Raw genomic sequence first — 56292 nt, 5'->3', positions numbered from 1 at the left:
CATGTCCATGTAGGCGGCGAACACCGGATGGGCGTTGGCGCGCTCCTCTTGCGAGCGGATCACCGGCTGCACGTCCAACGACCCGTACATGCTGGCGTAGGGCTCCGGCGCGATATAGGGCCAGTGCGGCTTGATGTAGGACAAATGCAGGCACCACGGCCTTCCGTCGTCCTCGGCCTCGGTAATAAAATCCATCGCGCGCCGCGTCATGTAGGGCGTTTCGGAGTGTTCATCCGGCACGCGCGCGGCCTTGTCGGCGTGCACCAGCAGCCAGCCGTTCTGCAAGGTCCCGTCATCAGCCGCGCCGGAATTGGCCCAGTGCTCCCACGGGTTCGGCGCATCGTAGCCGTGCTGGCGCAGATAATTGTCGTAGGCCGGTCGCGGCCGACCGGTCGGATGCAGGCCGTCGTCGCGCTCATAGGGCTCGAACCCGCATTCCGACACATGCACGCCGATGATCGAGTCGGGCGGGATGCCGAGATTCTTCAGGCCCTCAAGATCCGGCGCCATATGGGTCTTGCCGACCAGAACGTTGCGGACGCCGATCTTCTTCAGGTGATCGCCGAGCGTCGGTTCGCCGACGCGCAGCGGCCAGCCATTCCAGTGCGAGCCGTGCGAGCGCATGTAGCGGCCGGTATAGAACGACATCCGCGACGGGCCGCAGATCGGCGACTGCACATAGGCGTTGGAAAACAGCACGCCGCGTTTGGCCATCGCGTCGATATTCGGCGTCTTCAGGACCGGGTGTCCGGTGCAGCCGAGATAGTCGTAGCGAAGCTGGTCGCACATGATCCAGAGCACGTTCTTCGCAGGCGTTTTGGTCGTCATTTCAGGCATTTCGGCTGGAGTTCGGATGAAGCGGGAGAGCGCCGGGATGGTGCGATATCGCCGCGCAAATGACAATCGAGCGGGCGCCCGGTCCACGGGGTCGGCCTTCCGATCCCCCCCGGGGTCGGCCTTCCGATCCCCCCGGGGTCGGCCTTCCGATCCCCGGCGTTAACGTTTGGATAGCGACTTTTCTCGCAATTGAGCGGCGATTCAGGCTGGCGCGTTAGCCTTACCGGCAGTTTGGCCGGCCGCCTTAACCCCTGAAACGACGTGTTGGATTAAATTGGGACTCCAGGAAAACGGGATCCCAAGCGATGCGCGTTGCCTCGACACTGGCAATTTTGGCGGCGATGACGTCGACGGCCTTTGCCGGCGGTGGCTTCGAGATCGTGATTCCGGGCCGTCCCGGGGTACCCATCATCATTAACGGCGTCGACGCATCCTATGCGGTGGTCGAGGGCGATTGGGGGCTGGGCAAAGGCACCCATGTCGAGCCGACCGTCTACGGTGGCCGCTATGTCGATCCGGTCCCGCGCGTCGGCCATTATTATCCGAGCGCCGGCCGCATGCCCGGTTACGGGCGGCTGGAAATTGAACCGCCGGCGAATCGCAGATTGCCGCAACCGGCCGAGAGCTATCATCAATCCTGGTCGGCGCAGTCGGCGCCGCTGCCGGCGCAATCGAACGTACCCGTCGATCCGCCGGAGATCATCTACGCGCCGCGAGATTACAGGCGAGGGCCGCAGCACCTTCCACGCTAAGAAGACCAAGGAAAATACGAACAGGAGAGAGTAATGCGTCAGATATTTAAAGGATTGATCGCGGCAGTCGCCATTATCGCCGCAGCGCCCGCGATGGCCTGCGGTTACACCCCTTGCGGACAGCCGGTCTATGTCGCGCCGGTCGCGGCCTATGCGGGCTGCAATCCCTGCGGCGGCTGGGTCCGCGAACGTCTGCCCGATCCGGAGCAGCAGTACTATTACGTCAACCAGGGCCCCACCTATACCGGTCCCGGTAACTTTGCGCCGTACCGGGTCGATCGCGAAGGCTCGATCTCCGGTTACGGTTATGGCTACAACCGTCCGCACTACGGTTATCGCGCACACCGCTACGGCCACGCCGGGCGTTATTACGGCCAGCGCGTGCTGCGCCGCTACTACTGATCCAGCATAGCGTTTTCGAGCGAAAGCCTGCCCCGGACTTGATCCGGGGTGGATGTCGGTTCGCGTGAAGAAAACGCGTCAAAACTATAATCTAGAGCTTCAGCGCCCGTTCGCTTCCCGCGAGCGGGCGCTCTTCATTTCATCAGCCCCAACCGGCTCGCGCCGATATAAAGCGCCAGCACCGCGGCGTTCGACACGTTCAGGCTCTTGATCTCGCCGGGCATGTCGAGCCGCGCCACCACGCTGCAGGTCTCGCGCGTCAGTTGCCGCAGGCCCTTGCCTTCGGCGCCCAGCACCAGCGCGAGCGGCTGCTGCAGCGTCACCGCGCCGAGGTTCTCGCTGCCCTCGCTGTCCAGCCCGACCGTCATGAAGCCGCGGTCGTTCAACTCGTTGAGCGCACGGGCGAGGTTCTGCACGGTCACCAGCGGTACCAGCTCCAGCGCGCCGGACGCGGATTTCGCCAGTACGCCGGTGGCCTCCGGGCTGTGCCGGGCGGTGGTGACGATCGCTTTCACCGCAAATGCCGCCGCCGAGCGCATGATCGCGCCGACATTGTGCGGATCGGTGATCTGGTCGAGCACCAGCACGATGCCTTCCTGAGCCAGCGTGTCGATATCCGGCGAGGGCAGGGGATCGGCCTCCGCCAGCAGCCCCTGGTGCACGGCATCGGGGCCGAGCCGCTGGTCGATCGCGTTCGGGCGGACGATTTCAGGGGGAACGCGGGTGTCGATATTCTCGTCCGCCAGCCGCCTTGCGGCGTTTTCGGTCAGGAACAGCTTTCGGATCTGCCGTTCCGGGTTGGCCAGGGCCGCCGAAACCGTGTGCCAGCCATAAAGAATCACCGGCCCGTCAGGGTCCGCGTCCCGGTCCCGGCGGCCCGGCGGACGGGCGAATTTCCGCCCTTTTTCGAAGGGTTTACCGCCACCACGGCGGAACGGCGGTCTTCGGTCGCGATCGCTCATGGGGAGCTTGTGTCACGGAGGCCCGAATATGGCAATTTGGGTGCCTACGTCACTATTTAGGGTGCGGCCGTTGGTTGACTTTGCTGGTCCGTTTCGCCCATAAACGCGCCGACCGGGAGCCCCGCCATAGGCTCGCGGTATTAACGTCATCTGTGGCCTGTCTGCCGCCATTTCGGCGGGTGGGTTTCCGATGGGGTTCAAGTGGGGGAGTGTCCCGAGTGGCAAAGGGAGCTGACTGTAAATCAGCCGCCGTCAGGCTTCGAAGGTTCGAGTCCTTCTTCCCCCACCAGCCTTCGCTCGCGAAGCGAGAGAAGGCTGCCACGCCGAAGCCCAAAGGGCGAAGGCGGGCTGTTGCCGCGAGCTACGGCTAGGCAAGCCATCCCCCTTCAACTCTCCCACCGCCGCCCGCTCAAATACGAACCACCTACTTCTGCGCGTTGGAGAAAGCCGTCTCGAGCACGTCGCCGATCGGCTGCCAGGTGCGGCCGTCGAATTGAATCAGCCGCAGGTGTTTGATCGGCCGGAAGTTCCAGGGGCCGGTGCTGATTTTGATCCCGGGCAGCAACATGGAGCCTTGGTAGTCCTTCAGGGCCGCTGCCTGCTTCATGACGTTCTCGCGAGACAGGTCATTGCCGCATTGTTTGAGCACCTGGACCAATGTCTCGGCGGCGGCGTAGCCGAACACGGCGTTACTGTCGTCGCTGCCGCCGGCCCGATTATATTTCTCAACAAATGTCTGCCAGTCCCTGGCGGCTTGCTCGTTCTTCCAGGCCGGATCATTCGCATCCTTCAAGAAAGTGGCTGTAATGACGCCCAAGGAGCGTTCCTGGCCGGCGGGCTTTGGCGCCGTCGCGATCGATGACGCCATATGGTTCAGGATGAACACCGGGTGCCAATTGAGATCCGCCGCTATTCGGGCGACTTTCGCTGCGTTTTCCGGCACCCCTGCGAATACGAAAATTTCGGCGCCTGATCGCTTCAGGATCGATACGTGCGTGTCCAGATGCTCATCTGCGATATCGTAGGCGATGTCGACCCTGATCATCCGGGCGATGTCACCGAGCCCGTCTTCCAGCCCCTTGAACAGTTCCCGACCGAAATGATCGTTCTGCCAAAGAGCGACGATCTTTTTTCCGGGGTAGAACGCGTGGATGTAGTTGGCGTAGATGCGGCCCTCTTCCCGAATGGAGGGCTGCCAGCCCATTGTCCATGGGAACATCGACGGATCGCTCAGATGATCGTCTCCGGAGGCGACAAAGAGTTGAGGAATTTGCCTTTCATTCAGGTATGCGCGAACGGCAAAGTTTCCCGGCGTTCCGAACGAACCGAACATCAGGAGGACGTCGTCTTTCTCGATAAGGCCGCGCGTAAGGTCCAGCGCGGTCGACGGATCGGATTTGTCATCATATGAGATGAAGCGCACCTTGCGGCCGTTGATCCCGCCACGCTCGTTGATCATCTCAAAATACGCCGCTTCGGCTTTTCCAATCGCTCCGAAGACCTCCAAACTCCCGCTATAGGGCATAACGTTGCCGATGCGAATTTCAGTGTCGGTCACGCCTGGTTCGCGCACTCCCCCGGTGATCGCGCTCAATGACGTAAGCGCCAGGACAAGTGCAATCAGCGTTCGGACCCAGGTTTGCATCGGATGAACTCCGTTACAAAGAGTGCAGCCTGATTTCGAGACCTATGGGAGGCGCTCAGCGTGATCTAGATCAAACGCCAACAGATTGACGGCAGCGTGATCGTCATTTTCTTTGACAAGAACGGATGAGCCTGTGTCCGACCGGCTCATACCGAAAACAGTGCGATAGCTCGCGACAGGCTAGAGCAAGTTCCCGCAAAACGTGATGCGACAAGCGTACGCCGTCAATCGGTTGTGTCAACGAACTCGCTTTTGTTCCCGTGGAGGCAAGCCGCCCCCATGAACGCTCTCGCGCCCCGCCGCGACCAAGCGGGCGAGGAGAGCACATCATGTTCGAATGGCTGATACCGCTGCTGATCCTGGTCTTGCTGCTGATCTGGATTCTCGATCTGCCTCAAATCGTAGGCGACGCGTTGGGCGGCCTGGTGCTTGCCGTGATCGTGGGCACGGTGAAGCTGACCGCCTTCCTGATCCGCAAGCTCGTTACGGCCGGCAAACCTCAGCCCTGACCCTCGCTCGCCGTTTCCGGCAAAGCCGCGCCGGGAAGATAAAGCCTGATCGGGCGGATCTCATAGACGGCGGACGGATTGACGCGCCGCAGGTCGCGGGCAATCCCGATCGCTTCCTCCTCGTCGGCGCAATTCAACACGTACAGGCCCAGCAATTGCTCCTTGGTCTCGGCAAACGGCCCGTCGATGACCATTCCCGCGCCCGGTCCGCGCAAGGTGCGGGCGTCCGCCGTCGCGCCCAGCCGTGCGGTCGGCCCGAGCAGCTTTTTCGCGTTCAACCGGTCATGCACCGCCAGCAGTTCGGTCATCAGGGCCGCGTCCTCGTCCGCCGTCCAGGACGTGACCTCGGCTTCGACGTGATAGGCCAGCATGGCGTAGAGCATCGCTTTCTCCTTTATGCGCGGGCCGGATGGCGGCCTCCCGAGAACGTCTTGCCGCGGCCAGTCCCGACGTTTCGGCGGCCCGCGAAACATTCCTGAAACACGATATATCGGATTGCCCTTGAACGTGCCGCGACAAGTTCTCGACTGATGAGCAGAACGCCAGCCAAGGCGCACCCTTCAAGGAGACGGTCATGCGACGCCAGCCAGCCACCATCATCTGCGATGCCGCCAGATTGCGTGCAACACAGCCGGCGTCGTCGCAAGCAGGCGATTGGCACGACGTCACCGGCCATCACCGCTACTACGGCAGTTCGGCCATCAATGGCGGCGAGCGCATCGTCGAAGACCGCGGCCCGCGCCCGCGCTTGGTCAATCTCTGCGGCTTCTGACCGCTCCCCGTCGCGCAAATCCGCCAAACAACGAGCGCCATCGTCGGGTCGATCGCGAGCCTTTCCTTGTGAAGCGAATTCGCAGGCCAGGCCATCCGCGCAAACGAGCTTCGGGCAAGCAAAAAGGCGCGGCGGGATGGCTCCCGTCGCGCCCCACTTGTTGTGCTCGCTGGTCCAGGGCTGAGAGCGCCCCGATGCCAGGCCCGTAAATTCAAGGCCTAGCGGGCGATCCCAGCGAGGTGACAGCGCTTGGTAAGAGACACTGGATCACCTCCTTTCGTTGGGTTGATGGAAACATCAATATAGGAGCCGAATCAGGCCCTGTTAAGGGCCCGGACCGGACGATGGGGCCGCCCCGCAGGATGTTCTGACAGGGCCGGCGGGGCGGGTTGAGGCTGCCCGCATGGCGTGTTAGTTCAACGCCAGCGCGGGTGTAGCTCAATGGTAGAGCAGCAGCCTTCCAAGCTGAATACGAGGGTTCGATTCCCTTCACCCGCTCCAGCTGTTTTTCCAGATGTTACGTGTGCCGCTAGCGGTGTCGGACAGCTTACTTTCGTTACCAAACATTCCCGACGGTTTTCTGAAATTCCGCGTTCGGATTTTGCCGGCGCGGTTGTGCTCGACGTTGAACAAGCGGCGGACCGCCTCCAAAGCTTGCACATCCGAATGTCGCGCTTTCGAGTTCCAATGTGGTTTTTGGGTGACATGATTGTGGGTCAGAACAGTCTAGCTTGACCTATCGAATTCGCATCCCCGCGGAAATTGGATTTGAGAAAGTTGATTCTGACATGAGAAAGTTGATTTTGGCGGCAGCAATGATCATCGGCGGCACCGCAGCCGCCTCCGCGGCCGATATGCGGATGCCGACAAAGGCGCCAATCATGGCGGCGCCGGTTTATAGCTGGTCCGGCTTCTACATCGGCGGGCATGCCGGTTACGGCTGGGGCGACACTGATGCGCGCTGGGATCCGCTCCCGTCGCCGGCCGCCTTCAACGCAGACCCCGTTGCTCGTAATCTCAAAGGCGACGGTTTCGTCGGCGGTGTTCACGTGGGCTACAACTGGCAGTTCGCGCCACAGTGGCTCCTCGGCATTGAGGCCGATTGGACGTCGACGAGTATTGGCGAGTCGCAAACGCAGGGGGTTAACTTCTTCGGCGGCGCCCCGGCTCCTCCGGCAAGCACCACCTTGGGTCGTGACGTCAATTGGCTCGCCAGCTTCAGGGCTCGGGTCGGGCTGCTGGCGACGCCGTCCTTCATGGTCTATGCCACCGGTGGCTTGGCGATCGCCGACATCGACTATAATGGCCGGTTCAACAACAACAGCCTCACGTATCTTGCGAACGTCTCGTTGAATGAGACCAATACCGGCTGGGTGGCAGGCGCTGGCGCTGAATGGGCGCTGTCGCAGAACTGGTTGCTGCGTGGTGAGTATCTTTATTACAGATTCGACGGCACGTCCGCGCTCTTCAATAGTGCGGTGTTCCCCGCATTTCCGGTTCGCTTCAGCTGGGGCGATACCCAGATTCACACGTTGCGCGCGGGTTTGAGCTACAAGTTCTGATCGAGGCGCTATTGGCTGCGAAACGCCCGGCCTTGTGCCGGGCTTTTTGCTTCACGGATCCTCTTCCGCTGCTTGCCGCAATGCGCTTTTTCGCATTCGGATCGAACACTTGCTTGCGGACAGAGACACATTGGAGGGCGTGAACAGCTACAACGAAGCGAAACGAAGGGCGCGACCACTCGGCTTACTTTCCCGATTGGCTTGCGCGCCGCGGCGGCCAAGTGTTTCCGATGGATGCTCCTCGAATAGCGAATGATAGTAATGCGAGAAGCGTCCAAGCTCGATGAAGCCGTGTTGAATCGCAACTTCCGAAACTGTGACCGACCCGGGGTTGCTCTCCCTCAGAACAGAATGGATGGCGCAAAGCCGTTTGTGACGCAGGAACGTTATCGGCCCCAACCCGAGAACGTCGAAGAATGCGCGATGCAGCGTCCGTCGCGTGACGTTGAGGTGCGCGCAGATCTCGGAAATGTGCACTGGTCTGAGGCCGGTCGTTTCGAGGTAGTCATCGACTTTTCCCACCAACTGCGTCGCGGAGGGCAAAGGCCCCCTGGAGTCCGGAGGTAGCGCATGCATGATCGTTCCGGTCACGGCGTCCACGATGGACCGTTTCCAGAAATCGGCGGCCGCGTCGGATAAAGCACCCTGGTGCTGTGCCAGGCGGGAAATGATCAGAGGCAGCCGGCGTGTCGCGGCGACGCTGATCGACGTGTCCGCCCGATAATGGTTTTTGGTGAGCCATGCGGCCGGATCGCTCAACCTGGGTTCGCCTTTGAACAGAGACGTGACCTCGGCGAGGTCGAGGCGGATCGCGGCATAGGCCGAGGCACCACGGAAAATTCCGTCATGCTCGGTACTGGGCGGCATTATCAGCACGTCCGCTGGACGCATATCAAAAGACCAGTGGGTGACGCGGTCTTCTGCGTTGAGCAGCATTCCGACAACGAGCTTGTCATCGGTTGGTACGCGCTGGGTGCGAACGCCGACGGAAAACGAGCCGATGCTGAGCGAAAAATCTCCGATGCCGACATGGCTCAATGAGCCCCGGAACTTTCCGCGGCCGAGTTGCATCACCTCGACATGGGATCCCTGAATTGCATGGTGAAGGCCTTCGAAGCTGTCCAGGCTGCAGCTATTCACCAAGATCGGCCGGCGCATGGCGCGGCCTCCGTGTTGTTAGAATTTTGTTTTGATCGGCTTCACTGCAGCAATCTGGCTGCTGGTATTGCCGCCGCCGATCTTGCCGCTGTAGAAGTAGGTGTTATCCTGGAAGTAGACGCTCGCCGGCGGCGCAATGCCGGCTCCGACGGTTCGCGAACCCAGAAGATAAACGCCGGTCGCAGCCTCGGCTGCTTCCGCTCGCGTGCCCAGCGAGTAGAGAATTGCGACTGCGAGCAGCGCCACGCACAAACCGACGCGCATCGGCCACCCCCTAAGGAAGCGATGCCCCGTCCCCGAATCGATCTAGACACAACTCTAGCGCGACCACAATGAGTTTTACGGTTCCACTGCAACCGATGCTCTTCTGTTGCAGAGAATCCTGGCGCGGCTTGCGGAGCCGATGAGAATCAATTGGTTCAAATTTTCGGACAGACGCTATGGTCGTTCGGTCAGTGGATATCGATTGATCGATTAGCGAAGTGCCGCATTAAGCCTGGAATTGCGCGGGTGCTGATTGGCACAAACTGCACATCACAACAACGTCGAGTTGTCCTAACATCGCTGAATCGTCAACAGGTCGCGCGTGAATGTCCGATCGAGTCGGACACACGCGATGGGGAGGTCTGCGCACTCCGATGCGATGATTCGGTCATACCGGGAGTGGGCGCAATGACAAAGAACAACAAGTTGTGCTGGCCGCCGCGACGGCTACGGCGCTCGCGACCATGCCGGCAGAGATAGCGGCGGCCTGGCTGCTGGCGTTACACCGATCCGAATCGAACGCAGGGTCTTTAGGACAGCCGTCCTTGGCCGTGCGCGTCTGGAGTCTGTGCCATGACGTTGCTGCAAGCCGAAAGGCCGAGCGAAGAGCAATCGGAGGATAACGGGACCGTCGACATGATCCGGATTCCCGGCGGCACATTCCGCATGGGCTCCGACAAGCATTATCCCGAAGAAGCGCCGGCCCACCTCGCGACGGTGGATGGCTTCTGGATCGACCGCACGCCGGTGACCAACCGCCAGTTCGCGCGCTTCGTGATCGCGACAGGTCACAAGACCAATGCCGAAATCCCGCCCGATCCCAGGGATTACCCCGGCGCGTTGCGGCACATGCTCTACGCGGGCTCGCTGGTGTTCGAACGACCGCACTCGACCTACGATTTGCGCGACTGGAGCCAGTGGTGGACCTTCATGAAGGGCGCCAACTGGCGGCATCCCTATGGGCCCAAGAGCAACATCAACGTCCTGAACGATCACCCCGTGGTGCACGTGTGTCACGCGGACGCGCTTGCCTATGCGCGATGGGCAGGCAAGGACCTGCCGACCGAGGCGGAATGGGAGTTCGCCGCGCGCGGCGCGCTTGATGGCGCTGAATTCGCCTGGGGCGACGAACTGACGCCCGGTGGTGCGCATATGGCCAACATCTGGCAGGGCGAATTCCCGCTGCACAATCTGCACCAGGACGGCTACGAGCGGACCTCGCCGGTAGCGGCATTCCCGCCCAACGGATATGGCCTTCACGACATGATCGGCAATGTCTGGGAATGGACGGCCGACTGGTATGCTCCGAAGCATGAGGCCGACGCGCCGAAGGCGTGCTGCATTCCGGAGAACCCGCGTGGTGGGCGCGAGGAGGGCAGCTACGACCCGCGCCAGCCCAACATCAGGATCCCGCGCAAGGTGATCAAGGGCGGCTCGCATCTGTGCGCGCCGAATTACTGCCGCCGCTATCGCCCCGCGGCGCGTCATGCAGAGGCAATCGATACCTCGACCAGTCACCTCGGGTTCCGCTGCGTGATGCGTGGGGAGGCGGCGCCGTGAGCGAGCTTGCGCCATCGACGATGGCGCGTGCCATGACATGGCTTGTCGTTGTGCTGACCATTATCCTGCTAACACTCGGTGTCTACTGGTACGGCTGGTCGACGGAAGTTCATCGCCGCTTCTGGGCAGATATCTACGACCGCATTCACGGGCCGATGACGTTCCGTTTCTATCTGCAGCCAGCGATGGCTGCACTCGCCGCGCTTGCTGACGGGATCAGGGATGCGCGACAGGGCCACAAAGCGTTCTTTTGGTCCGCGTTGTGGAGTCCGGATGCCCCGAAAGGCAGGCTGCGCGAGGGACTGATTTCCACCGCGCGCGTCGTACTGCTCGGTCTCAGCATGGATGTGATCTACCAGTTCAAGGTGCTTGATCGCTTCTATCCCGGCGAAGCGCTGATGATGGCGCTCCTGCTCGCTGTCATTCCCTATTTCATCTTTCGATGGTTCGTCGAACAGGCCGTAACCTAGTGGTTCGCTGTGGAAAGACAATGGCGCGTTGATGCAGTTCAGAGGCGTTCAGTTCATGGAAAGCGCCACCTCCAAGTCAAATCCTGACCAGGTCTCGGTCGAGCTATCCTCGCGCCGCACCGGCATGTCGTTCCAGCGTACGCGCATGAGCGCTGACCGCACGCTGATGTCGGTGATCCGGACGTCGCTGTCGCTGATCTCGTTCGGCTTCACGATCTTCCAGGTATTCGAGAAGCTGCGCGACCAAGCCGTCATTTCGCATGCGGCTTCGGCCCGCAATTTCGGCATGGCGCTCGTCGTGCTGGGCATTCTGATGCTGATCGGCGGCATCGCCTACCACCTGCAGTTCATGGGTCACCTTCGCGAGGAGCGAAAGGCCATGACCGAGGCCGGGCTGATCCATGCCCAGAGCAGCTTTCCGGTTTCGCTGACGCTGATCACCGCTGCAATTCTGCTGTTCATCGGCATCGCTGCCATCGTCAGCATGGTGTTTCAGGTTGGCCCGTTCGGGTGAGGAGACAACGACAAAGGCAGAAGAACAACTATTGGATGAAGGGAGGTGAGAAATGGCGAAGCCGGGAAAGCCAAACATACTTTTCATCATGGCCGACGATATCGGCTGGTTCAATCTCAGTTGCTACAATCACGGCATCATGGGCTATCGGACGCCCAACCTCGATCGCATCGCGAAAGAGGGCGCGATGTTTACCGACTTCTACGGACAGCAGAGCTGCACCGCGGGGCGCGCCGCCTTCATCACCGGGCAGACGCCGATCCGGACCGGCCTGACCAAGGTCGGCATGCCTGGCGCCACGCTCGGCCTCAAGGCTGAGGACCCATCCATCGCGCAGTTCCTCAAAAATCTCGGCTACACCACCGGCCAGTTCGGCAAGAACCACCTCGGCGACCGTAACGAACACCTTCCCACCGTACATGGCTTCGACGAGTTCTTCGGCAACCTCTACCACCTCAACGCCGAGGAGGAGCCGGAGTACACGGATTACCCGAAGGACCCGAATTTCAAGAAGAAGTTCGGACCGCGCGGCGTGCTGAAGTGCAAGGCTATCGCCAGGGAAGACGCTACAGCCGATCCGGTGTTCGGCAAGATCGGAAAGCAGATCATCGAGAACACCGGCCCACTGACCCGCAAACGGATGGAAACGGTAGATGAGGAGTTCCTGGCCGCCGCGCTCGACTTCATGGAGCGCAAGACCAGGGAGGGAGGGCCCTGGTTCTGCTATTTCAACCCGACGCGGATGCATGTGTTCACGCACCTGAAACCGTCTTCCGTCGGCAAAACCGGCCACGGCCTCTACCCCGACGGCATGGTGGAGCTTGACGGCCTGGTTGGCGAGCTTCTCAGGAAGCTCGACGATCTCGGCGTCGCCGACAACACTATCGTGGTCTTCACCACCGACAACGGCGCTGAGGAATGCCTCTGGCCGGATGGCGGCGCGACGCCGTTCCGCGGCGAGAAGGACACCAACTGGGAAGGCGGCTGGCGCGTGCCTTGCGTCATGCGCTGGCCCGGCGTCATCGAGCCAGGCCGGGTCATCAACGACATCTGCTCGCTGCAGGATTTCATCCCGACATTCGCGGCGGCGGCGGGTGAGCCGGACCTCGTTGCGAAGGTGAAGAAGGGATACAGAGCCGGCGACACGACCTTCAAGGTCCACCTCGACGGCTACAACCTTCTGCCGTTCCTCTCGGGGAAGGAAAAGGAATCGCCGCGCAGGGGCTTCCTCTACTGGAGCGACGACGGCGACCTGATGGCGCTGCGTGTCGACCAGTACAAGATCGTGTTCGCGGAGCAGCTTGCCACCGGACTGAACGTCTGGCGCGAGCCGTTGAAGCAGATGCGGATTCCCAAGATGTTCGACCTTCGCTCGGATCCGTTCGAGGCCGGAGAGGATAGCTCCAAATACGACGACTGGTTCATCGAGCACGTGCCGTATCAGTATGCGGCGCAGGCGATCGTCCACGAGTGGCTCGAAAGCTTCAAGGAGTTCCCGCCGCGTCAGAAGGCGGCAAGCTTCACCGTCGACCAGATCGTCGAAAAGCTGATGCCGAGAAGCTGAGCGCGCTCAGGTCCGCGAAGGAAGTGCACAAGAAAACCAAAAGTGGGAGTAAAAAGTGGGAGTAATCGGTATGGCAAAGACCAGCAAGCCAAACATTCTCGTCATCTGGGGCGATGATATCGGTCAATCGAACCTCAGTTGCTACACGCACGGATTGATGGGTTACCGGACGCCGAACATCGATCGTATCGCGAAAGAAATTGCGCAGAATGACGCGCGCTATCATTCAGTCGCTTCCGTTCGTCGTGCGGATCAAGCTGGATGACGCCGGGTTCGCGCGCGCATTGCCGGCCGGCGCCACCGGCGAAGCCGCGATTTTCACCGAGCACGTCAAGGCGACGCATGTGATCCGCAAGGTGCTGCTGCGACAAGTGGCGATCATCTATTACGTCAATCCGTTTTGAGTGGGGCAATAGATCGTGAGCCGAAGATGAAAAGCGGAGGCGTACAGCTAGGGTTCAAGACCTCCATCATCGCGCTGTTTGTCGCGATTGTGCTCGTTATCGGCCTGACGCTGGTCTATCTCAGTTTTCAGCGCATCGCCGCGGTGACGGAGACGGCCGCCAGCCAGTTCATCGGCAAGGTCGCCGAACTATCGGCGGACCGGATCGGCTCGCAATTGAAGCTGGTGCGGGACAATCTCGAGATATTGAATGCGCTGCCGCCGATCCAGTCCGCGGATATCGACGATAATCCGCGGCTGGTCGCGCTGCTCGCTGCCATGCTGAAGAACAACAACCAGCTCTTCAACCTGTACGTAGCCTACGACGACGGCTCGTTCATCGAGATGGACGCTATCGATGGCGCGGGACGGGAAACGCGCGCGAGGCTGGAGGCGCCCGAACAGGCTGCGTTCCGGATGGTCGTGATTTCAAGGTCTGACCCGGCCCAGGCCAAATCGAGGAGGCTGTTTCTATCCGACCGGCTCGAAACGATCAGGGAGCTACCGGGGCCTCTCGACTACGATCCACGCGAGCGCCCCTGGTACAAGGACGGCGCTCGCCGCGATGGCAGTTGGCTGACCGGGCCCTATGTTTTCTTCGCAACCGGAAAGCAGGGCTACACCGTCCAGTCCGCGCTGAAACAGGGCAGGAGCGGCGTGAGCGCGGGCGACCTTCTGCTTGATGTGACCCAGGAGGTGTTGAAGAAGGAGAACCTGACCGCCTCCGGCGTCGCCTTCCTGTTTGATGATGACGATCGCATTCTGGCCCATCCCCGGATGTCTGAAATGCTCGGAAGGGAGGTTTCGGGCACGATTCCACGCCTGCGTGAGACCGATATGTCGGGTGTTCTCAAGGCGATCCGCGGGTGGCGCGAGAATGGAATCGCCGAGCAGTTCTTTTACGATCCGCGCGGCCGGCTGTATGCCGCGGCGTTCCAGACCATCCCCAAATCAGGTCCGGCCAATCTGCGTGTGGCGGTGGTGGCGCCGGTCGATGAGTTCTTCGCCAGTATCCTCTCCGAGCGTCGGCGGCTGTTTGCCGTTACGCTGGGTTTCGTCGCGTTGATGGTGCCGATCGTGTTTCTGATCGGCTCGCTGCTGTCCCGTTCGCTGCGCGCTCTCGCCGGGGAGACCGATCGAATTCAGAGGTTCGAACCGTCCGCGGCTCCGCCGGTGCGTTCGCTCATCCGCGAGATCGATGAACTCGGCCGGTCGGTGTCGACCATGCGCACCGTCACCGAGACATTTTCGCACTTCGTGCCGCGCCGGCTGGTAGAGAAGTTGATTGAAACCGGGACTCCGCTGCAACTCGGTGGCACGCGTCGGGAAGTCACACTGCTGTTTTCCGACGTGGTGAATTTCACGGAGATCACCGAGAAGGCCGACCCGACGCAGGTCATGAAATACACCTCGCGATACTTTGCCGCGATGTCGCACGAGATCATGATCCATGCCGGCACCGTCGATAAATTCATCGGCGACGCCATCATGGCGATCTGGAACGCGCCGGCAGACGATCCGGATCACGCGGCCAATGCTTGTGTTGCCGCGCTCGCGCTTCAACGCGCCAATGATCGCCTCAATGCCGAGTTCGAGCAGGAGGGATGGCCGGCGTATCGTACGCGGATGGGCCTGCACACCGGCGAGGCCGTCGTCGGCAATATCGGGTCAGAAGACCGCATGAATTACACCGCGCTCGGCGCGACGGTTAATCTCGCGGCGCGCCTCGAAGGGCTCAACAAGCATTACGGAACCTCGATCCTCATCAGCTCTGCGTTGAGGGAGCGCGTGGGCCCGCAATTTTGCCTTCGCAGTGTCGACCGGATCACCCCCAAGGGATTCGCCGAGGCGTTCGATATCTATGAACTGCGAGATGAGACCGCCTCGGCCGGCGTCGACGAGCTGAGATTCTGCAGTGAATGGGAAACGGTGTATGTGGCGCTTCGCAATGGTCCTCCGGCTGTCGCAGAAACCGAATTGGCCCTGTTCCTCGCCAGGTATCCCCTGGACGGCGTCGCCCGCTATCACCGATCGATCTGCGATGAAGCGGCAGCGTTGAGCAGATATCGAGCCCAGGATTTGGAGGCAACTCGCCTTGGTTCCGGGAGCGGATGAGATGCCGGGATCGCCGATACGCCGGACCAGGAGCGAACCGCACCTGGTCCAAAATCAATCGGGCAGGGTGCCCGAGTCGACGAATCACCCGCTCCATCATTCAAAAGTTATTCGAGATATCGCTGATATCGTGTCGCAATATGATGCGCGGCAGGCACCGGTGGTGCACACACGAACACGCTTCGATTGCGCGGTGATGTCAATTTCAGGGCGTTTCCAAGTGGCGAAATGCTCGCCGGTTAACCATGCCTTGCGGAACGCATGGACTCGCCACAAAATCAATCCGATTCAGACACATTGTCGGCGAGTAGGGTTGAAACGCTGCCCGCACGCATCACGCCTTAAAAATATCAAAAAAATATGGGCTCACAGGGGGGACTACAATGGGAGCTATCGGAATCGCTCGTCCGCGAATGGAGCAACTGTCCCGGTTTCGGACAGGAGAGGCCATGCGCCGGCTTTTCACCGCGCCTCGGCGCAACGCCGCAACGGCGCTGATGCTGGCCGCGATGGCGGCGCCGGCTTTCGGGCAGGGCCAGGCGGCGGCCCCGGGGGCAAACGAGATCCGGATCGGCATGCCCTATACCGGTCCGGCTTCCGCCTATGGCGTGATCGGCAAGGTCATGGCGGCCTATTTCGACAAGGTCAACGCCGAGGGCGGCATCAAGGGCCGCAGGATCAATTTCATTTCCTATGACGACGCCTACAATCCGACCAAGACGATGGAGGCGACCCGCAAGCTCGTCGAGGAAGACAACGTTCTCTTTATCCTGGCGAGCCTCGGCACCAACACCAGCCAGGCGGTCCACCCCTATTTGAACGCGAAGAAGATCCCGCAGCTCTTCGTCGCCTCGGGCGCCTCGATGTGGGACCAGCCGCGCGAGTTTCCCTGGACCATGGGCTTCCTGCCCAGCTACCAGACCGAAGCTCACATCTATTCGCATTATATCCTGGAGAACCATCCGCGCGGCAAGATCGCGGTGCTCTATCAGGACGACGGTTTCGGCAAGGACTACGTCAAGGGCCTGAAGGACGGCCTCGGCGGCAAGGTTCCGATCGTGGCCGAGGCGCCGTACAAGGTGACGGACACCTCCATCGACGCCCAGATCGCCAAGCTCAAGGCCTCGGGCGCCGACATCTTCATGCAATTCACCACGCCGAAATTCGCCACCATGGCGATCAAGCGAAATGCCGAACTCGGCTGGAAGCCGGTGCATTTCCTCGCCTCGGTGTCTGAATCGGTGTCGGCCGTAATGGTGCCGGCGGGCGTGGAAAACGCCGAAGGCATTATGTCGGCCATGTACCGGCTGGAGGGCGAGGATTCGGCCAGCGCCGGCCCCGCGGCGTTCCGCGAATGGAGCGCCTTCATGGAGCGCTATGTCCCGAGCGTCAGCAAGTCGAACGGCCAGGCCGTCTACGGCTATCTGAACTCCAGGCTCATTATCGAGGTCCTGAAGAACTGCGGCGACGACTTCTCGCGCGAAAACATCATGAAGCAGGCCCGCTCGATCAAGGGCCTGCAGATTCCCATGATGGTGCCGGGCATCCAGATCAATACCAGCGCGAGCGACCACGCGACGATCGAGCAGATGCGGATGATGCGCTTCACGGGCGGCCACTGGCAGTTCTTTGGGCCGGTGCGAAGCGGCATCGATCCCGGCACCGTCAGCGATTCCTTCAAGACACTCTTCAAGTACGGCACCGCCACCAAGCGCGATCTGGCGAACCAACTCAACGCCAACACCGTGAGCCTGATGACCGGCTCGTTCGGCTCTACCTACGCCCAGGTCGGCGCCGATCTCGCCTCCGTGCTCGACAACGGCACGGCGCTGCGGATCCTGCCGGTAATGGGCCGAGGATCGGTGCAGGCGGTGTCGGATATCCTGTTGCTGCGGGGCGTCGACGCCGGAATCGTGCGCAAGGACACGCTGTCCTATCTCGACCGCAAGGACTTCGCCAAGGACATCCGCAATCAGTTTGTCTACGTCGCCAAGATGTTCAACGAGGAAATGCACGTCCTGGCGCCGAGGTCGATCACCAGCATGCGGGATCTCGACGGCAAGACCGTGGTGGTCGATTTGCCTGACAGCTCTACCTTCGTGACGGCGATCAATGTATTCGACCGGCTCGGGATCAGGCCGCATCTGATCTATCAGGAGCCGCGGCTGGCGGTGGACATGCTGCGCAAGGGCGAGGTCGACGCGATCGTGGCGATCGAAGGCAAGCCGTTGCAATGGCTGAACCAGATCCAGGACCGCAACCTGCATCTGGTGCCGGTCGACTATGCCAAGCCGCTGCAGGAGGAATATCTGCCGTCCAAGCTTTCGTCGGCGGACTACCCGAACCTGGTGGCGGATGGCGGCTCGGTGGAGACGATTGCGGCCGAGGCCGTGCTGGCCTCGTATAACTGGGCGCCGAACAGCGATCGCTACCGCCGCCTGTCGCTTTTGGTGGACACCATGTTCGACAAGGTCGCGCAGCTGCAGCGTCCGCCGTTCCATCCGAAGTGGAAGGAAATGGCGCCACGCGCGACGGTGTCGGGCTGGACCCGCTTCAAGTCCGCGCAGGAATGGCTCGACCGCAACATGCCGTTGCCGGCGGGCGCGGCCATGTCGTCGGCATCGGGCACCGCGCCGGCGCCGGTTGTTGCTGCACCGGCCGCCGCACTTGCCCCGCAGGATCCCCTGTATCGCGAGTTCCTGGAATGGCGCGCCAGCCGCGCCAAGGCCAGCACCAACAGGTAATCAGGCCAGCCGATAACACGATTTGACCACAAGACGGCCCGCTTTTCGGCGGGCCGTCGTGCTTTTGGGATTGAGGGACGGCGCAATGCGTATCGTTTTTGCAACCATAAGACGAATCAGTATTCACGAACGCAACCGAGTCCAGATTTGGTAACGATAATGTCCAGCATTGTTGCGGCAGAACGCACGATCGACTAACCGTTGTCCGCGAAACGACTGGCCATGACACAAAATCAATCCGATTGAGACACAATGTTAGCGAGTAGGGCTGAAACGCTATCTTCTCGCTGCTCGAAAAATCGCACAGGAATATTGCTCAGGGGGCTGGCAGATGCGGGCTTTGATTGACACTCGTTGGGCGGCGCAATTGTCCGGGTCTGTGGCCCGTGACGCACTGCGCCGGCTTTTCACCGCGCCTCGGCGCAGCGCTGCCGCGGCACTGGTGCTTGCTGCGATGGCGGGGCCGGCTTTCGGGCAGGGCCTGGCGGCCCCGGGGGACAGGGAGATCCGGATTGGCAACACCGCGCCCTATACCGGTCCGGCCTCCGCCTATGGCGTTATCGCCAAGACCATCACGGCCTATCTGGACAAGGTCAACGCCGAAGGCGGGATCAACGGCCGCAAGGTCAATATGATATCCTATGACGACGCCTACGAACCCACCAAAACCATGGCGATGACCCGCAAGCTGGTCGAGGAAGACAACGTTCTCCTGGCCTTGGGGACCATCGGCACGAACACGAACGCCGCGATCCAGCCCTATTTGAACTCAAAAAAGGTCCCGCAACTTTTTGCCTTGTCGGGTGCGGCGGCCTGGGACCAGCCGCACGAGTTTCCCTGGACCATAGGCTTCTTGCCGACCTACACCGCTGAAGCGCAAATTTTTGCGCAGTATCTGCTGGAGAACCATCCGCGCAGCAAGATCGCCGTCCTCTATCAGGAGGATGGGATGGGCAAGGAATACCTGAAGGGCCTGAAGGACGGCCTGGGTGGCAAGATGGCGATCGTGGCCGAGGCTCCATACAAGGTCACGGACACCAATATCGATGCGCAGATGGCCAAGCTCAAGGCCTCCGGCGCCGACGTCCTCATCGAGTTCACCACGCCAAAATTCGCGATCATGGCGATCAAGCGAACCGCCGAACTCGGTTGGAGGCCGCTACAGTTCGCCGCCTCGATCTCTAATTCGTACTCGGCCGTGATTCAGCCGGCGGGCCCGCAAAATGCGGAAGGCCTGTTGTCGGCCGCTTACAGGCTCGAGGGCGAAGACGCGGCGGCGGCCGGCGACGCGGTGTTCCGCGAATGGAGCGCCTTCATGCAGCGCTATCTCCCGAGCGTGAGCAAGACCAACGGCCAGGCCGTCCTCGGCTATCTGGTCGGCAGGTTGACGGTCGAGGTCCTGAAGAACTGCGGCGACGACCTCTCGCGCGAAAACATCATGAAGCAGGCCCGCCTGCTCAAGGGTATCCAGCTTCCCATGATGGTGCAGGGCATCAAGATCGACACCAGCCCGTCCGACCATGCGCCAATCGAACAGATGCGGATGATGCGCTTCACCAACGGCCAATGGCAGCACTTCGGCCCGGTGCGAAGCGGCGTCGATGCGGGCGCCGTCAGCGATTCCTTCAAGACCATCTTCAAGTACGGCACCTCCACCAAGCGCGATCTGGCGAACCAGCTCAACGCCAACACCGTGAGCCTGATGACCGGCTCGTTCGGCTCTACCTACGCCCAGGTCGGCGCCGATCTCGCCTCCGTGCTCGACAACGGCACCAATTTGCGGATCCTACCTGTGATGGGCCGTGGATCGGTGCAGGCGGTGGCGGATATCCTGCTGCTGCGGGGCGTCGATGCCGGTATCGTGCGCAAGGACACGCTGTCCTATCTCGACCGCAAGGACTTCGCCAAGGACATCCGCAACCAGTTCGTCTACGTCGCCAAGATGTTCAACGAAGAGATGCACGTCCTGGCGCCGAGGTCGATCACCAGCATGCGGGATCTCGACGGCAAGACCGTGGTGGTCGATTTGCCCGACAGCTCGACCTTCGTGACGGCGATCAACGTGTTCGACCGGCTCGGGATCAGGCCGCATCTGATCTATCAGGAGCCGCGGCTGGCGGTGGACATGCTGCGCAAGGGTGAGGTCGACGCGATCGTGGCGATCGAAGGCAAGCCGTTGCAATGGCTGAACCAGATCCAGGACCGCAATCTGCATCTGGTGCCGGTCGAATACGCCAAGCCGCTGCAAGAGGAGTATCTGCCTTCCAAGCTTGGCTCGGCGGACTACCCGGGCCTCGTTGCGGAGGGTGGCTACGTGGAGACGATCGCCGCCGAAGCCGTGCTGGCGTCGTATAACTGGGCGCCGAACAGCGATCGCTACCGCCGCCTGGCGCTCTTGGTGGACACCATGTTCGACAAGGTCGCGCAGCTGCAGCGTCCGCCGTTCCATCCGAAGTGGAAGGAAATGGCGCCACGCGCGACGGTGTCGGGCTGGACCCGCTTCAAGGCGGCGCAGGAATGGCTCGACCGCAACATGCCGCTGCCCCCGGGCGCTGCCGCGGCATCAGGCGCCGCGCCGGCGGCGCCGGCGCCGGTTGCTGCACCGGCCGCAGCGCTGGCCCCGCAGGAACGCGATCCCCTTTATCGCGAATTCCTGGAATGGCGCGCCAGCCGCGCCAAGGCCAGCACCAACAGGTAATCAGGCCAGCCGATCACACGGTTTGACGATAGACGGCCCGCTCGGCGGGCCGTCGTGCTTTTGGGGCGATGTCCCGGCAGCCCCTTTGCCCGGAATGCCGCATCTGCTGCCCGGCGAGATCGCTGAAACCTTCGCTTCGTCCGACCACTGGCGTGCAAAGCGGGCGGCGAACGGATGGCGTCATGCCGTTAATGCAGGGCTCAGCCACATAAAATAGTGTATCGGCTTGGCTTCGCAGCGCCCGGACACGTTCCCGCGCCACCACGCCAAAAAATTCGGAGGAAGTTCATGTCGGCTCTGCCACTTTCGGGCATCAAAATTCTCGACCTGACGCGGGTGCTCGCAGGCCCCTTGTCGGCGCAGATGCTGGCGGATCTCGGCGCCGAGGTGATCAAGATCGAACGCCCCGGCGGCGGCGACGACGCCCGCGCCTTCGGCCCGCCTTACCTGAAAGACCCGGACGGCAAGGCGAACAACAACAACTCGTTCTACATCTGCGCCAACCGCAACAAGAAATCGGTCACCGTCAATATCGCGACGCCGGAAGGGCAGGACATCGTCCGTGATCTGGCAAAGTCCTGCGACGTGATGATGGAGAATTACAAGGTCGGCGACCTCAAGCGCTACCGGCTGGATTACGAATCGATCAAGGCCATCAACCCCGGCATCATCTATTGCTCCGTAACCGGCTTCGGCCAGACCGGGCCCTACGCGCCGCGCGCCGGGTACGACGCGATCCTGCAGGCGATGGGCGGCTTGATGAGCGTCACTGGCCATCTCGACGGCGAGCCTGGCGCGGGACCGATGAAGGTCGGCCCCTCCATCGTCGACTACATGACCGGCATGAACTCCTCGATCGGCATTCTGGCGGCGCTCTATCACCGCAAGGCCAATGGCGGGGAGGGGCAGCATGTCGACGTCTGCCTGTTCGACACCGTGATCGCCTCGCTGTCGCATTACGCGCAGATCTTTCTCGTCAACGGCCAGACCCCGCCGCGGCGCGGCACCTGGGGCAATGGCGGCATGCCGGCCGGCGTGTTCCGCTGCACCGATGGCGAGCTGATGCTGGTGGTCGGCAATGACGGCCAGTTCCAGCGCACCTGCGCCGTGCTCGGCGCGCCCGAGCTCGCGACCGATCCGCGCTTCGTCAAGAACAACGACCGTGTCGTCCACGGCAAGGAAATCATGGCGATCTTCGCAGGTCTCTTCCTGAAGAAGCCCGTGGCCTACTGGCTGGACGAGCTGGAGAAGGCCGGCGTGCCTTCAGGTCCGATCAACGATTTCGCGCAGGTGTTCAACGATCCCCACGTGCAGTCGCGCGGCATGCAGGTCAAGGTCGATCATCCCCTGGAGCCCGACCTGTCGCTGATCCGCAATGCCATCACCTTCTCCGGCACCCCGGTAAAGGACTATCGCGCCCCGCCGCTGCTCGGCGCGGATACCAAGGACGTGCTGGCGACGATCGGTTATGACGAGGCGAAGGTCGAAGCGCTGAAGGCGCAGAAGATCGTATAGCGGGCGGGCTCTACGCGGCTGGCGACCTTACTCAGCCAGCTCGCGCATGACCTTAATCAGGTCGGATTTGCCCTCGAAGCCGATGCCCGGCAGATCCGGCATGACGATGTGACCGTCTTCGACGCGAACGGAGTCGGGGAAGCCGCCATAAGGCTGAAAGAGGTCCGGGTAGCTCTCATTGCCGCCCAAGCCGAGGCCAGCCGCAATGTTCAGCGACATCTGGTGCCCGCCATGGGGGATGCAGCGGGACGGCGACCAGCCATGCTGAGCCAGAACATCGAGCGTCCGAAGATATTCGACAAGCCCATACGACAAGGCGCAATCGAACTGCAGCCAGTCGCGATCAGGCCGCATGCCGCCGTAGCGGAGCAGGTTGCGCGCATCCTGATGCGAGAAGAGATTCTCGCCTGTCGCCATCGGGCCCGGATAGAATTCCGAAATGGCGGCTTGAAGGGCGTAGTCGAGGGGATCGCCGATCTCCTCATACCAGAACAGCGGGTAGTTGCGCAGCATCTTCGCGTAGGCGATGCCGGTCTCAAGATCGAAACGTCCATTCGCATCGACGGCAAGCCGCGCTTGCGAGCCGATCTCCTCCAGCACGGCCTCGATCCGTCCACGGTCTTCGTCGATCGGCGCTCCGCCGATCTTCATCTTCACCACGTTGTAGCCGCGGTTGAGATAGCCGCGCATTTCCGCTTGTAGTGCGGAATTATCCTTGTCCGGGTAGTAGTAGCCGCCCGCCGCATAAACGAAGACACGGGGATTGGCCTCGCGACCCTTCTTTTCGGCGAGAAGGCGGAACAGCGGCTCGCCGGCGATCTTCGCGACCGCGTCCCAGACAGCCATGTCGAGCGTGCCGACAGCGACGGAACGCTCGCCGTGCCCTCCGGGCTTTTCATTGGACATCATCGCGGCCCAGATGCGATGCGGATCGAGGTTGGTGCCTTCGGCGTCGAGAAGGCTGTTCGGATCGGCCTCGATGATACGATTGCGGAAGCGTTCCCGGATCAGGCCGCCTTGACCATAGCGGCCGTTCGAATTGAAGCCGTATCCGACGACGCGGCGCCCATCGCGCATGACATCTGTCACCACCGCGACGAGGCTCGCCGTCATCTTCGAAAAGTCGATGTAGGCGTTCCGGATCGGAGAGGCGATCGGCTTGGTGATTTCAACGACATCGACAATACGCATGGTCTTTTCCTTCCGTGTGGCTCTCTGACCGCCTCGTTCATTCGGGCTATGCCGAAAACGAGCATCTGTGTGGATCAGTAGGGCTAGATTTAGCGAGATACCAATGCTATTGCCGAAATTGGTTATGTTGGTTTGGCATTACCAATGGAACTGATCTGGTTTGAAGATTATCTGGCGCTCGCGGAAACCTTGAACTTTTCCAGGGCGGCCGAGCTACGCCACGTCACCCAACCAGCCTTCAGCCGACGGATTCGCGCGCTTGAGAGCTGGATCGGCGCAGCCTTGTTCACTCGTACGACGCACGATGTGGCGCTAACTCCGGCAGGAGAGCATTTTCACAGCCAGGCGGAGGTCCTGACACGAGCCCTGCACCAACTGCGCCGCGACACGTCAGAAGTTTCCGGCCGGGGCGTCAGGCCCTTGTCGATCGCGGCGACCCACGCGCTTTCCTTCACGTTTTTCCCGAAATGGGTTCGCGGCAATGAAAGAGTTCTCGCGCTCGGTAATCTCAGCTTGATCTCCGACAGCATGCAGGCGTGCGAGCAGATGATGCTGCGGGGAGACGCGCAGTTTCTGCTTTGTCACCACCACAAGGACGCGAGGAGCCGGATCGAGTCCGGCCAGTTCAAGAGCATCGTGGTCGGCGTCGACACTCTGGTTCCGCTCAGCGCGCCTGCCGGAAACGGAGTTGCGCGGTGGTGGCTTCATGGCGGCGAGCCGGTAAAATACCTTGCCTATAGTGCGCAATCAGGGTTGGGCCGGATCGTCGCAGCCCAATGGGGCGCGAAAGATCGCGCCTTTGCGCTTGAGACGGTCTTTACCTCGCACCTCGCCGCGACGCTGCTCTCGATGGCCCGCGCAGGAGATGGCGTGGCTTGGCTGCCTCGAACGTTGGCTGAAGAGGACATCTCGGCCGGGTCGCTGGTTGAAGCAGGCAGCCCCGAACTTGAGATACCAATCGAAATCCGCCTGTTTCGCCCGGTCGCACGTCAAAGCAAGGCGATCGAAGCGATCTGGTCGGCCTTTGAACGGAGTTGATGTTCTTCAATTCACCGCGCTTCCCGCGTCACCAACCTCCCGGACGCTTTCTTCATCCGTTCCTCGCCACCGGTCAGCGCGATCACAATCGGGGACTACGACGCCAAGGTTGGAAGCGCTGAGCGCGCAGAAGATCGTGTGATCTCGACATCGACACTTCCACCTTAATCGAAGTATATTGGCGTCGCATTTGCGCTAGCCTGCACCCTCGATCAGTCCGCTCGAGAGGTGCAACGATGAAACGGGAAGTCATTCGCGTCGAGCCGATGTCGTCTTGGCTTGCCAAACGGAACGCGCCGGTCTCGCCGGTCACGCGCGGCGGCGGCATGGCGTTCGTTTCGGGCCTGCCGCCGTTCGATCCCGATACCGGCGAACTCTTCGCCGGCCCGATCGAGCGTCAGACCGAACTCGTGCTCGAGCAACTGAAACTGTGCCTGGAGACCGCGGGCACATCGCTGCGCAACGTGATGAAGTGCAACATCTACTGCACCTCGGCTGCGCACTTTGCCGCCGTCAACGCGATCTACGCACGCTATTTCCCGGAAGAACCTCCGGCGCGCATCTTCGTCTGCGTTCCCGAATGGTTTGGGCCGTTCGACATAGAGATCGATTGCGTCGCGGTGATATAGACCGCGTTCCAATTCAGCGCAGGCCCTGACGGTCGATCACGATGCGGTGGATCTGGATGAACTCCGGGAGTTCGATCAGGAACTCGGGGTCGCGGTCGAGGTGGTGAACCTTGGTCGGCTCGCCCTTGGTGAAGGCCGTCATCGAGTCGAGATCGCTCCAATAGGAAATGGTCGTGAACCAGCTCTCGTGTTCGCGATCCTCGCGGAATAGCTGGACGCCAAGCGCCGTTTTCTCCAGCGGCGGGATTCCTTCCGCCTTCAGATAGGTCTCGTAACTGTCCGCGATCTCAGGCCGCGTGCGGCCGCGCCAGATGCGGGCAATCGTCGGTTCGGTTGGCATCGGAACTCCCTCTGTGATCCAATGTGAGGCGTCGACTTGCCGACGACAAAGATGTCCAACCACAACGGCATTGCCAGCCTCGGTGTTCCAACTACTTCTGCGCAGCACGCGATATCCGCTTCGGCTGGATGTCCTGCAGGACCGGCGCGACCGACTGCGCGAACAGTTTCGCCACCGGACTGAGCGCGCGATCCTTCAGCGCGATCAGTCCGATCGCCCCGCGCGTGGTCGGCAGCCGCACGTCCACGGAGGTCAACTGCGGATGTTCATTCGGCGTCGTCAGCATGGCGCGGGGATGGATGCCAAGGAAATTGCCGTTGCCGACCAGGACGCTCAGCGAATAGGTGCAGGATGTCGTAACGGTCGCTCGCGGAAATTCCAGGCCTTGCGCTTCGAATTCGCCGCGCATGACGCCGGTGAGGAAGCCGGTTGCGGGCGGAAATACCCAAGGTTCGCCGAGGAGGTCTGCCAGCGCCACGTTGCGCCGCGAGGCCCATTTGCTCTGCTTGCTGCAGATCACCACGAGTTCGTCGTGAAACAGCGTCTCGACACTCAGATCGTCATTGCCCGCCATCGAGGCGAGCCGGCTGATGACGACCTCGACGTCGCGTTGGCGCAATTGACGCAGCAGCACGTCGGTCGGGCCGACGGTCAGTTCGAACCGCATCCGCGGATAGCGCGGTACCAGGCGATTGAACACGGCGGAAGCAACCGCCGACATCGGCGGCGTCGTGCCGATCCGCAACTCGCCGACCTCGGGGTCGGCGAGCGAGGCGATCTCGCTGATGCCGTGCCGCAACTCATTGAACACGATGGCGCTGCGCGCCAGCAGGGCCCGGCCGTACACCGTCGGCGTCACCCCCTGCGACGAGCGGTCGAGCAGCGGCACGCCGACGGCGTGCTCGAGCTCTGAAATCGCGTAGGAAACGGCCGGCTGGGTGATCGACATCCGCGCCGCCGCCTTGGCCATGCTCCCCGTTTCGGCCGCGGCCTGAAACACCTTGAGATCGCGAAGCTTGATGCGCCGGTCGGGGTCGCCGTCCATGCCTGCCTCCATCAATGTATTTTATCGGACCATAAGGAAAACGACACTTCCTTTATGGATCATCGGGGCCGAGGGTCGACGGGTCAAGGTCATAATAACCGTCTGCCATCGCGAGGGCGTCCATGCGCACGATCCGAATTGCATTGGCACTGACACTGGCGCTCGGCCTGATGGCCGATCATGCCGCGGCCCAGGTCGGCGAATCCCCGATCCGGCTCGTTCTGCCGTTTCCGGCTGGCGGGGTCGGCGACACGGCGTTGCGGATGATCGCAGAATCCATGCGCGTGCGGCTCAATCGGACGGTCATCGTCGAGAACAAGCCCGGCGCGGCCGGACGCCTCGGCATCCAGTCGGTAAAGGACGCGCCGGCGGACGGCACGGTCTTGCTGTTCACGCCGATCGCGCCGATGGCGCTGTTCCCGCACGTCTATGACAATTTGGCTTACGATCCGGTCCGGGATTTTCAGCCGATCTCGCAAGTCGGGACCTTCGATCTCGGCGTCGCGGTAGGCGCGAACGTGCCGGCCAAAAACCTCAAGGAGCTGGTTGACTGGTTGAAGAACCATCCCGATCAGGCGGCTTATGGTACGCCGGCCGCCGGATCGCTGCCGCACTTCTTTGCGGTGCTCTTTGCGCGCCACGCCAACCTCGATCTTCGTCACGTCGCCTACAAAGGCAATCCGCAAGCCATTACCGACCTGATCGGCGGACACTTGCCGCTTTTCTTCACCTCGACTCAGGATCTGGTCGAGGCCCACAAGGCCGGACGCATCCGCGTCCTAGCGACATCGGGCCTGGCGCGATCGCCGGCGCTATCAGAAGTGCCGACGTTTATGGAGAGCGGGTACGCCATTCGCGGCGAGGGCTGGTATGGCATCTATGCCCCGGCCAAAACGCCGGCCGCGGTCGTTGCGCAATTGAACCGGGCTGTCGTCGAAGCTGTGCGCACCGACGAATTCAAGAACCGGCTGACGCCGCTGGGCGTCCAGACCACAGGCACATCGGCAGAAGAGTTTTCAAGGATCCAGAAGTCCGATTCCGAATTGTGGGGACCCGTCATCAAGGCCTCCGGCTTCAAGCCCGAATAGGAAGGACGGCTCGTCCGCCGCGGCGGTGACAGAAGAGGCCGCCGGCGCGCGGGCGGCCTCTTCGAACTGGTTCAGGCAATCAGCGTTTCTGCTGGGCATCGGCCACGGCGCCCGGCATCAGCGTCGTGACCGCGAGGTCGCCGATCTTCTTTCCCATCTCTTTCCCGGCTTCGGTGGAGAAGCGGTAGTGGAAGCCGGCATAGATGCGCGCGCTGGAAACCTCGTCGCTATAGTCCTGCAGCCGCGTCCATTTGCGTGTAACGCCGGGCGCCGTCGGGCTTACCAGGGCAATCTCGGCAATCTCGTTGCCCACGACGTGCTGCAGCACCGTGGCAATGGCGCTGGCGACGATACAATGCGCACATGGATATTCCGGGTGCATCGGCGTCACGCCCAAGGGCTGCCATGATGCCTCGCGCGGGGTCGCCGGGTTGGAGGTGAGGTCGGCATTGCGGATGGCGGTCACGGGACGCCATAGATTATGGGCATATTTCGCATCGAACACCGCGATGAAGGCGTCGGCGCTGGCGATCGACGTCAGGGCATAGAGGCGGGCGCAATCGACGAGGTCCATCGTCCTGTTCGAGGCGATCTGGCGGACAATCGCATTATAGGTCCTCGGTCCGGTGAAGAACCAGAAGCGGGCGATCGTCGTCTGCTCGGCCGAGCGCTTGGCGCTTGCAAGGCTGCCGATCTCGCGAATTTCGTTCAAATCCCTGGTCCAGGTTTCCGAGGTCAGCGCGGGAGGCGGAGCGGCGCGAAATTGCGACGCGCTTGCCATCACGAACGGCTTGGTCTTCGAAGCCGTCGACTCGATCGGTATCGTGGTCGGAATATAGACGCCGGCCGTGGTGGCGGGACGATAATCTTCCGGTGTGTTGCTACCGTCATTGGCACGCAAGGCGATGACCCCGGCAGCGGCTTGCTTGCCCAGTTCGACGCCCTTTGCCTTCGCCTCGTTCTCGGCAATCCCGGCAAGCGAGGCCGCCAGCGTCGCGTCGAGGTCGGCCTTCTTGTCGGGGTGCAGCGCCAGCAGCACGTCATAGGCTGCGGCAGCCGCCGCGGCTTCCCTCGACACGTTCTTGTCAGCGGTGAGCTTGAGCTTGTAAGGCGCATAGCGGCGGTCGATGGCGTTGACAGCCTCGAACATCGCGATGTGGAGCATCGCCTGACCGCGGGAATTGGCAGCATTCAGGAGCTGCTTTTCGATCGCGATGGCGTCAGCCTTGGCGTTCCAGTCCATGATGACGTCGCCGCGGGCGACGGTGGCGGATAGCGCGAGGGCGCCGCTGATCCAAATCGCCAGGGAAAACCTTGATAATGGCGCCATTGGAACTTCTCCTTTTGGGGGGCCCCTCAAAGTCAGGGACCTCCGGATGCTCCCACATCCGCAGGCGCGGCCGTCGTGAAGAAGCGGTGAAATTGTGATGAAATGGTCTAGATTGCCGGTGGACTCCAACTGAAGGCCGCTCCTCAGAGACATGCCGGAACTCAAGAGCTACCGTTTTGGCCCGTTCCTGGTCGACCGCCGATCGGCCTGTCTGCGCCGCGACGGCGTCATCGTGCCGCTGCGGCCAAAGTCCTTCGATGTGCTGGCCTATCTCGCGCAGCACCCCGGCCGGCTCGTTCCGAAGTCAGAGCTGATCGATAACGTCTGGCAGAACCTCAACGTCACGCCGAACTCGCCGGTTCAGTGCATCAAGGAGATCCGGCAGGCCCTGCAGGACGACACCCAGGCGATCATCGAAACCGTCTCCAAGCGCGGCTATCTGTTCGCCTTGCCGGTGATGGCGATCGAGGCTGGCGATGCGCCCTTGAGCGCGGAAGCCGGTCAAAGCCGTGCGCTGCCTTTGCCCGATCGTCCCTCCATTGCGGTGCTGCCGTTTGACAACATGAGCGGCGATCCGGATCAGGACTACTTCGCTGACGGCATATCCGAGGACTTGATCACCGGCCTGTCGCGCATCCGGTGGCTGTTCGTCATCGCGCGCAACTCGACCTTTGTCTACAAGGGCCGTGCCGTCGATGTCAGGCAAGTCGCAAGCAAGCTTGGCGTCCGCTACGTACTCGAAGGTAGTGTGCGCCGGGCCGGCCAGCGCCTGCGCGTCAGCGCCCAGCTGATCGACGCGGTGACCGGTGGCCACCACTGGGCCGAACAATACGACCGCGAACTCGGCGACATCTTTGCAATCCAGGATGACATCACGAGCAGCGTCGTCGCTTCGATCCAGCCGCGCCTGTTGGCAGCGGAGGGCGTTCGCGCATTTTCGCGTTCGCCCGGCGATCTCGGCGCCTGGGAGCTGGTGGCGCGCGCGCAGACGCATGTCTGGCGGCTCAACCGAACGGATAGTGAAGCCGCCATCGAAGCGCTTAATCGCGCCGTTGATGCCTATCCGGATTACGCCCCGGCCCGAAGCCTGCTTGCGTTCTGCCTGGTGTTTGCGGCCCACAATGGCTGGATCAATCGCGACCAGGGATTGCTTGTGGCGCGTCCGCACATCGTTCGGGCGATTGCGTTGGATGATTGCGATCCGTGGGGACAGATCGCGCTCGGCTATTGGTCGATGATGGAACGTCGTACCGAAGAATCGATCGCGGCGTTCCGGCGCGCTGTCAGCCTCAATCCGAGCTTCGCGGCCGCGCATTGCTACCTCAGCCATGGGCTGGCGTTCTCCGGGCGATGTGACGAAGCCATCGCGCATGGCAACGAGGCGATCCGGCTCAGCCCGCTGGATCCCGACACCGCGATGTTCCTGGGCGGCATGACCGTCGCGCACTATCTCGCCGGCCGATACGCAGACGCCTTTCGAACTTCGGAAGAGTTACTGCGATTGCGCCCAGGCTTTCACGGTGCACAGCGGCTTCGCTGTGCGAGCCTGGCTCAGATGGGGAGGGAAGAAGAGGCCGGACAATCTCTCGCCGCCGTACGGCTCGAACAACCCCAGCTCTCGGTCGACTGGATAAAGTCGAGCGTCCCCTATCAGACGCCAGAGTTGATGGAGCATTTCCTTGCAGGGATGCGCAAGGCCGGGCTTACATAGTGAGGGGGCGGCAGCACGTTCATATTCGGGTATTGAAAGACTTGCGCTTTTTCCTCTGCACTTGTCGGGCAAATCACCCAAAACCTGTCCAGCCCCCGTTGCAAAAATATTCCGCTTAACGTGTTGGGCAAATCAGTCGCATAACTCCGCCCGTCTCACGGCGGATGAGGGGCGTTGGCCATCGTCACGAACGCGCGGTGAGATGCGATGGACGCGAGAGCTGCGACTGACGTGTGCGGCTCGAGCGTACGGCGAAGTCGTGTGGTCCTGACGCCGCGGTGCTGGCGCTAAGTTCTCGAGAAGCAAGCTTCTTGGGGGCGACGGTGGCAAGAAAGCCGTTCACCGGGGAGAGCTCGAAGTAAGCCGTAAAGCCATTGCGCAGGGAAGGCCGGAGTGTTTCCGCCGAACCTGTATGCTCGTGTGCGTTTTTGCCGTGCGCCATTGCACGCGAGACCGCGGGTGCGGCGTGCACCCGGTCTTCCCTGCGCCCTCTAATTTCAAAGAGGGCAAACGAAGATGCAAGCCTCGGGCGATCAGCGTCGCGAGCTCGCGAAACTGTATCCACCGTCATTGCGAGCCAACGGGTCGCGCGAATGCGCGCCCGGTGACAGGCTCCGCGAAGCAATCCACATCTCCACTTGCCGCGCTATGGATTGCTTCGCTGCGCTCGCAATGACGGGGAAGGCCTGGGTGCCCCATGCTGACGCTGTCCTTGAGCAAATGCATCCCCAAACTTCGGTTCGCTCATCCGTGCTACAAGTATCGAACTCCATCTCGTAAGGACGCTCAGACCAAAAACGAAGCAGGGGGATTCGCCATGAAAGCAAATCTGATCTCGTGGGGTGTGTTCGCCGCGTTCGTAGCCTGCGCCGTCGGTTTTGGATGGCACGCGGCGCTCTTTCGTTTTGACGGGACAATGGGCGCGGCGAAGCTTGTTGTCTGGCTCGCCTTCCTGCTGTTCACGGCCTATTCGATCTACTGCAGCAGCAGGGAAAATATCTTCAAGACCATCAGAACCATGGCGCGGCTGCATTGGGGGCGGCAGATCGGAACAGACCTTTACTTCGGGCTGTTGCTTTTCCTGGCGGTCATCTATCTGCACCAGGGTTCGGTTCTCGTCCTGGCGGCCTGGCTCATTCCGGTTCTGCTGTTCGCAAACCTCGCGACACTGCTGTACGTCGCGATCCATTTCGAAACGCTGGTCGCCCGGTTCGTCACATGACGCATCGTAGCCCGGATGGAGCGCAGCGAAATCCGGGATGTTCGTGGCACCGGCCCGGGATTTCGCGGAGCCTGTCATCGGGCGCGCATTCGCGCGACCCGTTGGCTCATTCGGGCTACGAGAATTCAGCGCGTTTGCCGGGTCTGGCTCACAAATCTTGCCGGGTCAGCCTGCCATGCGGCACCGCCGGCCGGACGGGCGCCTTCTTTGCCGGCGTTTCGCCGCCCGTCAGCGCCATCACCGAGACCGAGACCACGCGATCGACGATGGCATCCACGTCGTTGAGGTCGCATTGGCCTTCCGACAATTTCGTCAGCCGCTCTTTCTCCCGGATGGTGTGATGCGACATCGCCAGCGCGAAGTGAAGGCCCCAATAGAGATCGGTGTCGTCGCGGCCGGGCATCGCGCGGCGCATCGCGGCGATGAATTTCCGCAAATGATCGACCTCGCGGTTCTTGATGCGGCGGATCGGCGGTACCGACTCGATCGACGCGCGGATCATGAAGCGCGCCGCCGTCGAGCCTTCGCGGTCGGGGCCGAGGCAGCCGCGCAGGGTAGGGCCGACCAGCGCATGCAGGATGGCGTCGATCGGGGCGCGGCCGCCGCCCTTTTCCTCGGCAGCCTTCAACTCGTTGAGCCGCTCGCGGTTGGTGGCGAGGCTGCGGGTGACAAACAGCTCCGCGATCAGCTCGTCCTTGGAGCCGAAATGATAATTCACCGCGGCGAGATTGACATTAGCTTCGGCGACGATGTCGCGCAGCGTCACGTCGCCAAAACCGCGATCGGCGTAAAGCCGTTCGGCGGCGGCAAGGATGGCAGACCGGGTCCGATCGCTCGACATATCTGGTCCCCGTTTGCGGAGTTGCAATTCAAACAGTTGTATGAAACTATCGTTTGAAGGGCCGGAAATGTCAATCCGTCGTCTCATTGCGAAGCGCAAAATACCTTGCGGCGAATGGGAGGCGGGCAGACAGTGCGGCCCAACGAATTCGAAAAGCCCAGAGCCGAGGAGCGCCCCATGAACTTTGATATGTCCGAAAAGCAAAAGGAATGGCTGAATCGCGTGCAGGCGTTCATGAAGACGCATGTTCGTCCCGCGGTTCCGATCTATGACAAGCAGGATGCGGAGGGCCCGCGCTGGAAGGTGATCCCGATCCTCGAGGAACTGAAGAAGAAGGCCAAGGCCGAAGGCCTCTGGAACATGTTCATGCCGCCGAACGCGCATGAAGACGACGAGTTCCGCGGTGCGGGATTGACCAACCTCGAATATGCGCTGCTGTCGGAAGAGATGGGCCACATCTCCTGGGCCTCGGAGGTGTTCAACTGCTCCGCACCCGATACCGGCAACATGGAAGTGTTCATCCGCTACGGCACCAAAGAGCAGAAGCGGAAATGGCTGCGGCCGCTGATGGACGGCGAGATCCGCTCCGCCTTCCTGATGACGGAGCCGGCCGTGGCGTCATCGGACGCCACCAACATCGAAACGCGGATCGAAAAGGATGGCGACCACTACGTCATCAACGGCCGCAAATGGTGGTCGTCGGGCGTCGGCGATCCCCGCTGCAAGATCGCGATCCTGATGGGCAAGACCGATCCGAAGGCGGCGAAGCACCAGGCGCAGTCGCAGATCCTGGTGCCGCTCGATACCCCCGGCATAAAGGTCGAGAAGATGCTGCCGGTGTTCGGCTTTGACGATGCGCCGCACGGTCACGCCCAGGTGCTGCTGGAAAACGTTCGCGTGCCGAAGGAAAACATCCTGCTCGGCGAAGGCCGCGGCTTCGAGATCGCGCAGGGCCGTCTCGGTCCGGGCCGCATCCATCATTGCATGCGCACCATCGGCAAGGCCGAGGAGGCGCTGGAGAAGATGGTGAAGCGGCTGGCCTCGCGCACCGCGTTCGGCAAGAAGATCATCGAGCACTCGGTGTGGGAACAGCGCATCGGCGAAGCGCGCGCCGACATCGAGATGAATCGCTTGCTGTGCCTCAAGGCCGCCGACATGATGGACAAGGTCGGCAACAAGACCGCGCAGGCCGAGATCGCGATGATCAAGGTCACAGCCCCGAATATGGCGTTGAGGATCATCGACAATGCCATCCAGGCTTACGGCGGCGGCGGTGTCTCCGATGAGGCCGGCCTGGCGCGGGATTATGCCCATATCCGTACGCTCCGCCTGGCGGATGGTCCGGACGAGGTGCACAATCGCGCCATTGCCAGACTTGAACTTCGGAAGTATGCAAACGCTACGCACTAACGGGAACGTCAAGATGGCGCTCCCCAAAGTTCAAGAAGAAATTTGAGGGAGCGTCATCGTGGCGGACGGCGTCAGGAAAGACGAAGAGTTCTCGGGCACCAAGGAAGTCGAGGAGCGTCATCGTATCAACGAGGCGAGCCTTGACGGCTGGATGCGCGAGCATGTCGAAGGCTATCAGGGGCCCTTAACCGTCCTGCAGTTCAAGGGCGGCCAGTCCAACCCGACCTACAAGCTCGAGACACCAGGCCAATCCTACGTGATGCGCCGAAAACCGTTCGGCAAATTGCTGCCGTCGGCACATGCGGTCGATCGCGAGTTTCGCGTCATCGCAGCGCTCGGCAAGCAGGGCTTTCCGGTCGCGAAAGCCTATGCGCTGTGCACCGACGATGCCGTGATCGGCGCCGCCTTCTATATCATGTCGATGGAAGAGGGCCGGGTGTTCTGGGATCCGACGCTGCCGAGCCAGACGCCGGAAAACCGGCGCAAGATTTTCGCCAGCAAGATCGAGACGCTGGCCAACCTCCACGTCTTCAATCCGGAAGCGATTGGCCTCGGCGATTTCGGCAAGCCCGGCAATTATTTCGCGCGCCAGATCGATCGCTGGACCAAGCAGTACCGCGCCTCGGAAACCCAGCACATTCCGGAATTCGAGAAGGTGGCCGAATGGCTGCCGCGAACCGTACCTGAACAGAAGCGGGTTTCGATCGTCCACGGCGACTATCGCCTCGACAACATGATTTTCCATGCGACGGAACCGCGGGTGCAGGCGGTGCTGGACTGGGAGCTGTCGACGCTTGGCGATCCCATGGCCGACTTCACCTATCTGTTGATGCAGTGGACCATGCCGGGTCTCGCCAATGCCGATATCAAGGCGTTGAACATTCCGAGCGTGGACGAGGCCGCGCAGATCTATTGCGCCGTCACCGGCATGGAAGTGCCCGATCTCAACTGGTACTTCGCCTACAACATGTTCCGCCTTGCGGGCATCACGCAGGGTATTGCCGGACGTATCCGCGACGGCACCGCGGCGAACGCCAAGGCGCTGGAGTCGGCGGCGCGCACCGTACCGCTGTCGAAGTCTTCCTGGGAATACGCGCAGAAGGCCGGCGCGATCTAAGCCGCGTCGTTGGTTTACTTGGCCCTGTCTCCGAACATTCGCGGCAGCCTGCTCATGGCGGTGTCCATGGCGGCGTTCACCACGAACGACTCCATCACCAAGGTGGTGTCGTCCGAGATGAACTTCGGCCAGGTGATGCTGGTGCGCGGGCTGTTCGCGATTCTGCTGGTCGCGACGTTCGCGTGGCATCAGGGCGCGCTGCGTCCGTTGCGCACCCTGATGGTCAAGCCGGTGGCGCTGCGCGTGTTTGGCGAAATCGGCGGAACGATCTCGTTCATGGCGGCGCTCGCGCATTTGCCGCTCGCCAATACGTCGGCGATCTTCCAGGCCTTGCCGCTCGCGATCACGCTCGGCGCCGCCGTGATCTTCGGCGAGCCGGTCGGATGGCGGCGCTGGTCGGCGATCGTGGCCGGCTTCATCGGCGTGCTCATCATCGTGCGGCCGGGGCTTGCCGGCTTCAGCCAGTATTCCCTGTTCGCGCTGGTGTCGGTCGCCTTCTGCGCGCTGCGCGATCTCGCGACGAGAAATATCCCCGCAAAGATCCCGTCATTGTTCATCACCTTGCTGACCACCGTGACAGTGACGACGGCGGGCGGCGCCATTCTCGTTCCACTCGGCGGCTGGACGCCGCCCTCAGCGAACGCGCTCTGCCTGCAGGCGCTGGCCGCCGTGCTGCTGCTGATCGGCTATCAATGCATCATTTCGGCGCTGCGCTCCGGCGATATCTCGGCGGTGGCGCCGTTCCGGTATTCCGCGCTGCTGTGGGCGATGCTGCTCGGCTATCTCGTGTTCGGCGATGTGCCCGACGCGATGATGGTGACGGGGGCCGCGATCATCGTGCTGTCCGGCCTCTACGCCTTCTACCGTGAGCGCATCCGCCACCGCGCGCTGGCGGCGGAATCATCCGGCCTGCCGCCCGACGGGTTGTGAGGATTCCATGCAGACGACCGTTATCACCATCGCCGCTGACCAGATCTCGGATTGGGACAGCTTCCACTCCGTATTCCAAGCGGCGCTCGGCTTTCCCGAGTTCTATGGCCGCAACATGAACGCCTGGATTGACTGTATGACGGACATCGACGATCCGTCTGGCGGCATGACGACTGTATCCGTGGCGCGGGGAGAGCTGGTGGCGATGCGGATCGATGACGCGCCCGCTTTCGAACAACGTTGCCCTGAACAGTATAGGGCTCTGATCGAGTGCACGGCCTTCGTGAACTACCGGCGCGTGGAGGTCGGAGAAGCCCCGGTGCTCACCCTCATGCTTGGTGGTTGGTTTCAGGATCGGTCGTAGGTCATGGCATCCGTCATTGCGAGGAGCGAAGCGACGAAGCAATCCATACGTCCGGTGCGGCCGGATGGATTGCTTCGCTTCGCTCGCAATGACGAGCTAAATCGGCTTGCCCGTATACGGCATCGACGCGGTGAGGCCGCCGTCGACCGGGATCGCCTGGCCGTTGACGTAGGAGGCGTCGTCGCTGGCGAGGAACAATCCCATCGCCGCGAGTTCGTGCGGCTGGCCGGGGCGCTTCAGGGGATTGAGCTGGCCGATCTTGTCCTGGGTGCCGCGCTCCTTGGCGCGGTCGAACACCGGCTTGGTCATGCCGGTCTCGATCAGGCCGGGGCACACCGCGTTGATACGCACGCCGGTGCCGGACAGCGAGTAGGCGGTGGTCTGCACCAGGCTAATGACGCCGGCCTTGCTCGCGCCGTAAGGGTGACCGCTGGCGCCAGCCTTGAGGCCCGCGACGGAGGCGGTGCAGACGATCGAGCCGGACTTCTGCTTGATCATGTGCGGCATCGAATGCTTGATCGCGAGGAACGGCCCGATCAGGTTGACGCGCAAGACCTCCTGCCAATGGTCGACGGTCTGTTCGGCCAGCGGCACCAGCCCGCCGCTGACGCCGGCATTGGCCCAGATCGCGTCGAGCCTGCCGTAATTCGCGACCGCCTTGTTGATGAAGGCCTTCACGTCGGCTTCGGAACCGGCATCCGCCATCACGGCTTCGACGGTGCCGCCGGCATCGCTGACGAGTTTTGCGGTTTCCTTCACGCCCTCGCTGAGGTCGACGATGACGAGCTTCGCCCCCTCCTTGGAAAACAGCACCGACGCGGCGCGCCCGATGCCGCTTCCAGCACCTGTGATGACGACGGATTTGCCTTCGAGGCGGCCCATGAATTTCTCCCTGATAGTTAAGCGCTCAGGCGTCTGCCGCCTTGCGGAATTCAAACAAGATTTCAAACGTCAAAGTCACTTGAGACGATGCGTGCTCTGACGTACAGCGACAACGAACAGTATTGAAGGGCTTTGATGATGTCGAATCCAGACAGGCCGCGGGTGATTGCGACGCGATGGTGGTGGGTACGCCATGCACCGGTCCGCGAAGATAACGGCTGCATCTACGGGCAAAAGGATCTGGGCTGCGACACCAGCGATCGCGTCGTGTTCGAGGCGGTCGGAAAAATCTTGCCGCGCAATGCGGTCTGGTATGCAAGCAATCTGAAGCGCACGCATCAGACCGCAAACGCGATCTGGGCCGCGGGCTTTCCCAAGCCGTCAGATATGCCGCACGTGAACGCGTTCGCCGAGCAGCATCTCGGCCAATTGCAGGGCATGAATCGCGCGGCATTTTACGCGAGCCTGCCGGTCGGCAGCCACTGGCTTACTGGTATCGACGAACCCGCGCCCGGCGGCGAGAGTTTCATGGACCTCTATAACCGCGTGTGCGGCGCGATCGAGCGCATTAATGCCGAGCAAGCGGGCAGGGACATCATCGTTGTTGCGCATGGCGGCACGATCAGGGCTGCGGTCGGCCTTGCGCTGGGCGGTCAGCCCGGAAAAGGCCTCGACTTCGATATCGACAATTGTTCGGTGACGCGGCTCGATCATCTCTCAAGCGCCAATCACACCGGCTGGCGGCTGCCGATGGTCAACCAGCAGCCGTGGATCGCGGATGCCTCGCACAACGCGATGCATCAGCCGGCGGGACCGGAGGTCGAGCCGCCGGCGACGAAACTCGCCTGAGCCTTAAGTTGTCGAGAACCGCAAAGGCTGCTTAGTTCGAATTCAAGACCAAACCGGCATCGCGCTGGATCAACATCGGGGAGAGAGACATGAGCTTGTTCGATATGACCGGGAAAGTCGCCGTCATCACCGGCTCCACGCGCGGCATCGGCCGCGCCATTGCCGAGCGCATGGCCGAACACGGCGCCAAGGTGGTGATCTCCTCGCGCAAGCAGGACGTCTGCGATCAGGTCACCAAGGAGATCAACGAAAAATTGGGCAAGGGGACCGCGGTTGCGATCGCGGCGAACATTTCCAGCAAGGAAAATTTGCAGAACCTGGTCGACGAATCCAACCGTGCGTTCGGCAAGATCGACGTGCTGGTCTGCAACGCCGCGTCCAATCCCTATTACGGTCCGCTCGGCGGCATTTCCGACGACCAGTTCCGAAAAATCCTCGACAATAACATCGTCGCCAACAACTGGCTGATCAACATGGTGGTGCCGCAGATGATCGAGCGCAAGGACGGCTCGATCGTGATCGTGTCCTCGATCGGCGGCCTGAAGGGGTCGACCGTGCTTGGCGCCTACGCGATCTCGAAGGCCGCCGACATGCAGCTTGCGCGCAATCTCGCTTGCGAGTACGGCAAGCACAACATCCGCGTGAACTGCATCGCGCCCGGCCTGATCAAGACCGATTTCGCCAAGGCGCTATGGGATAATCCGGAGACGCTGAAGGCGTCCACCGCGCGTTCGCCGCTGTTGCGCATCGGCGTGCCGGACGAGATCGCGGGCGCCGCGGTGCTGATGGGATCGAAGGCGGGTGACTTCATGACCGGCCAGACCATCGTGATCGACGGTGGAGCTACGATCAGTTGAGGGTGAGCTAGTACGGTGCACGCATTTTTTACTCGGTGTCATCGTCCGCCTTGTGCGCAATTGCGCACTGGGGCGGACGATCCAGTAAACGCAGCCGTCTCGCTTCCAATAGATGACACGGCGTACTGGATGCCCCGCCTTCGCGGGGCATGACGGTTGTGATTGGGCGTTGCACCTGGAATAACGCCTCGCCTCACTCCACCGCGGCGTACACCAAATCCCGCAGCATGTTGCGGATATATTCGCGCTGGCCCGGGCCCTGCATCATGAACACCGTGAACAGGTCTTCCGCAGGATCGATGAAGAAGAACGTGCCGGCCATCCCGCTCCAGAAGAACTGACCGAGCGAGCCCGGGAACGGCGCGATGCCCCGATGGGTCCGGACGGCGAAGCCGAGGCCAAAACCGTGACCGGGCGGCATCAGCGGCGAGTCGACCTTCACACCCGGTGCGAGATGATCCGAGGCCATCAGCTCCAGCGTCTTGCGGCCGATGATCCTGACGCCGTCGAGCGTGCCGCCGTTGAGCGTGCCGCCGTTGAGCAGCATCTGGCAGAACCGCGCGTAGTCCATGGTGGTTGAGACCAGCCCGCCGCCGCCGGATTCCATCGCGGGCTTCTCCAGCATGTTGAAGAGCTGCACCTTGTCGCCGTTCCACGGATCGTTCGCGAACGGCTCGGCGAGCCGGCCGGCATTCGCTTCCGGCGTATGGAATGCGGTCTCGGCCATCTGCAGCGGCGCCAGGATGCGTTCGGTCAGGAAGGCGCCGAGCGATTTTCCGGAGACAACCTCGATGATGCGGCCGAGCACGTCGGTCGAGCGGCTGTAATTCCATTCCGCGCCGGGCTGGCACACCAGCGGCATGCCGGCGATCATGGTAGCGTGCTCCGCGTTGGTGATCTTGCGGCTGCGCAGCCGCGACTGCTGGTAGAGCTGCTGGACCAGGCCGTTGCCGGTGTGGTCGTAGGTCAGGCCCGACGTATGCCGCAACAGATCCTGAACGGTCATCTGCCGCTTCACCGGTACCAGCTCGAGCTTGCCGTTGTTCTCGATGCCGACCTTCTGGTCGGCAAATTCCGGAATGAATTTTGCGACGGGATCGCCCAGGATGAAGTGGCCGTCCTCGACCAGCATCATGATGCCGACGGAGACGATCGGCTTGGTCATCGAGAAGATGCGGAAGATGCTGTCATGGGCCATCGGCGTGGCTGCCGCCGGGCTCTGCCGACCGATGGCATCGAACCAGCCGATCTGGCCGCGCCGCGCCACCATCACCGTGGCCCCGGGGAGGGTCCCCTTGTCGATCTCACGCCTGAAAGCATCCGACATCCGCTGCAGGCGGACGGTCGAGAGCCCGATGGTTTCGGGCTTGGCGTCGGGGAGAGAAGGCGTCTGGGGGGCGGATATCGGCCGGGCGGCGGTCTGCGCGTTCATGGTTTCTCCCGTTGCGCTTGTTGTTGTTCGCAGTCACCAAGTCTGGCGTAGATGCTCAGCCTTGGATAGGGCGCAAGCCGCTTCGCCCTTGCAATCGGGGTATGCCCTATGCTTGAAACGGCGCGAACCGGCGCACGCGTCGGTTCCCTGCAGGAGTGTAGCTCAATTGGTAGAGCACCGGTCTCCAAAACCGGGGGTCGCAGGTTCGAGCCCTGCCACTCCTGCCAGCTAAATCAAATACTTAAGCCGATTTTGGAGGATGGCCGATGAGCTTGTTCAAGCGCGTCGGCGATTGATCTGCGAGCCATCCGACTCGGTTCCGGAACTAGCCGAAGAATGCGCTGAGCACCGCTATGTCCGATCCGGCGGGGGATTCGCCCCGCAGGTCTGCGTCGATGACCCGGCGGCAGGCATCGACCGTAAAGGTGTCGCCGAGTTCGTTCGCTGCGTCGAGAACGGTCCACGCCGCATCGCCCGAGGGTCTTTCCTGGTCTTGGCCTAGCAGAGCCATGATCGTCCCTTTGCCCATCAATGGAGCGCTCAGGCTAGCAGCGAGCATTTAAGAACCAGATCGCGGTGTGCCGCGCATTTGAGTGGAGGCGGTACCGGGAGTTAACCAATGGCTTTTCGCCCTGTTTCCCAACACCTCGGACAAGACCCCGGAAATGGCCGTTTGAACCCCCGCGGCACCCCGTACCTTGACCTTTTGCCCGTCCGGCAGTAGATACCCGCCACCTGCAGCCGGCCCGCTAGCGCGGATATCCGGCGCGGCTTTGAATTCCCCCGAACAATCGAGCCCGCTTGGCGCTCATCCTTCGAGAGAGGGCTGGGCGCGAGAGGGCTGTTCGGATTCGCTTTAAATTACAATCGTCTCACGAAGGACGCGGTAACCAACGATGGCTTTCAGCCCGTTCAAATTCCTGCAGGAAGTGCGCTCGGAGACCGCCAAGGTCACCTGGCCGACGCGCCGCGAGACGACGATCACCACGATCATGGTGTTCGTCATGGTTGCGCTGGCGTCGATCTTCTTTTTCATGTCGGATCTGGTCATCCGCTACGTTGTCACTTTCCTGCTGGGCGTTCGCTGATGAGCACCGGAACCCAAACCATGGACAAGCGCTGGTATATCGTTCACGCCTATTCGAACTTCGAGAAGAAGGTCTCGGAATCGATCCGGGAACAGGCGAAGCAGCGCGGGCTTGAGGATCTGTTCGAGCAGGTGCTGGTGCCGACCGAAAAGGTCACCGAGGTGCGCCGCGGCCGCAAGATCGACGCCGAACGCAAGTTCTTCCCGGGCTATGTGCTGGTGAAGATGAAGCTGACCGACGAGGCGTTCCATCTCATCAAGAACACGCCCAAGGTCACCGGCTTCCTCGGCGCCGAAAACAAGCCGATGCCGATCTCCGAATCCGAGGCGATGCGGATCCTGCACCAGGTGCAGGAAGGCGTCGAACGTCCGAAGGCGTCGGTGTCGTTCGAAATCGGCGAGAACGTCCGCGTGGCCGATGGTCCGTTCGCGTCGTTCTCCGGCGTGGTTGAAGAAATTGACGAGGCGCGTTCGCGCGTGAAGGTCGCAGTGTCGATCTTCGGCCGCGCCACGCCCGTCGAACTGGAATTCGGTCAGGTCGAGAAGGTCTGATCGGCATAAGCGCGGAGCGCGTCTCCGCACTTAGAGAGTGCGAAGCACGTCTTCGCGTATCAAGAGGCCGTGGGAGGAAGAGGGTGGTCGCCAACCGCCCTTGATCCGAACCACGAACCTGAAACCGCCGGCTCAAAACCTGGCACAACAGGAGTGATACATGGCAAAGAAAGTGACCGGATACCTGAAATTGCAGGTGCCGGCCGGTGCGGCGAATCCTTCGCCCCCGATCGGTCCCGCGCTTGGTCAGCGCGGTCTCAACATCATGGAATTCTGCAAGGCGTTCAACGCGCAGACGCAGAAGGAAGAAAAGAACACCCCGATCCCGGTGATCATCACCATCTATGCGGACCGTTCCTTCACCTTCGAGATGAAGACGCCGCCGATGTCCCACTTCCTCAAGCAGGCCGCCAAGATCCAGTCCGGTTCGAAAGCTCCGGGCCGCGACAAGGCCGGCCAGGTGACACGCGAGCAGGTGCGCGAGATCGCCGAGAAGAAGATGAAGGATCTCAATTGCGATTCCATCGAGTCGGCCATGAAGATGGTCGAGGGCTCCGCCCGTTCGATGGGTCTGGAAGTTGCGGGGTAACGGGCCATGGCAATCGGAAAACGTTTGAAGAAGGCCCGCGAGGGTGTCGACCGCGAGAAGCTCTATCCGCTCGCGGATGCCATCAAGATGGTCAAGGAACGCGCCAAGTCGAAGTTCGACGAGACGATCGAGCTCGCGATCAATCTTGGCGTCGATCCGCGTCACGCCGACCAGATGGTTCGCGGAGTCGTCACTCTGCCGAACGGCACCGGCCGCACGCTGCGCGTCGGCGTGTTCGCCCGCGGCGCCAAGGCGGAAGAAGCCAAGGCGGCGGGTGCTGACGTCGTCGGCGCCGAAGACCTGGTCGAGAAGGTGCAGGGCGGCACGATCGACTTCGATCGCTGTATCGCAACCCCCGACATGATGCCGCTGGTCGGCCGCCTCGGTAAGGTGCTCGGCCCGCGCGGCATGATGCCGAACCCGAAGATCGGCACCGTGACGATGGACGTCGCCACCGCCGTGAAGGGCGCCAAGGGCGGCTCGGTCGAATTCCGCGTCGAGAAGGCCGGCATCGTGCAGGCCGGCGTCGGCAAGGCCTCGTTCTCGGAAGAGAAGCTGGTGCAGAACATCAAGGCGCTCGCGGACGCAGTGGCCAAGGCAAAACCTGCCGGCGCCAAGGGCACCTACATCCAGCGCGTGGCGGTCTCCTCCACCATGGGCCCGGGCGTCAAGGTCGAGCCGGGCACGCTGCTCGGCTAACTCCTTGCGGTTTACGTGAATAAACAAGGGCGGAATCGGGTGACCGATTCCGCCCTTTGCGTTTGATGTGGCATTTGCGTAATCGTCGCAGCGCCGGACTTGCCAAGAAGGAACAACAATGCCCGAGAAGGTCCTGATCTATTCGCGTTTTCCAAAGGCCCAGATGGAACGGTTCGGCGAACGTTTTGAACTCCTGAATGCCGCCGGCAAGCCACCCAATGAAGTGTTCCCCGCCGAACAGCTCGCAGACATTCGCGCGATGATCACGGCCGGCGGCACGCCGCTCGGCGGCGACGCAATGGACCTTCTGCCGAAGCTCAGCGCCATCGTCTGCTACGGCACCGGCTATGACGGCGTCGATCTCGCGGCGGCGGCGAAACGCAACATCGCGGTCGGCCACAGTCCGGGGGCGAACGCGGCGTCGGTCGCCGACATCGCGGTGACCCTGATGCTGGCAGCCACGCGGCGGCTACTTGTCGCCGACGATTATGTGCGGGGCGGGAGCTGGGCCGCTGCAAAACCGTCGCCGATGATGCGCCCGCAGGCGGGCATGCTCGGCCGCAAAATCGGCGTCTACGGCATGGGCGAGATCGGCCGCAAGATCGCGGCACGCGTCGCCGCCTTCGAGACCGAGGTCGGCTATTTCAGCCGCAGCAAGCACGACGTTCCCTATCAATATTTTCCGACGCTCGATGCGCTGGCCGAATGGTGCAGCGTCCTGATGATCGCGGTGCGGGCGGGGGCGGATACAAGTCACGCCGTCGATGCCGATATCCTGAAGAAGCTCGGCAAGGACGGCTACGTCGTCAACATCTCGCGCGGCTCGGTCATCGATCAGCAGGCTTTGATCGCAGCGCTGACCGACCAGACCATCGCCGGCGCAGGCCTCGACGTGTACACGAAGGAGCCGCATGCGCCTGACGCGCTGACGGCGCTGCCCAACGTCGTGCTCTCCCCGCATATCGGCGGCCATACGCTGGAATCGCATGTCGCTATGCAGGACTGCGTGCTGGCCAATCTCGACGCGTTCTTCGCCGGCAAGCCGCTGCCATACAAGGTAGCTTAGTTGCACTACTGGCTAGCCATTCATGATCACGGCGCGGGTTTGTCGCGCGGGATCGTGCTCGCCGACAAGAGCGGCAGGGTCGGTCGCCAGCACCGCTTCGGGCAAGGGCAGCGGCTCCAGGCCTGCGAAGCGGCGATAGGCAGCTCCCATGATGGCCGCGGCAACGACGACCAGCGCTAACAGGGGTGTGGGAACCAACATCGCCAAGGCAACGGAGGCGACTATGCCAACAACGGCACCAATGACGGCGTAGTCAGTTCCGCGCGTGCGCCGGAAGGCGCGCGCTGCAGCGTGTGTGACGCTGACAATGATGGCCGATGGAATGGCTGTCGCCAACAAGGTTGCCATGAATAAATACGCCGGTAGCGCCATTCGCGAAATCTGATTGGCCCAGGCCGGATTTTGCGAACCGCCGGTATCCCATTCTGTCAGAAAGAACGTCACGAAGGGGATTGTGATCAGCGCCACCATGGCGGCCGGCACCAGCGCCGCGATGGTGGTTGCAGCCATCGAGGTACGGACTTGAACCGGCCCATCGAAATTTGCGGGAATGGCGGGCACGGGGGCAACATCGGGATTTGCGGTACTGCCGGGACGGGCTCCCAGCATCTCGCGGCCGGCAAACTGGGCATATAGGGTGGCGCTGATCATGCCGACCAGGATCGGCAATACCGCTGCCGTCAGAAGAGTACCGTCCAGAGGCGGCGCGATGTTGAGGTCTTGCGACAACGCAAAGGCATAGCCGACCGCTGCGGCCGTGCCGCCCATCAGCCCATAGACCATGCGCGTAGCGAGGCCGAACGAACGCAGCAGCCAGTGGCCGGCGGCAAGCAGGGCGGCATCGACCGCGACGCGCGCCACGAAAATCTGAAATGCGCGGTCCGGCGAGGGCGGCTCGATCTTGTTGGCGAGGAATACGCCGAGACCAAGCACCGACATGATGGCGTGGAATATGACGAGCACGATCAGTGCCGCAATGAATGCACGGGCGGAATTGCGGATAACGGGCATGACGGCGCTCCCCTGGCGCCACTCCGGCGCAGCTCCGGCCTGAAACTGCCGGCCGGAGGTTGTGCGGCGGTTAATGCACGACCTGAGCGTGGCAAATCTGAACGATGAGGTTAGGAGGCCGTTAGCAAGATCGTTCAACTTGGATCAGTGCGGCGCGGCCGACGGCAGGTGCCGCAGCTTGTCGGGATTTCGGACGATATAGATCGCGGCGATTTTCTCGCCGTCGATCGCCATGCTCATGGTGTTGTCGAGTTCGCCGTCCAGGTAGAGCAGGGCGCCGAAGGCGCCGTTGATCATGGCAGGCTCGATGCGCATGTCGTGGCCGGCATTCTTGGCGGCAATACCGATGAAGAAGCGCGCGATCTTGTCGGCGCCGATGATCGGATTGCGCGCTGCCGTCTTGCGGCCACCGCCATCGGTGAGCGCCACGGCATCCTCCCGCAGCAGCGCGGCGAGCTGCGCAACGTTACCGCTGGTAACCGCCTCGCCAAATGCCTGCAGCAGACGGGCGTGATTGTCGGGTGCGCGCGCCGGGGCCGGGCGATTGTCGCGCACCGCGCGGCGGGCCCTCGAGGCCAGTTGCCGGCAGGACGCCTCGGTGCGGTCGAGCATGGCGGCGATTTCGGGGAATGGCGTGTCGAACACGTCGTGGAGCAGGAAGGCGGCGCGTTCCATCGGCGATAACCGGTCCAGCGCCAGCAGCAATGCGAACGACAGGTCGTCGGCGAGTTCAGTGGCGGCGTCGGCCGACAGGTCCTCCGCATCGAACACGGGCTCGGGCAGCCAGGGGCCGACATAAATTTCCCGCTGCACCTTCGCGCTCTTCAGGCGATCGAGACAGAGCCGGGTCACCACGGTGACGAGAAAGGCTTCCGCGTTGTGCACGTCCTGCGCCCCGGCAAAGCGGAGATAGGCATCCTGCACGACGTCTTCGGCGTCGCTGCGGCTGCCAAGCATGCGATAGGCGAGCCCGATCAGACGCCCGCGATGGGGCGCCAGCGGGTCGTCATCATGCGGCCTGTTTGACGACATCGACATTGTGTCCACTCACGGTGACGCGGCGGCATTCCTTGGCATAACCGAGGCCCGCCTTCACCATCGGGAACATGCGGCCCATTTGCAGCGCCAGCGTCAGATCTATTACGCCCTTCTGGCCCCATTGGGCCCGGACGGCGTCGCGAAACTCGTCGTCCTCGGCGGACCGGCGCACCACGGCGTCGGCAAACCTGAACCCAAGCGTGGTCGCGTCATTCATCGCTCGAGGGTCGCGGCGGAGAACCGCCTCGATCTGGTCCTTCGCCATGCCGGCTTCCAGCGCCATGTCGACGACCAGTTGCGTGCAGGGCCCGCAATCCTCGGCCAATGCACCGACGATCTTGGCTGCGAAACTCGCGTCGATCGGGACCGCCTCGCGATGGGCGGCCGCCTTCATGAGGGGCGCGAACTTGAAGAAGGCGGAAGGGGAACAGTTCAGCATCATCTCGAGATAGCTGACGTCGTAACCGTAACGCCTGGCAAATGCGCGCAGCGTGCGGCGCGCGATCCAACTACGCATGATTTTCTCCTTGGCTGGGGAAGGCGGAATAGAGCGCGGCTGCCGACGGCAGCACGATCGCGAGGAGGTCGAACGCGGCGTGATGGGTGTGGCCGACCGCCAGCATCTCCAGGTGAAGTACGGCGTGGGCGGCGAGGAAGCCGGCGCTCGCGACGGCCGCCGGCCAATACCGCGGCCGCCATGCCCGCGCGGCCAGCGCCAGGCCGGCCACGAGGAACGCGACCCCGATGTCCTGAACGAAATGTGGGTTGAACGGGCCGGTTTCCGGCACCCCGGGTACGGTTTCGTACCAGAGGGGGCCAGCCACCAGCATGGCCAGTCCGTTCAGAACCGTGGGTATCGCAAGAATCGCCGCCAACTGACGCCGCATGGGAACCTCCTGCGGCCAAGACGAGCCAGGTGCCCCCGGTGTGACAGGACCCGTCAAAGAATTTCCGCGCGATTCGGGACGAAAATTCTTGCTCCGGCCGGGCGGTGATCTGGTCTGAATTTTGCCCTTGGCAAGCCGGCCAAGACTCGGTAAACAGCGGCTTCCGGGCGTGCTGGCCGTTGCTGGCACGTCCGTGCGCGCATTCCGAAAACCCGATACGATAGGAGATCATTCCTTTCAGGACATCCGCATGGATTGCTCGAAAGGAAGGAAAACTCATCGCTTCGGTGGATTGCGGCAGGGGTCTTTCGGCTTGCCGGACGGCCCCGATCCTGTCCGAGACTGCAGGCGCCCGCGCAGAAACGCAAGTTTCTACAACGGCTTAATTTCACAGCCTGCATAGACGGGTGAAGACCGGATTTCGCTTTAACGCTGCCTCGCGCGGCGCCATGGCTGATTTGGTTCGAACCTCGACACCCCGCGCCATCTGGTTCGGGAGGGCAGGCTTATCAATGTCGTCCTGCCCGGCGTGTCCTTGAGACTGGTGTCTAGAGGTCAGGTTTTGGGTGAGACGATGGGTGTAACCCGGCGGTCTCGCTCCTAAGCGAAGGCCGCCAACCGGAGAGAGCTTGCTGTGGAAAGAGCGGCAAAAAAGGACGCGGTTGAGGCGCTGAACGAGGTCTTCAAGACCACGAGCGTCGCAGTCGTCGCCCACTATTCCGGCCTCACCGTGGCCCAGATGCAGAAGCTGCGCATGCAGATGAAGCAGGCGGGCGCGTCGGTGAAGGTCTCGAAGAACCGTCTCGCCAAAATTGCTCTTGAAGGCACGGACGTCGTTGCCATCGGTTCCCTGCTGAAGGGGCCGACCGTGATCGCGACTTCAAACGATCCGGTAGCGGCGCCGAAGGTTGCCATGGAATTCGCCAAGGCGAACGAAAAGTTCGTCATTCTCGGCGGCTCGATGGGTAAAACCGTCCTGGATGTGAACGGTGTGAAGGCGCTTGCCTCGCTGCCGTCACTCGATGAACTGCGCGGAAAGCTTGTCGGCCTCCTGGTGGCGCCGGCGACCAAGATCGCTCAGCTCTCGACTGCGCCCGCGGCCAAGCTCGCGCGCGTCGTCCAGGCCTATGCCTCAAAGAGCGAAGCGGCCTGACCCTTCGCAAATCAAACCTGGTTCGAACCAAACGTTTTAAGGAAATAGATCAATGGCTGACCTACAGAAAATCGTCGACGACCTCTCGAGCTTGACCGTGCTCGAAGCTGCCGAGCTTGCCAAGCTCCTGGAAGAAAAGTGGGGCGTGTCCGCTGCTGCCGCCGTTGCGGTCGCCGGTCCCGCTGCCGCCGCCGCCGCTCCGGCTGAAGAGAAGACCGAGTTCACGGTCGTTCTCGCTGCCGCCGGCGACAAGAAGATCGAAGTCATCAAGGAAGTCCGCGCCATTACCGGCCTGGGCCTCAAGGAAGCCAAGGACCTCGTCGAAGGCGCGCCCAAGCCGGTCAAGGAAGGCGTGAACAAGGAAGAGGCCGACAAGCTCAAGGCCCAGCTCGAAAAGGCTGGCGCGAAGGTCGAATTGAAGTAAGCGTACTACACAGAAAAGTGTGGGGATTCGCGGGGTTAGCCCTTCGAATCTCCACGATTCCGCCCCATATCGGAGCGGCAGCAGAAAAACGCGGTAGGCGGTGGGGACGGCAGGGTTCCTGGCGTAAGCCGTTGGGAGACAGTCAGATTTCGGGCTTTTTCAGTCCGTGAAGCGGCAAGTTGAGACGGGCGGGTGCAGTCATGCGCCCCGCGCGTCGTTTTGCGTTTTGAAGGTCTAAGGTGCGAATTCAGGACTTAATTCCTGAAATTGAGCTTTGTTCCTTTTGAGCGATTCGAAATTCAACCCGGGGGCGATGGCAGTCGCGCTTCGGAAGGTTCGCCCACAAGGGCGACGAAAATGAGAGGCCACGATGGCGCAGCAGACATTCACCGGTCGCAAACGCGTTCGCAAGTTCTTCGGACACATCAAGGAAGTCGCCGAGATGCCGAACCTCATCGAGGTTCAGAAGGCGTCCTACGACCAGTTCCTGATGGTCGAGGAACCCCAGGGTGGCCGGCTGGACGAGGGACTGCAGGCGGTGTTCCGCTCGGTGTTCCCGATTTCGGATTTCTCGGGCACCTCGATGCTGGAATTCGTCCGCTACGAATTCGAGCCGCCGAAATATGACGTCGACGAGTGCCGCCAGCGCGGCATGACCTATGCTGCGCCGCTGAAGGTGACGCTGCGCCTGATCGTGTTCGATATCGATGAGGAAACCGGCGCCAAGTCGGTGAAGGACATCAAGGAGCAGGACGTCTACATGGGCGATATCCCGCTCATGACCATGAACGGCACCTTCGTCGTCAACGGCACCGAGCGCGTCATCGTCTCGCAGATGCACCGTTCGCCCGGCGTGTTCTTCGACCACGACAAGGGCAAGACCCATTCGTCCGGCAAGCTGCTGTTTGCCGCGCGCGTGATTCCGTATCGCGGTTCCTGGCTCGACATCGAGTTCGACGCCAAGGACATCGTGTTTGCGCGCATCGACCGCCGCCGCAAGATCCCCGTGACCTCGCTGATGTACGCGCTCGGTCTCGACGGCGAGACGATCCTGTCCACCTTCTACAAGAAGATCAATTTCAAGCGCGCCAAGGAAGGCTGGCGCGTGCCGTTCGACGCCGCCCGCTTCCGTGGCTACTCCACCATCAACGACCTGATCGACGCCGATACCGGCAAGGTCGTGCTTGAGGCCGGCAAGAAGCTGACGGTGCGCGCGGCGCGCCAGTTGCAGGAAAAGGGCCTCAAGGCGCTGCGCCTGTCTGACGAAGAGCTGGTCGGCAATTATCTCGCCGAGGATCTCGTCAATCCAAAGACCGGTGAAATCTACGCCGAAGCCGGCGAGGAACTCACCGAGAAGTCGCTGAAGGCGCTCAACGAGCAGGGCTACAAGGAGCTGCCGCTGCTCGACATCGACCACGTCAATGTCGGCGCCTACATCCGCAACACGCTGCATGCCGACAAGAACATGACGCGTGAAGACGCGCTGTTCGACATCTACCGCGTGATGCGTCCGGGCGAGCCGCCGACCATCGACTCGGCCCAGACCATGTTCCAGTCGCTGTTCTTCGACAGTGAGCGCTACGACCTGTCCGCGGTCGGCCGCGTCAAGATGAACATGCGCCTCGAACTCGACGCGCCCGACACCCATCGCACGCTGCGCAAGGAAGACATCCTGGCCGTCATCAAGACGCTGGTCGACCTGCGCGACGGCAAGGGCGAGATCGACGACATCGACCATCTCGGCAACCGCCGTGTGCGTTCGGTCGGCGAATTGATGGAGAACCAGTACCGTATCGGCCTGCTGCGCATGGAGCGCGCGATCAAGGAGCGTATGTCCAGTGTCGATATCGACACCGTGATGCCGCAGGACCTGATCAACGCCAAGCCGGCGGCTGCCGCGGTGCGCGAGTTCTTCGGCTCGTCGCAGCTGTCGCAGTTCATGGACCAGACCAACCCGCTGTCGGAGATCACCCACAAGCGCCGTCTCTCGGCGCTTGGACCGGGCGGTCTGACCCGCGAGCGCGCCGGCTTCGAAGTGCGCGACGTGCATCCGACGCATTACGGCCGCATCTGCCCGATCGAAACGCCGGAAGGCCCGAACATCGGCCTGATTAACTCGCTGGCGACATTCGCGCGCGTCAACAAATACGGCTTCGTCGAAACGCCCTATCGCAAGGTCAAGGACGGCCGCGTCACCGAGGAGGTCGTGTACCTCTCGGCGATGGAAGAGGGCCGTTATCGCGTGGCGCAGGCTAACGTGCCGCTCGACGCCAAGGGGCGCTTCACCGAGGACCTGATCATCTGCCGTCACGCCGGTGAAGTGCTCCCCATTACGCCCGACAAGGTCGACTACATGGACGTGTCGCCGAAGCAGCTCGTTTCCGTGGCTGCGGCGCTGATCCCGTTCCTCGAGAACGACGACGCCAACCGCGCGCTGATGGGCTCGAACATGCAGCGCCAGGCGGTGCCGCTGGTTCGCGCCGAGGCTCCGTTCGTCGGCACCGGCATGGAAGGCGTGGTCGCCCGTGACTCGGGCGCTGCGATCGCCGCGCGTCGTTCGGGCGTGATCGACCAGATCGACGCCACCCGCGTCGTGATCCGCGCCACCGAGGATCTCGATCCCACCAAGTCGGGCGTCGATATCTACCGGCTGATGAAGTACCAGCGCTCCAACCAGTCGACCTGCATCAACCAGCGTCCGCTGGTGAAGGTCGGCGACATCGTCAGGAAGGGCGACATCATCGCCGACGGTCCCTCGACCGATCTCGGCGAGCTCGCGCTCGGCCGCAACGTGCTGGTCGCGTTCATGCCGTGGAACGGCTACAACTTCGAAGACTCGATCCTGCTCTCCGAGCGGATCGTGAAGGACGACGTCTTCACCTCGATCCACATCGAGGAGTTCGAGGTGATGGCCCGCGACACCAAGCTCGGACCTGAGGAAATCACCCGCGACATTCCGAACGTCTCGGAAGAAGCGCTGAAGAACCTCGACGAAGCCGGTATCGTCTATATCGGCGCCGAAGTCCGCGCCGGCGACATCCTGGTCGGCAAGATCACGCCGAAGGGCGAAAGCCCGATGACGCCGGAAGAAAAGCTCCTGCGCGCCATCTTCGGCGAAAAGGCCTCCGACGTCCGCGATACCTCGCTCCGCGTGCCCCCGGGCGTGCAGGGCACGATCGTGGAAGTCCGCGTGTTCAACCGTCACGGCGTCGACAAGGACGAGCGTGCGCTGGCGATCGAGCGGGAAGAGATCGAGCGTCTGGCCAAGGACCGCGACGACGAACAGGCGATCCTCGACCGCAACGTCTACGGCCGCCTCGCGGAGCTGCTGGAAAATCGCCAGGGCATCGCGGGTCCCAAGGGCTTCAAGAAGGACACCAAGATCACGCGCGCCGTGCTCGAGGAGTATCCGAAGTCGCAGTGGTGGATGTTTGCTTCGCCGAACGACAAGCTGATGAGCGAAATCGAGGCGATGCGGAAGCAGTACGACGAATCGAAGAAGGGCCTTGAACAGCGCTTCCTCGACAAGGTCGAAAAGCTGCAGCGTGGCGACGAATTGCCGCCCGGCGTGATGAAGATGGTCAAGGTCTTCGTCGCGGTGAAGCGCAAGATCCAGCCCGGCGACAAGATGGCCGGCCGTCACGGCAACAAGGGCGTGGTGTCCAAGATCGTTCCGATCGAGGACATGCCGTTCCTCGAGGACGGCACCCATGCCGACATCGTGCTCAATCCGCTCGGTGTGCCCTCGCGCATGAACGTCGGCCAGATTCTGGAGACGCATCTCGGCTGGGCCTGCGCGGGGCTCGGCAAGCGCATCGGCCAGACCATCGACGCCTACTATCAGAAGCAGGACCTCAAGCCGCTGCGCGAGACCCTGAAGAAGATCTATGGCGACGATGAAACCATCAAGACGCTGAACGACAACGAGTTGATGGAGCTTGGCAAGAACCTGAGCCACGGCGTGCCGATCGCGACGCCGGTGTTCGACGGCGCCAAGGAAGCCGACATCGAGGAAATGCTGAAGCTCGCGGGCTTCGACGCTTCCGGCCAGTCGACCGTCTATGACGGCCGTACCGGCGACGCCTTCGACCGCAAGGTGACGGTGGGCTACATCTACATGTTGAAGCTGCACCATCTGGTCGACGACAAGATCCACGCGCGTTCGATCGGTCCGTACTCGCTCGTTACCCAGCAGCCGCTGGGCGGCAAGGCGCAGTTCGGCGGGCAACGTTTCGGCGAAATGGAGGTGTGGGCGCTGGAAGCTTACGGCGCGGCCTACACGCTGCAGGAAATGCTGACCGTGAAGTCGGACGACGTCGCCGGCCGTACCAAGGTGTACGAGGCGATCGTGCGCGGCGACGACACGTTCGAGGCGGGTATCCCGGAATCGTTCAACGTGCTGGTCAAGGAAATGCGCTCGCTCGGCCTCAACGTCGACCTGCACAATTCCAAGGTGGGACCGGCACCGACGTCCGAGGCGGCCGAGTAACGGCAAAGATTCCATGTCCGACCCAAAGCGCGAAGGCAACTTCGCAGACGGGCCGGACATTCGCGCTCCGCTCGGACGTTGAGCGGGCGCGTGCCAACGAAGAATTTCGAATTTGCTGCCGGTGACGATCGGCACGCGAGGAGAAGACGATGAACCAAGAAATTATGAATCTCTTCAATCCGACGACCCCGGCCCAGGTCTTCGACCAGATCCGGATCTCGATTGCGTCCCCGGAGAAGATTCTGTCCTGGTCCTACGGCGAGATCAAAAAGCCGGAGACCATCAACTACCGGACCTTCAAGCCGGAGCGCGACGGCCTGTTCTGCGCCCGAATCTTCGGGCCGATCAAGGATTACGAGTGCTTGTGCGGCAAGTACAAGCGGATGAAGTACAAGGGCATCATCTGCGAAAAGTGCTCGGTCGAAGTGACGCTGTCGCGCGTCCGGCGCGAGCGCATGGGCCATATCGAACTGGCCGCACCCGTTGCCCATATCTGGTTCCTGAAGTCGCTGCCGTCCCGCATCGGCCTTCTGCTCGACATGACGCTGAAGGATCTCGAGCGGATTCTGTACTTCGAATATTACGTCGTGCTGGAGCCGGGCCTGACCGCGCTCAAGGACCGTCAGCTGCTGTCGGAAGACGAGTACCTGAAGGCGCAGGACGAATACGGCCAGGATTCCTTCACCGCCATGATCGGCGCCGAAGCGATCCGCGAACTGCTGAAGGGGCTTGAGCTCGAAAAGCTCGAGCAGTCCCTGCGCGCGGAAATGCACGAGACCGAATCCGACATCAAGCACAAGAAGCTCGCCAAGCGGCTCAAGATCGTCGAGGCGTTCCGCTATTCCGGCAACAAGCCGGAGTGGATGATCCTGACCGTGGTGCCGGTGATTCCGCCGGACCTGCGTCCGCTGGTGCCGCTCGACGGCGGCCGCTTCGCGACGTCCGACCTCAACGACCTCTACCGCCGCGTCATCAACCGCAACAACCGCCTGAAGCGGCTGATGGAGCTGCGCGCGCCCGACATCATCATCCGCAACGAAAAGCGCATGCTGCAGGAGGCCGTCGACGCGCTGTTCGACAACGGCCGCCGCGGCCGCGTCATCACCGGCGCCAACAAGCGTCCGCTGAAGTCGCTGGCCGACATGCTCAAGGGCAAGCAGGGCCGCTTCCGGCAGAACCTGCTCGGCAAGCGCGTCGACTATTCGGGCCGCTCCGTGATCGTGGTCGGTCCCGAACTGCGGCTGCATCAGTGCGGCCTGCCGAAGAAGATGGCGCTCGAACTGTTCAAGCCGTTCATCTATTCGCGGCTCGACGCCAAGGGCCTGTCCACCACGGTGAAGCAGGCGAAGAAGCTCGTCGAGAAGGAGCGTCCCGAGGTCTGGGATATTCTGGACGAGGTGATCCGCGAGCATCCGGTGCTGTTGAACCGCGCGCCGACGCTGCATCGCCTCGGCATTCAGGCGTTCGAGCCGGTCCTGATCGAGGGCAAGGCGATCCAGCTCCATCCGCTGGTTTGCGCCGCGTTCAACGCCGACTTCGACGGCGACCAGATGGCCGTGCACGTCCCGCTGTCGCTGGAAGCGCAGCTCGAAGCGCGCGTCCTGATGATGTCGACCAACAACATCCTGCATCCTGCGAACGGCCAGCCGATCATCGTGCCGTCGCAGGACATCGTGCTCGGCCTCTATTACGTGTCGATCATGCGCGAAGGCCTGCCCGGCGAAGGCAAGATCTTCGGCGACATGGCCGAACTCGAGCACGCCCTGCATTCGAAGGTCATCCACCTCCACACCAAGATCAAGTACCGGTGGGAGGGCATCGACGAGACCGGCAAGACCACCAGGCGCTGGATCGAAACCACCGCGGGCCGCGTCATGCTCGGCACCTTGCTGCCGAAGAACCAGAAGATCTCGTACGACATCATCAACAAGCTGATGACCAAGCGCGAAATCTCCGGCGTGATCGACCAGGTCTACCGTCACTGCGGCCAGAAGGAGACGGTGATCTTCTGCGACCGCATCATGGCGCTCGGATTCTACAACGCGTTCAAGGCCGGCATCTCGTTCGGCAAGGACGACATGGTGGTGCCGCACTCAAAGTGGAAGATCGTCGACACCACCCGTACGCTGGCGAAGGATTTCGAGCAGCAGTACAATGACGGCCTGATCACCCATGGCGAGAAGTACAACAAGGTGGTCGACGCCTGGTCGAAGGCGACCGAAGAAATCGCCAAGGAGATGATGAAGGAAATCTCCTCGACCAAGAAGACGGCGAAGGGCGCCGACGCCGACATCAACTCGATCTACATGATGGCGCATTCGGGCGCGCGCGGTTCGCCGGCCCAGATGCGTCAGCTCGCCGGCATGCGCGGCCTGATGGCGAAGCCGTCGGGTGAAATCATCGAGACGCCGATCATTTCCAACTTCAAGGAAGGTCTGTCGGTGCTCGAATACTTCAACTCGACCCACGGCGCCCGCAAGGGCCTCGCGGATACCGCGTTGAAGACCGCGAACTCGGGTTACCTGACCCGCCGTCT

At 62.1% G+C, this 56292-nt stretch carries 51 protein-coding genes, 3 tRNA genes and 1 pseudogene (2 of these 55 running past the window's edge); 37 read left to right on the top strand and 18 right to left on the bottom strand.

The window, feature by feature from the left end:
* Positions 1 to 828, bottom strand: partial view of an alkaline phosphatase family protein gene (locus tag IVB05_RS29015; protein ID WP_247779335.1) — the 5' portion only. 816 nt of this gene lie to the left of the window's left edge; 828 of the gene's 1644 nt are visible here — the first part of the coding sequence; its start codon is at positions 826 to 828; its stop codon lies off the left edge, out of view.
* A gap of 314 nt (positions 829 to 1142) precedes the next feature.
* Here IVB05_RS29015 and IVB05_RS29010 point away from each other — a divergent pair, with 314 nt between their 5' ends.
* Together IVB05_RS29010 and IVB05_RS29005 are read left to right on the top strand one after the other, a co-directional pair.
* A complete protein-coding gene (locus IVB05_RS29010; RefSeq protein ID WP_247779333.1) occupies positions 1143 to 1589 on the top strand; it encodes a hypothetical protein in 447 nt (148 codons plus the stop codon).
* A 33-nt stretch (positions 1590 to 1622) separates the two neighbouring features.
* Positions 1623 to 1991: a hypothetical protein gene (locus tag IVB05_RS29005; protein ID WP_247779331.1), complete on the top strand. Its 369-nt coding sequence runs from the start codon at positions 1623 to 1625 to the stop codon at positions 1989 to 1991.
* A 134-nt stretch (positions 1992 to 2125) separates the two neighbouring features.
* Here the strand turns inward: IVB05_RS29005 and rlmB are convergent, their stop codons facing one another.
* Complete coding sequence (gene rlmB / locus IVB05_RS29000; RefSeq protein WP_247779330.1) at positions 2126 to 2953, bottom strand: 23S rRNA (guanosine(2251)-2'-O)-methyltransferase RlmB; 828 nt, start codon at positions 2951 to 2953, stop codon at positions 2126 to 2128.
* A gap of 203 nt (positions 2954 to 3156) precedes the next feature.
* Between rlmB and IVB05_RS28995 the strand changes: the two genes are divergently transcribed.
* Positions 3157 to 3242, top strand: a tRNA-Tyr gene (locus tag IVB05_RS28995).
* Positions 3243 to 3377: 135 nt separating this feature from the next.
* Here IVB05_RS28995 and IVB05_RS28990 read toward each other — a convergent pair.
* Positions 3378 to 4598 (bottom strand): ABC transporter substrate-binding protein, encoded by a 1221-nt coding sequence (locus IVB05_RS28990; protein ID WP_247779329.1) that lies wholly within the window; start codon positions 4596 to 4598, stop codon positions 3378 to 3380.
* A gap of 329 nt (positions 4599 to 4927) precedes the next feature.
* Between IVB05_RS28990 and IVB05_RS28985 the strand changes: the two genes are divergently transcribed.
* Complete coding sequence (locus IVB05_RS28985; protein ID WP_247779328.1) at positions 4928 to 5107, top strand: hypothetical protein; 180 nt, start codon at positions 4928 to 4930, stop codon at positions 5105 to 5107.
* Here the strand turns inward: IVB05_RS28985 and IVB05_RS28980 are convergent.
* Positions 5098 to 5490, bottom strand: a complete 393-nt coding sequence (locus tag IVB05_RS28980) for a YciI family protein (protein ID WP_247779327.1) — start codon at positions 5488 to 5490, stop codon at positions 5098 to 5100. The two genes, IVB05_RS28985 and IVB05_RS28980, sit on opposite strands and share 10 nt — an antisense overlap.
* Before the next feature lie 191 nt (positions 5491 to 5681).
* On the opposite strand from IVB05_RS28980, the gene IVB05_RS28975 reads away from it, so the two are divergent.
* The 3 genes from IVB05_RS28975 (at position 5682) to IVB05_RS28965 (ending at position 7441) form a co-directional block, all read left to right on the top strand.
* Entirely contained in the window at positions 5682 to 5879 is a 198-nt protein-coding gene (locus IVB05_RS28975; RefSeq protein ID WP_247779326.1) for a hypothetical protein, read from the top strand.
* A 427-nt stretch (positions 5880 to 6306) separates the two neighbouring features.
* Positions 6307 to 6380: transfer RNA gene (locus tag IVB05_RS28970), tRNA-Gly, on the top strand.
* Positions 6381 to 6610: 230 nt separating this feature from the next.
* Positions 6611 to 7441 carry an outer membrane protein gene (locus tag IVB05_RS28965; RefSeq protein WP_247779325.1) on the top strand — a complete coding sequence of 277 codons (831 nt, stop codon included), beginning with the start codon at positions 6611 to 6613 and terminating at the stop codon, positions 7439 to 7441.
* 147 nt (positions 7442 to 7588) lie between these two features.
* On the opposite strand, the gene IVB05_RS28960 is transcribed toward IVB05_RS28965, so the two are convergent.
* Both IVB05_RS28960 and IVB05_RS28955 read right to left on the bottom strand, forming a co-directional pair.
* A complete protein-coding gene (locus IVB05_RS28960) occupies positions 7589 to 8599 on the bottom strand; it encodes a helix-turn-helix domain-containing protein (RefSeq protein WP_247779324.1) in 1011 nt (336 codons plus the stop codon).
* An 18-nt stretch (positions 8600 to 8617) separates the two neighbouring features.
* Positions 8618 to 8863, bottom strand: a complete 246-nt coding sequence (locus IVB05_RS28955) for a hypothetical protein (protein ID WP_247779323.1) — start codon at positions 8861 to 8863, stop codon at positions 8618 to 8620.
* A gap of 636 nt (positions 8864 to 9499) precedes the next feature.
* Here IVB05_RS28955 and IVB05_RS28950 point away from each other — a divergent pair.
* The 9 genes and pseudogenes from IVB05_RS28950 (at position 9500) to IVB05_RS28910 (ending at position 22485) form a co-directional block, all read left to right on the top strand.
* On the top strand, positions 9500 to 10423 hold the full coding sequence (locus IVB05_RS28950; protein WP_247787059.1) for a formylglycine-generating enzyme family protein: 924 nt from the start codon (positions 9500 to 9502) through the stop codon (positions 10421 to 10423).
* Positions 10420 to 10893: a hypothetical protein gene (locus IVB05_RS28945; RefSeq protein ID WP_247779322.1), complete on the top strand. Its 474-nt coding sequence runs from the start codon at positions 10420 to 10422 to the stop codon at positions 10891 to 10893. Before IVB05_RS28950 ends, IVB05_RS28945 begins: the two co-directional genes overlap by 4 nt.
* A gap of 55 nt (positions 10894 to 10948) precedes the next feature.
* Positions 10949 to 11407 carry a DUF202 domain-containing protein gene (locus tag IVB05_RS28940; protein WP_247779321.1) on the top strand — a complete coding sequence of 153 codons (459 nt, stop codon included), beginning with the start codon at positions 10949 to 10951 and terminating at the stop codon, positions 11405 to 11407.
* A gap of 52 nt (positions 11408 to 11459) precedes the next feature.
* Entirely contained in the window at positions 11460 to 12971 is a 1512-nt protein-coding gene (locus IVB05_RS28935) for an arylsulfatase (RefSeq protein WP_247779320.1), read from the top strand.
* Positions 12972 to 13195: 224 nt separating this feature from the next.
* Positions 13196 to 13375 (top strand): annotated as a pseudogene (locus tag IVB05_RS28930) (efflux transporter periplasmic adaptor subunit); the annotation flags it as partial.
* 26 nt (positions 13376 to 13401) lie between these two features.
* Complete coding sequence (locus IVB05_RS28925) at positions 13402 to 15528, top strand: adenylate/guanylate cyclase domain-containing protein (RefSeq protein WP_247779319.1); 2127 nt, start codon at positions 13402 to 13404, stop codon at positions 15526 to 15528.
* Positions 15529 to 15977: 449 nt separating this feature from the next.
* Positions 15978 to 18272: an ABC transporter substrate-binding protein gene (locus IVB05_RS28920; RefSeq protein WP_247779318.1), complete on the top strand. Its 2295-nt coding sequence runs from the start codon at positions 15978 to 15980 to the stop codon at positions 18270 to 18272.
* Positions 18273 to 18603: 331 nt separating this feature from the next.
* The gene (locus IVB05_RS28915; RefSeq protein WP_346771790.1) at positions 18604 to 20970 is read left to right on the top strand and encodes an ABC transporter substrate-binding protein; all 2367 of its coding nucleotides are present in this window, start codon (positions 18604 to 18606) and stop codon (positions 20968 to 20970) included.
* Between the two features lie 288 nt (positions 20971 to 21258).
* Positions 21259 to 22485, top strand: coding sequence for a CaiB/BaiF CoA-transferase family protein (locus IVB05_RS28910; RefSeq protein WP_247779317.1), 1227 nt, complete (start codon positions 21259 to 21261; stop codon positions 22483 to 22485).
* Positions 22486 to 22512: 27 nt separating this feature from the next.
* Here the strand turns inward: IVB05_RS28910 and IVB05_RS28905 are convergent, their stop codons facing one another.
* Positions 22513 to 23676, bottom strand: coding sequence for a mandelate racemase/muconate lactonizing enzyme family protein (locus IVB05_RS28905; RefSeq protein WP_247779316.1), 1164 nt, complete (start codon positions 23674 to 23676; stop codon positions 22513 to 22515).
* A gap of 144 nt (positions 23677 to 23820) precedes the next feature.
* Between IVB05_RS28905 and IVB05_RS28900 the strand changes: the two genes are divergently transcribed.
* Both IVB05_RS28900 and IVB05_RS28895 read left to right on the top strand, forming a co-directional pair.
* Positions 23821 to 24714: a LysR family transcriptional regulator gene (locus tag IVB05_RS28900; protein ID WP_247779315.1), complete on the top strand. Its 894-nt coding sequence runs from the start codon at positions 23821 to 23823 to the stop codon at positions 24712 to 24714.
* Between the two features lie 236 nt (positions 24715 to 24950).
* Positions 24951 to 25343, top strand: coding sequence for a RidA family protein (locus tag IVB05_RS28895; RefSeq protein ID WP_247779314.1), 393 nt, complete (start codon positions 24951 to 24953; stop codon positions 25341 to 25343).
* 13 nt (positions 25344 to 25356) lie between these two features.
* On the opposite strand, the gene IVB05_RS28890 is transcribed toward IVB05_RS28895, so the two are convergent.
* Together IVB05_RS28890 and IVB05_RS28885 are read right to left on the bottom strand one after the other, a co-directional pair.
* The gene (locus IVB05_RS28890) at positions 25357 to 25683 is read right to left on the bottom strand and encodes a hypothetical protein (RefSeq protein WP_247779313.1); all 327 of its coding nucleotides are present in this window, start codon (positions 25681 to 25683) and stop codon (positions 25357 to 25359) included.
* 91 nt (positions 25684 to 25774) lie between these two features.
* A complete protein-coding gene (locus tag IVB05_RS28885) occupies positions 25775 to 26728 on the bottom strand; it encodes a LysR family transcriptional regulator (RefSeq protein WP_247779312.1) in 954 nt (317 codons plus the stop codon).
* A gap of 122 nt (positions 26729 to 26850) precedes the next feature.
* On the opposite strand from IVB05_RS28885, the gene IVB05_RS28880 reads away from it, so the two are divergent.
* Positions 26851 to 27816, top strand: coding sequence for a Bug family tripartite tricarboxylate transporter substrate binding protein (locus tag IVB05_RS28880; protein WP_247779311.1), 966 nt, complete (start codon positions 26851 to 26853; stop codon positions 27814 to 27816).
* Positions 27817 to 27895: 79 nt separating this feature from the next.
* Here the strand turns inward: IVB05_RS28880 and IVB05_RS28875 are convergent, their stop codons facing one another.
* On the bottom strand, positions 27896 to 29146 hold the full coding sequence (locus IVB05_RS28875) for a vanadium-dependent haloperoxidase (protein ID WP_247779310.1): 1251 nt from the start codon (positions 29144 to 29146) through the stop codon (positions 27896 to 27898).
* 151 nt (positions 29147 to 29297) lie between these two features.
* On the opposite strand from IVB05_RS28875, the gene IVB05_RS28870 reads away from it, so the two are divergent.
* Positions 29298 to 30857 (top strand): winged helix-turn-helix domain-containing protein, encoded by a 1560-nt coding sequence (locus IVB05_RS28870; protein ID WP_247779309.1) that lies wholly within the window; start codon positions 29298 to 29300, stop codon positions 30855 to 30857.
* Positions 30858 to 31554: 697 nt separating this feature from the next.
* The gene (locus tag IVB05_RS28865) at positions 31555 to 32079 is read left to right on the top strand and encodes a hypothetical protein (protein WP_247779308.1); all 525 of its coding nucleotides are present in this window, start codon (positions 31555 to 31557) and stop codon (positions 32077 to 32079) included.
* Positions 32080 to 32227: 148 nt separating this feature from the next.
* Here the strand turns inward: IVB05_RS28865 and IVB05_RS28860 are convergent, their stop codons facing one another.
* The gene (locus tag IVB05_RS28860; protein ID WP_247779307.1) at positions 32228 to 32920 is read right to left on the bottom strand and encodes a TetR/AcrR family transcriptional regulator; all 693 of its coding nucleotides are present in this window, start codon (positions 32918 to 32920) and stop codon (positions 32228 to 32230) included.
* 177 nt (positions 32921 to 33097) lie between these two features.
* On the opposite strand from IVB05_RS28860, the gene IVB05_RS28855 reads away from it, so the two are divergent.
* From IVB05_RS28855 to IVB05_RS28840, 4 genes are read left to right on the top strand one after another with little or no spacing between them, the layout of a single operon-like run.
* Positions 33098 to 34330: an acyl-CoA dehydrogenase family protein gene (locus IVB05_RS28855; protein WP_247779306.1), complete on the top strand. Its 1233-nt coding sequence runs from the start codon at positions 33098 to 33100 to the stop codon at positions 34328 to 34330.
* Positions 34331 to 34388: 58 nt separating this feature from the next.
* Positions 34389 to 35447, top strand: a complete 1059-nt coding sequence (locus tag IVB05_RS28850; protein WP_247779305.1) for a phosphotransferase family protein — start codon at positions 34389 to 34391, stop codon at positions 35445 to 35447.
* A gap of 18 nt (positions 35448 to 35465) precedes the next feature.
* On the top strand, positions 35466 to 36377 hold the full coding sequence (locus IVB05_RS28845; RefSeq protein WP_247787053.1) for a DMT family transporter: 912 nt from the start codon (positions 35466 to 35468) through the stop codon (positions 36375 to 36377).
* Positions 36378 to 36384: 7 nt separating this feature from the next.
* On the top strand, positions 36385 to 36741 hold the full coding sequence (locus IVB05_RS28840) for a barstar family protein (protein ID WP_247779304.1): 357 nt from the start codon (positions 36385 to 36387) through the stop codon (positions 36739 to 36741).
* A 96-nt stretch (positions 36742 to 36837) separates the two neighbouring features.
* On the opposite strand, the gene IVB05_RS28835 is transcribed toward IVB05_RS28840, so the two are convergent.
* Positions 36838 to 37623 (bottom strand): SDR family oxidoreductase, encoded by a 786-nt coding sequence (locus tag IVB05_RS28835; RefSeq protein WP_247779303.1) that lies wholly within the window; start codon positions 37621 to 37623, stop codon positions 36838 to 36840.
* A 138-nt stretch (positions 37624 to 37761) separates the two neighbouring features.
* Between IVB05_RS28835 and IVB05_RS28830 the strand changes: the two genes are divergently transcribed.
* Together IVB05_RS28830 and IVB05_RS28825 are read left to right on the top strand one after the other, a co-directional pair.
* Positions 37762 to 38472, top strand: a complete 711-nt coding sequence (locus IVB05_RS28830) for a histidine phosphatase family protein (protein WP_247787051.1) — start codon at positions 37762 to 37764, stop codon at positions 38470 to 38472.
* A gap of 89 nt (positions 38473 to 38561) precedes the next feature.
* Positions 38562 to 39329, top strand: a complete 768-nt coding sequence (locus IVB05_RS28825) for an SDR family oxidoreductase (RefSeq protein WP_247779302.1) — start codon at positions 38562 to 38564, stop codon at positions 39327 to 39329.
* A 193-nt stretch (positions 39330 to 39522) separates the two neighbouring features.
* Here IVB05_RS28825 and IVB05_RS28820 read toward each other — a convergent pair whose 3' ends face one another.
* Positions 39523 to 40761: a serine hydrolase domain-containing protein gene (locus IVB05_RS28820; protein ID WP_247779301.1), complete on the bottom strand. Its 1239-nt coding sequence runs from the start codon at positions 40759 to 40761 to the stop codon at positions 39523 to 39525.
* A gap of 151 nt (positions 40762 to 40912) precedes the next feature.
* Here IVB05_RS28820 and IVB05_RS28815 point away from each other — a divergent pair.
* Positions 40913 to 40988 (top strand) — tRNA-Trp (locus IVB05_RS28815).
* A 98-nt stretch (positions 40989 to 41086) separates the two neighbouring features.
* On the opposite strand, the gene IVB05_RS28810 is transcribed toward IVB05_RS28815, so the two are convergent.
* The gene (locus tag IVB05_RS28810; RefSeq protein ID WP_247779300.1) at positions 41087 to 41272 is read right to left on the bottom strand and encodes a hypothetical protein; all 186 of its coding nucleotides are present in this window, start codon (positions 41270 to 41272) and stop codon (positions 41087 to 41089) included.
* A 385-nt stretch (positions 41273 to 41657) separates the two neighbouring features.
* Here IVB05_RS28810 and secE point away from each other — a divergent pair, with 385 nt between their 5' ends.
* The 5 genes from secE (at position 41658) to IVB05_RS28785 (ending at position 44754) form a co-directional block, all read left to right on the top strand.
* Positions 41658 to 41849, top strand: a complete 192-nt coding sequence (gene secE, locus IVB05_RS28805) for a preprotein translocase subunit SecE (protein WP_247515586.1) — start codon at positions 41658 to 41660, stop codon at positions 41847 to 41849.
* Positions 41850 to 41869: 20 nt separating this feature from the next.
* Positions 41870 to 42400 (top strand): transcription termination/antitermination protein NusG, encoded by a 531-nt coding sequence (nusG, locus tag IVB05_RS28800; RefSeq protein WP_247787048.1) that lies wholly within the window; start codon positions 41870 to 41872, stop codon positions 42398 to 42400.
* 160 nt (positions 42401 to 42560) lie between these two features.
* Positions 42561 to 42989 carry a 50S ribosomal protein L11 gene (gene rplK / locus IVB05_RS28795; RefSeq protein WP_247779299.1) on the top strand — a complete coding sequence of 143 codons (429 nt, stop codon included), beginning with the start codon at positions 42561 to 42563 and terminating at the stop codon, positions 42987 to 42989.
* Between the two features lie 6 nt (positions 42990 to 42995).
* Positions 42996 to 43688, top strand: a complete 693-nt coding sequence (gene rplA / locus IVB05_RS28790; RefSeq protein WP_247779298.1) for a 50S ribosomal protein L1 — start codon at positions 42996 to 42998, stop codon at positions 43686 to 43688.
* Positions 43689 to 43806: 118 nt separating this feature from the next.
* Positions 43807 to 44754, top strand: a complete 948-nt coding sequence (locus tag IVB05_RS28785) for a 2-hydroxyacid dehydrogenase (RefSeq protein ID WP_247779297.1) — start codon at positions 43807 to 43809, stop codon at positions 44752 to 44754.
* 12 nt (positions 44755 to 44766) lie between these two features.
* Here the strand turns inward: IVB05_RS28785 and IVB05_RS28780 are convergent, their stop codons facing one another.
* From IVB05_RS28780 to IVB05_RS28765, 4 genes are all read right to left on the bottom strand, one after another.
* Entirely contained in the window at positions 44767 to 45765 is a 999-nt protein-coding gene (locus IVB05_RS28780; RefSeq protein WP_247779296.1) for a hypothetical protein, read from the bottom strand.
* Positions 45766 to 45909: 144 nt separating this feature from the next.
* Positions 45910 to 46797, bottom strand: a complete 888-nt coding sequence (locus tag IVB05_RS28775; protein WP_247779295.1) for a sigma-70 family RNA polymerase sigma factor — start codon at positions 46795 to 46797, stop codon at positions 45910 to 45912.
* On the bottom strand, positions 46775 to 47320 hold the full coding sequence (locus IVB05_RS28770; RefSeq protein ID WP_247779294.1) for a hypothetical protein: 546 nt from the start codon (positions 47318 to 47320) through the stop codon (positions 46775 to 46777). The genes IVB05_RS28775 and IVB05_RS28770 overlap by 23 nt, the downstream gene beginning before the upstream one ends.
* Complete coding sequence (locus IVB05_RS28765) at positions 47313 to 47690, bottom strand: hypothetical protein (RefSeq protein WP_247779293.1); 378 nt, start codon at positions 47688 to 47690, stop codon at positions 47313 to 47315. The genes IVB05_RS28770 and IVB05_RS28765 overlap by 8 nt, the downstream gene beginning before the upstream one ends.
* 634 nt (positions 47691 to 48324) lie before the next feature.
* Between IVB05_RS28765 and rplJ the strand changes: the two genes are divergently transcribed.
* The 4 genes from rplJ to rpoC form a co-directional block, all read left to right on the top strand.
* Entirely contained in the window at positions 48325 to 48843 is a 519-nt protein-coding gene (gene rplJ, locus IVB05_RS28760) for a 50S ribosomal protein L10 (RefSeq protein WP_247779292.1), read from the top strand.
* Between the two features lie 52 nt (positions 48844 to 48895).
* On the top strand, positions 48896 to 49267 hold the full coding sequence (rplL, locus tag IVB05_RS28755; RefSeq protein ID WP_108518057.1) for a 50S ribosomal protein L7/L12: 372 nt from the start codon (positions 48896 to 48898) through the stop codon (positions 49265 to 49267).
* A gap of 370 nt (positions 49268 to 49637) precedes the next feature.
* Positions 49638 to 53756: a DNA-directed RNA polymerase subunit beta gene (gene rpoB, locus IVB05_RS28750; protein ID WP_247779291.1), complete on the top strand. Its 4119-nt coding sequence runs from the start codon at positions 49638 to 49640 to the stop codon at positions 53754 to 53756.
* A 149-nt stretch (positions 53757 to 53905) separates the two neighbouring features.
* On the top strand, positions 53906 to 56292 hold the 5' portion of the coding sequence (gene rpoC, locus IVB05_RS28745; protein ID WP_247779290.1) for a DNA-directed RNA polymerase subunit beta'. It continues 1813 nt past the right edge of the window; only the first 2387 of its 4200 coding nucleotides appear in the window; its start codon is at positions 53906 to 53908; its stop codon lies off the right edge, out of view.

Origin of the sequence: Bradyrhizobium sp. 170, assembly GCF_023101085.1 — a bacterium.
GTDB lineage: Bacteria > Pseudomonadota > Alphaproteobacteria > Rhizobiales > Xanthobacteraceae > Bradyrhizobium.
The sequence above is the reverse complement of the archived record's forward strand: the minus strand, read 5'-3'. Positions and strand labels throughout refer to the sequence as shown.

Excerpts from the sequence above, each read along its gene's own strand:
- IVB05_RS29010 (WP_247779333.1), top strand. The coding sequence starts at position 1,143 with ATGCGCGTTGCCTCGACACTGGCAATTTTGGCGGCGATGACGTCGACG.
- IVB05_RS29005 (WP_247779331.1), top strand. The coding sequence starts at position 1,623 with ATGCGTCAGATATTTAAAGGATTGATCGCGGCAGTCGCCATTATCGCC.
- rlmB (WP_247779330.1), bottom strand. The coding sequence starts at position 2,953 with ATGAGCGATCGCGACCGAAGACCGCCGTTCCGCCGTGGTGGCGGTAAA.
- IVB05_RS28990 (WP_247779329.1), bottom strand. The coding sequence starts at position 4,598 with ATGCAAACCTGGGTCCGAACGCTGATTGCACTTGTCCTGGCGCTTACG.
- IVB05_RS28985 (WP_247779328.1), top strand. The coding sequence starts at position 4,928 with ATGTTCGAATGGCTGATACCGCTGCTGATCCTGGTCTTGCTGCTGATC.
- IVB05_RS28980 (WP_247779327.1), bottom strand. The coding sequence starts at position 5,490 with ATGCTCTACGCCATGCTGGCCTATCACGTCGAAGCCGAGGTCACGTCC.
- IVB05_RS28975 (WP_247779326.1), top strand. The coding sequence starts at position 5,682 with ATGCGACGCCAGCCAGCCACCATCATCTGCGATGCCGCCAGATTGCGT.
- IVB05_RS28960 (WP_247779324.1), bottom strand. The coding sequence starts at position 8,599 with ATGCGCCGGCCGATCTTGGTGAATAGCTGCAGCCTGGACAGCTTCGAA.
- IVB05_RS28955 (WP_247779323.1), bottom strand. The coding sequence starts at position 8,863 with ATGCGCGTCGGTTTGTGCGTGGCGCTGCTCGCAGTCGCAATTCTCTAC.
- IVB05_RS28950 (WP_247787059.1), top strand. The coding sequence starts at position 9,500 with ATGATCCGGATTCCCGGCGGCACATTCCGCATGGGCTCCGACAAGCAT.
- IVB05_RS28940 (WP_247779321.1), top strand. The coding sequence starts at position 10,949 with ATGGAAAGCGCCACCTCCAAGTCAAATCCTGACCAGGTCTCGGTCGAG.
- IVB05_RS28935 (WP_247779320.1), top strand. The coding sequence starts at position 11,460 with ATGGCGAAGCCGGGAAAGCCAAACATACTTTTCATCATGGCCGACGAT.
- IVB05_RS28925 (WP_247779319.1), top strand. The coding sequence starts at position 13,402 with ATGAAAAGCGGAGGCGTACAGCTAGGGTTCAAGACCTCCATCATCGCG.
- IVB05_RS28920 (WP_247779318.1), top strand. The coding sequence starts at position 15,978 with ATGCGCCGGCTTTTCACCGCGCCTCGGCGCAACGCCGCAACGGCGCTG.
- IVB05_RS28915 (WP_346771790.1), top strand. The coding sequence starts at position 18,604 with ATGCGGGCTTTGATTGACACTCGTTGGGCGGCGCAATTGTCCGGGTCT.
- IVB05_RS28910 (WP_247779317.1), top strand. The coding sequence starts at position 21,259 with ATGTCGGCTCTGCCACTTTCGGGCATCAAAATTCTCGACCTGACGCGG.
- IVB05_RS28905 (WP_247779316.1), bottom strand. The coding sequence starts at position 23,676 with ATGCGTATTGTCGATGTCGTTGAAATCACCAAGCCGATCGCCTCTCCG.
- IVB05_RS28900 (WP_247779315.1), top strand. The coding sequence starts at position 23,821 with ATGGAACTGATCTGGTTTGAAGATTATCTGGCGCTCGCGGAAACCTTG.
- IVB05_RS28895 (WP_247779314.1), top strand. The coding sequence starts at position 24,951 with ATGAAACGGGAAGTCATTCGCGTCGAGCCGATGTCGTCTTGGCTTGCC.
- IVB05_RS28890 (WP_247779313.1), bottom strand. The coding sequence starts at position 25,683 with ATGCCAACCGAACCGACGATTGCCCGCATCTGGCGCGGCCGCACGCGG.
- IVB05_RS28885 (WP_247779312.1), bottom strand. The coding sequence starts at position 26,728 with ATGGACGGCGACCCCGACCGGCGCATCAAGCTTCGCGATCTCAAGGTG.
- IVB05_RS28880 (WP_247779311.1), top strand. The coding sequence starts at position 26,851 with ATGCGCACGATCCGAATTGCATTGGCACTGACACTGGCGCTCGGCCTG.
- IVB05_RS28875 (WP_247779310.1), bottom strand. The coding sequence starts at position 29,146 with ATGGCGCCATTATCAAGGTTTTCCCTGGCGATTTGGATCAGCGGCGCC.
- IVB05_RS28870 (WP_247779309.1), top strand. The coding sequence starts at position 29,298 with ATGCCGGAACTCAAGAGCTACCGTTTTGGCCCGTTCCTGGTCGACCGC.
- IVB05_RS28865 (WP_247779308.1), top strand. The coding sequence starts at position 31,555 with ATGCTGACGCTGTCCTTGAGCAAATGCATCCCCAAACTTCGGTTCGCT.
- IVB05_RS28860 (WP_247779307.1), bottom strand. The coding sequence starts at position 32,920 with ATGTCGAGCGATCGGACCCGGTCTGCCATCCTTGCCGCCGCCGAACGG.
- IVB05_RS28855 (WP_247779306.1), top strand. The coding sequence starts at position 33,098 with ATGAACTTTGATATGTCCGAAAAGCAAAAGGAATGGCTGAATCGCGTG.
- IVB05_RS28840 (WP_247779304.1), top strand. The coding sequence starts at position 36,385 with ATGCAGACGACCGTTATCACCATCGCCGCTGACCAGATCTCGGATTGG.
- IVB05_RS28835 (WP_247779303.1), bottom strand. The coding sequence starts at position 37,623 with ATGGGCCGCCTCGAAGGCAAATCCGTCGTCATCACAGGTGCTGGAAGC.
- IVB05_RS28830 (WP_247787051.1), top strand. The coding sequence starts at position 37,762 with ATGTCGAATCCAGACAGGCCGCGGGTGATTGCGACGCGATGGTGGTGG.
- IVB05_RS28825 (WP_247779302.1), top strand. The coding sequence starts at position 38,562 with ATGAGCTTGTTCGATATGACCGGGAAAGTCGCCGTCATCACCGGCTCC.
- IVB05_RS28820 (WP_247779301.1), bottom strand. The coding sequence starts at position 40,761 with ATGAACGCGCAGACCGCCGCCCGGCCGATATCCGCCCCCCAGACGCCT.
- IVB05_RS28810 (WP_247779300.1), bottom strand. The coding sequence starts at position 41,272 with ATGGCTCTGCTAGGCCAAGACCAGGAAAGACCCTCGGGCGATGCGGCG.
- secE (WP_247515586.1), top strand. The coding sequence starts at position 41,658 with ATGGCTTTCAGCCCGTTCAAATTCCTGCAGGAAGTGCGCTCGGAGACC.
- nusG (WP_247787048.1), top strand. The coding sequence starts at position 41,870 with ATGGACAAGCGCTGGTATATCGTTCACGCCTATTCGAACTTCGAGAAG.
- rplK (WP_247779299.1), top strand. The coding sequence starts at position 42,561 with ATGGCAAAGAAAGTGACCGGATACCTGAAATTGCAGGTGCCGGCCGGT.
- rplA (WP_247779298.1), top strand. The coding sequence starts at position 42,996 with ATGGCAATCGGAAAACGTTTGAAGAAGGCCCGCGAGGGTGTCGACCGC.
- IVB05_RS28785 (WP_247779297.1), top strand. The coding sequence starts at position 43,807 with ATGCCCGAGAAGGTCCTGATCTATTCGCGTTTTCCAAAGGCCCAGATG.
- IVB05_RS28780 (WP_247779296.1), bottom strand. The coding sequence starts at position 45,765 with ATGCCCGTTATCCGCAATTCCGCCCGTGCATTCATTGCGGCACTGATC.
- IVB05_RS28775 (WP_247779295.1), bottom strand. The coding sequence starts at position 46,797 with ATGTCGTCAAACAGGCCGCATGATGACGACCCGCTGGCGCCCCATCGC.
- IVB05_RS28770 (WP_247779294.1), bottom strand. The coding sequence starts at position 47,320 with ATGCGTAGTTGGATCGCGCGCCGCACGCTGCGCGCATTTGCCAGGCGT.
- IVB05_RS28765 (WP_247779293.1), bottom strand. The coding sequence starts at position 47,690 with ATGCGGCGTCAGTTGGCGGCGATTCTTGCGATACCCACGGTTCTGAAC.
- rplL (WP_108518057.1), top strand. The coding sequence starts at position 48,896 with ATGGCTGACCTACAGAAAATCGTCGACGACCTCTCGAGCTTGACCGTG.
- rpoB (WP_247779291.1), top strand. The coding sequence starts at position 49,638 with ATGGCGCAGCAGACATTCACCGGTCGCAAACGCGTTCGCAAGTTCTTC.